The organism is Corynebacterium sp. LaCa78 (genome assembly GCF_046717505.1).
Taxonomy (GTDB): domain Bacteria; phylum Actinomycetota; class Actinomycetes; order Mycobacteriales; family Mycobacteriaceae; genus Corynebacterium.
This window is the reverse complement of the sequence record NZ_CP177112.1, coordinates 683396-740905: the sequence shown is the minus strand read 5'-3', so window position 1 is coordinate 740905 and position 57510 is coordinate 683396. Positions and strand designations below refer to the sequence as shown.

Below are 57510 nucleotides of genomic sequence, written 5' to 3'. Positions count from 1 at the left end.
AAGGAGCGCCACACTATGCGCGAGCTGTTTCTCGTTGACAGCGAATCGAGCGAAGACTCATTGGTGCTACGCACCGAAGAAGGCGAAGAGTTTTCCCTTCCCATCACCGATGAGCTGCGTTCCGCCCTCACGCCCACCGCTAGCAAGCCGGAGCCGCCAAAGCTAGCGCCGATGCCCAAGCCCTCCCACGAAGAGGAAGAAAAGCAGATCCGGCCGGCAGAGATCCAAAACCGCATTCGTGCCGGTGCCTCCACCGCGGAGCTCGCGGAAGAGATGCACGTCGATGAATCGCGCATCGAGCCCTTTGCCTACCCAGTCATGCTGGAGCGCAACCGCATTTCTGAGGTGTCCAAGCAGGCCCACCCGGTGCGCGAAGACGGCCCGGCCAAGCTCACCCTGTGGGAGGTACTGGCAAGCTCCTTTGCCGCCCGTGGCCACTCCCTCTCGGAGTCCACGTGGGATGCCTACCGCCACCAAGGCGAGCCGTGGGTTGTGCGCGTGACCTGGAAGGCGGGCCTTTCTGAAAACGAGGCGGAGTGGACCTTCAAGCAGTCCATGTCCTCGCCCGCTACGGTTGAGGCCCGCAACTCGGTCGCGGCAGACCTTACGGACCCGGACTTCGTACAGCCGGTGCGCTCGCTAACCTCATTGGGCAGCGGCCGCTATGACGAAGCCATTGACGGCGATCAGCCCGCCAATGTCACCGATATTTCCGGTTCCAGCGAGGAGACGGAAGAAGAGGAATTCCTGCAGAATCCGTCCTCCGAATCCAAGCCCTCGAAGCGCCGCCGCAAGGCCGTGACCCCGCACTGGGAGGACGTGCTTTTGGGCGTTCGCTCCAATACCAAGCGCCCGAGGGACTAAACAGTGGACATCTCTCATGCCGTTCTCACGCTGTGGTACATCTCCAAGCCCGGCGCCGAAGAGGTTCTCAAAACCGAGCCCAAGGCGGACCGCGGGTTCGGCCGCAAGTTCCTAGCCCAGCTCAACCCCAAGTTCCCGGTCACCCCGATTGGGCAATTCCCCCTCAACCGCTCCGCGCAGACGGATCCGAATGAATACTACATCGGCGGCTACCCGGGCATTACTGTGGTGCAAACGGTCTGCGAGGGCGAGTCCGTCCTGCTCTCCCAACTGCCGAACGACCTCTTAAACGCAGTCCCCGCCCAGCGGGTTATCGCGCTTGTTAGCAACGCGGACGAGGACTATGCGGGCTTCGCGCTGTGGGAAGGCGGCGAGCTCAAGCGCAGCCTGTGCGCCACCCGTGACCGCCTGTACGAGGACACCGGCCTGCCCGAGCCCTTCGAGGCGCCGTTTTGGGCCGGCGAAAAGGACGAATCCCTCGGCGGCATTTCCCTGCCATTTCGGCCCCACAGCATCATGGAGGCCGGCCAGGAACACTGGTTGGGCATCACCGTGGGGCGGGAAGGCCCAGACCTGGACGTCGTGGGTTATGCCGTGGACGGGCGCCCAGAACCCAAGATCGATCCGCCCAAGCCAAAGCAGCCGGTCAGCGAGTTCGCCGCGCAATCCGCGAATAGGCTGGGCCTAAACGACTATGACGACTACGAGGATCACGATGCCGAGCCGGATTCCACCGGCGATGAGATCCTTTCCACCGCCAAACACCTCGGCTCGTTGATTGGCAACTGGCTGCGTCAGACGTTCAAGTCGTTTAAGGAGCGCTGGCGCTCATAAAAGGAAATGGCGGCCGCGGTCGCAACATTTAGAGAATCGGTACCAGGGGCCATCGGTATCCGCGCGCGGATATCTGTGGCCTTCATTGCGTGCTCGGTAAGCCCGGGGCCCTCCGCGCCAACGAGCATGGCCACCTTGTCTTGCCCGTGCATGGCCTCTGCCAGGTGCACCGCCTGGGGGTTGGGGGTTAAGGAAATGAGGGTAAAGGAGGCATCGGCAAGCGCCTGCAGCGAGCGCTGCCACGTGGTGAAACCGCCCTCTAAATGTGCGAAGGGCACGCGCAGCACATGGCCCATGGATACGCGCACCGAGCGGCGATAGAGCGGATCCGCAGCGCCGGAGCCGAGCAATACCGCATCCACGTTCATGCCCGCCGCGTGGCGGAAAATGGCGCCGATATTTTCATGATCCCCCACGCCCTCCAGCACGGCGATGGTGCGGGCCTGCTCCAGGATCTCACCCACCTCCGACTCTGGGGCGCGGTCCGCTGCGGCAACCAGCCCGCGGTGCATATCGAAGCCCGCGACCTCCGCCAGGGTCTCGCGAGAGACCTCGTAGACGGGGCACTCGGGCTCGCCGTACTCGGCAAAGAAGGCCTCCAGCTTCTGGGGAAAGCCCACAAGGCAGCGCATGGGGAACCGCGATTCCATGAGGCGGGCTGCCACCAAGGGGCCTTCTGCAATGACCAAACCCTCGCCGGATTTATCGGATTTGTTGAGGTTCCGAATATCGTCCAGGCGAGGGTCACGGGGATCAGAGATATGCATGCCTTCCAGGCTAGCCGATGGCCTCCGAAATCGGATCGATGCCAAAGTAAATGACGAACAAGCCAGCAAGCAGCCACATGATCCAGTGCACCTGCTTGGCCTTACCAGCAAAGGTGGACATGAGCGCGAAGGTAATAAAGCCCACGCCGATGCCATTGGCGATCGAATAAGTAAACGGCATGACCACGATGGTTAAAAAGGCCGGGATGGCCACCTCCATGCGCGTCCACGGGATATCCGTGAGCTGCGCGGCCATCATCACGCCCACGATGACCAGGACGGGTGCGGCGGCCTCGATGGGCACGATCTCATAGAGCGGGGTGAAAAACATGGCGGCGATAAATAGCAGGCCGGTCATGATATTGGCCAGGCCGGTGCGCGCGCCATCGGCAATGCCGGCAGAGGAATCCGCAAAGACGGTATTCGAGGACGCCGAGCCCAAGCCACCGGCCACCGCGCCGGCGCCTTCCACGACCAGCGCCTTCTTCATGCCCGGCAGGTTGCCGTTGTCATCCACGAGCTTGGCCTGCTTGCCCAGCCCGGTCATGGTGCCCATGGCATCAAAGAAGTTGGTCAGCAGCAGGGTGAAGATGAGCAGGACCGTGGAGATCACGCCGATATTGGCAAAGGCGCCGACCAGGTTCACATCGCCCACGATGGACAGATCCGGCAGCCCACCCAGCGCATCTGGGGCCTCTGGGGCGGCCATGCCCCAGTCCTCGGAGTCCGTGAGCGCCTGGACAATGAAGGCAATCACCGTGTTGAGGATGATGGCGATAAATAGCCCGCCCGGCACATTGCGGATGACCATGAAAGCACAAATAATAAGGCCGATGACGAAGACCACCGCCGGCCAGGTGGCAATCGAGCCATTAATGCCCAGCCCCACCGGCACGGTGGTCTGTGCGGCATCGGGCACGCGGGTAACGAACCCGCCATCCACGAAACCGATCATGGCGATGAACATGCCAATGCCCACGCCCATCGCGGCCTTCATGGGCTGCGGGATGGCGTCAAATACCGCGGTACGGAATCCGGACACGGCGAGCAGGACAATGATAAGGCCCTCGATTACCACGAGACCCATGGCTTCTTGCCAGGTCAGCCCGCTGGTAGCGACCATGCTGACGGCGACGAAGGTATTCATGCCCAGGCCCGCGGCCATGGCGAAGGGGTACTTCGCAATCGCACCGAAGGCAATGGACATCACGCCGGCGACCAGCGCAGTGGCGGCCGCAACCTGCGGCACGCCTAAGGTATAGCCCTCCGCGTCCGGGCTCGTGCCCAGGATCAGCGGGTTGAGCAAAATGATATATGCCATGGCGAAGAACGAGACCGTTCCCGCGCGTAGCTCGGTTCCGATGGTGGAACCGCGTTCAGAAATGTGGAAATAGCGATCGAGAGTGGCTTTCACGCCGTGCCCTTTCACGTAGAGCGGTATTTTTACGCCCTAAGTGTGCTGCTTTAATCCTCAAAATCAAAATCTTGGTAAATGGGCTTTTCATCATCGAAGGCCGCGGCCGGCGCCTTCTCCTCGCTCACCCGCGTCTGCGAATGCGCACCGCAACCGTAGCGCGCGTGCACCACGCGGCCATCAGCGGAATACTCGTTGGCGCATACCCCAAAGTTATCCATGAGCTGCATATAAAAAGCGCACGTGCGGCACTGCAGGTGCGCCTTGGCCGCCATCTCCGAGTTTGGACCATATTCCTCTTGCCAGCGATGCTTGGCATCCGCCAGGCCCTTGGCGGAAAGCTCATTTCCGTTCAGGCGCTCATCATCGATGGCCAGCGGCATGAGGTCTCCCGGGCCCAAATCCCCCGGCAGCACGCGGTCCTCATACGGCACCCATTCCGGGGCCTGCAGCGCCTCCCCGCCAGGCACCAGCGCCACCTCGTTGACGGTGACGTAGCGCGAACCTTCCGCGCACGCGAGCACGGCCTGCCATTCCCATCCTGGGTAGCCCGGCATATCCGCCGCAAAGCGATGGGTGACAACATTGCGGCCCATTCCAGCGACGCCCCTATGCTTGCCGATGCCCCCTTCCCCCACCTCTTCCAATGCCTCACGCGCAATGCGTACGGCGCGGGAATCGATCAACGGATTTGCTTTTCGCTTACTCACGCCCCTCATTATTCATGATGGCCCGCCAACAGTGGTACATATGGTGCATGTCGTTTCTCCGCCGCGCCGCGCTCATTGCCGTGCCCTGCTGCGCCTTAACCGCCTGCTCTTCTGATAATTCTGAATCTTCCTCCCCCGAGCACCTATCAGTGGAAGTCCTCGATACCGCGCCGCTGCCAGAGAACTCCTTTACGCAAGGCCTCGAAGAAGACGGCGAGGGCAACCTCCTGCTCGGCACCGGGCAATGGGGCGAATCCAAACTCATCCGCTTCTCCCCTGAAACCGGCGAGGTCCTCCAAAACCACGCCCTGGATGACTCGCTTTTTGGGGAGGGCATTACCCAATACGGCGATTCCATCTGGCAGTTGACTTGGAAGCGCGGGCAGGCCCTGCGCTATGACGGCGACTTCCAGCGTACGGACACCGCCACCTATGCCGGCGAAGGCTGGGGGCTCTGCGCCAACCAGGACGAGCTCATCATGTCCGATGGCACCTCTACCCTGCGCCACATGGATCCAGAAACCTTTGCGGAGCACTCCACCACCGAGGTCACCCTCGAGGGCTCGCCCGTGGAAGATCTCAATGAGCTGGAATGCGTGGACGGTGATGTCTACGCCAATGTGTGGGGAAGTGAAGATATCTACCGCATAGATCCCTCCTCCGGCGAGGTCACCGCGGTGATTTCTACCGATGCCATCGATAAATCGAAATACACCGATCCCGATGATGTCTTAAACGGCATCGCGCATATCAAGGGCACCGATGAATTCTGGCTTACCGGCAAGCGGTGGGATGAGCTCTACCGCGTTCGAGTAAAGTAATGGGCCATGGCAACCCGTAAGGAAGCAAGGAAAAAGTCGCTGCTGCAGATCCTCGCGCTCATCGTGGTCGTGGCGGTCATCGTCGCCTCCGTGGTGATCTTTCAAAGCTGGCGCAATTCGCGCCCAGGCCCAGAGCCGAGCGAGATTGCTATTACCGCCTCCGTGGGGGATAACACCAAGGAGGTCACACCCTACCTCGTGTGCGAGCCGGGAACCGATTGCCCCGAAGGCGATGTTCCCCAGCTAACCGTGGGCGAAGATGACACCTTGCATCTGGACATCCCCGAAGAGATTTCTAATCACGAATGGAAGGTACTGTCCATTTATGATGATCCCGCCGCCAATGACGAAACCTCTCACGGTGCGAATGAAACGACCGAGGTGGATATCCCCGGTTCGGTAGACCCCATCGAGGCATCGACTGGCGAGCGCCCCCGGCTCATGGTGGTGGAGGTCTCCTCCCTCATGATTGGCACCGACGACGATGGCGAAGAAACCCCCCTCGCCACCGTGTGGTCCCTATCCACCATGGATGATTAACTATCTAAATCCTTCGCAATCGCGCGGAGGATTTCTGCTACTTGGCGCCCGGTCTTGCGCTCGGGGTAACGCCCCGAGTTCAGCACCGGCTGCACCTGGGATTCCAGCAGGGTCATGACATCAGAGACCATGCTGCCGAGCTCTTCCGGCTTGCGCGCCGGCGCGCGCCGGCGCGGCTTATCCAGCACGCGCACCCGCAGCGCCTGCGGCCCGCGGCGCCCCGCCGCGAAATCGAATTCGATGCGCTGGCCCGGAAAGATTTCTTCTATTCCCTTGGGCAGGACATTCCGGCCGACGTAGACGTCTTCATCGCCCGGGTTGCTAACGAAACCGAAACCTTTCTCGGCGTCATACCACTTCACTTTGCCAATGGGCATAGGTATCCACCTCTTCTCTTGGGTAAATTCTTAAGTTTAGCTGGAAGTTATACAGAACAGAAGTTCCACGCGTCGTGTGACATAGTTCACAACGCCGCAATTACCTGCGGAAACTTTGCTGACGGAACCACAATAGTCTCAATTCTTTCCCGTTTAGTGCCCAGAACGTGACTATTTCGTTATAAACCGCTACGCTGGCCCCCAGTGTCGCCGCAAAGAAGGTTTCCCTGCCCATCCTTTCTTCTAGGCGCAATACATTTACACGAAAACGGGCACCACGGAAAGGACTACTTTTATGGGACGCCACTCCGCTAAGACTAACCACTTTGCCGCCAAGTTCACCGCGGGCACCGTTGCCTTGGGCGCAGCCGCCGCCATCATGGCGCCGAACGCCGCCGCTGCCCCTGACTCCGACTGGGACCGCCTCGCACAGTGCGAGTCCGGCGGCGACTGGCACATCAACACCGGCAATGGTTACCACGGCGGCCTGCAGTTCAACGCGCAGACCTGGCAGGCATACGGCGGCGGTGAGTTCGCCCCTACCGCTAACCAGGCAACCCGCGAGCAGCAGATTGTCATCGCTGAGCGCACCCTGGCTAACCAGGGCTGGGGCGCATGGCCCGCATGCTCGGCCTCCCTTGGCCTAAACTCCGCGCCAACCGAGCGCACCGCACCTTCCGCACCCGCTGAGGCACCACAGCCAGTGCAGCAGGCAGTAGAAAACAAGTCCGATGAGCTCGCCGTAGACGCCGTCTACAACCTTGTTAAGGACACCGCTAATGCTTACGGCCTGCAGCTGCCGGCGCAGTTCACCGACTTCTACCACGCAAACCGCCACGACTTTAACGCGTTCTACTCCGCGAACCGCAACGTCATCGACCCGGTTGCGCAGCTGGTTGAGAACTTCAGCCGCTAAATAAGCACATAAAAATTCCCCTCGCCGTCCGCGGCAAGGGGAATTTTTTTTAGCGATTGATGCGGGTATAAGGGTGAACGTAGTTCAACTTCTCTGCCGGCATCGGCAGCACCAGATCGTCGCCGTAGGGGCTGGAAGCACCAGCAAAAGGCGCAGAAATTTCCGTAATTGCATGCTCGCGGTGTTCATTGTCCGGCCAAGCCGGGGAAACAAAGCCATTCTTTTCATTCGACATAGCCTTATTATTTCAAACCTCGGGCAAAAACGTAACTCAATCCGGCGCTAAAATTGTGATTTATCATGACTCAGTCCTCCCACCTCCCGCATTTTCGCACCTGGCTTAATTCTCTTTCGGAAGAGGAACTGGCCACCATCCTTCGCCACCGCCCCGATGTTTTAACCCCGCTGCCGCCCTCCATCGCGGCGCTGGCCACGCGCCTCCTCTTGCGCACCTCTATCGCCCGGGCGCTAGCGGAGTGTAACGCGCAGCAGTTGGCGGTGCTGGAGGGCATCGCCAAGCGCGGCGGCGAGCTTGCAGAGGTAGAAGACCACAACCCCGAAATTACCCGCGAGCTGAAGGAGCGCGGCCTCGCCTTCGGCGCGGTGCAAATCCCGCCGGAGGTCATGCCCGCGCTGCCCACGGGCTGGTCGCTACTCAACCAGCTCGAGGTATCGCCCGCGACAATCGATGCCCTCGCCGAAGACGAACGCCACGTGCTTGCCACCCTGGCGCGCTCCAATGGCATCGGTACCACCCGCGAGACCAATCCGGCCCACCCCGTGCCGCGGCTGATTGCCAAGCAACTCTTGCAGCGCGTTGACTCCCAGACCGTTCGCCTCCCGCGCGAGGTTCATCGCGCGATGAAGGGGCACACCGTCCCACACATCCCTACTGAGCCCTCCGCGCGCCGCGGCCAGCCCACCGCTGACCGCAAGGCCGATGACGCCGGCACCGCCGCAGGCCTGTCGGTAGTGCGCGGCATGCAACAGCTGATTTCTGCCCTCGGCGCCCGGCCGATCGAGCTGCTCAAGGATAAAACCGTCGGCGTGCGTCCCCTTGCCCAGCTCAGCAAGCAGCTGGACATCGCGGAACCAGAGCTGCGCCGCCTGATTACGCTTGGCCTGTCTGCGCGACTTATCAACCGCGGCGAGCCGTCCGGGTACGAAGGGAACTTCCTCGCACCCACCGACTCCGCCCAAGAGTGGCTCGATGCAGAACTAGCCGCGCAGTGGCGCGTGCTCCTCTCGGCCTGGGAATACTCCCCTTGGACCCCGTGGGAATCCGGCCGGGTGCTCTCTGCCAGCACCGACCGCCTACCCAAATTTCGCCGGCACATCCTCGATGTCTACCTCCACTCCGCGCAGCCGCTGTCCGCGGCCGAATTTCAAGAGGATCTGCATTTTTCCTTCCCGCTTTTTGCCACGCATACCTCCCCGGAGACCATCGAGGAGCTGCACCGCGAGGCCGAATGGATAGGCGCCATCGCGCTCGGGCGAGCCACCAGCGTGCTTATCGATGGCTTCGATGCCGCCGATACCCTCACACCCGACACCATCGATTATTTCCTGGTCCAGGCGGATATGACCGTGCTCGTGCCAGGGCCCCTCGAGCCCGCGGCCCACCACACCCTGGAGTCCCTCGCGGACTTGGAATCACCTGGACTCGCCAGCGTCTACCGCATTAGCGATGCCTCCCTCCGCCGCGGCCTCGACCGCGGGATGACAGGCACGGAGATCCGCGATTTCTTCGCCGCGCATGGCGATGTCCCGCATACGCTGGCGTTCCACATCGAGGACATCGCCAAGCGCCACGGCACCCTGCGCTCCGGCCCTGCCCTGTCCTACCTGCGCAGCGAGGACCCAGCCCTCTTGCAGATCGCCGCGAAGGCCACCCCGCTGCGCCTGCTGGCCCCCACGGTCGCGATTTCCCAGCTGCGCGTCAGCGAGCTGTTGGAACTCCTGCGCGAGCACGGCCTCTCCCCCGCCGCCGAGGACGAAACCGGCGCTAGCCTGTCCATCGCGCCCGAGCCCGCGACACTTCCCACGCCCAGCCCTCGCGCTCAAGCCGCGCCGCCGGATATCGCGCGTGCGCTGCGCAACCTCACCACTGGCGAGGCCCCGAGCCTGCCCAACCTGGATCTGGTCCACGCCGCCGCGCGCACCGCACGCCCCATCACCATTGGCTACGCCGATAAAAATGGCAATACCAAGACCCGCACCGTTACCCCACTGACCGTCGCCGGTGGCCAAATCGATGCCCGCGCCGCCGATGGCTCCACCATCCGGTTTCCCTTGCACCGCATCACCTCCGTTACCCTAGACGCATGAACGGACCACTGATTGTGCAGTCGGATAAGACCGTCTTGCTGGAAGTCGATCATCCAGATTCCGGCGCTGCGCGCACCGCCCTCGCGCCGTTCGCGGAACTGGAACGCGCCCCCGAGCACGTGCACACCTACCGCATCACTTCCCTGGCATTGTGGAATGCCCGCGCCGCCGGCCACGACGCCGAGCAGGTCGTCGATGTCCTAGAAACCTACTCCCGGTTCCCGGTCCCGCAATCGCTGCTTGTCGATGTCGCCGAGACCATGTCCCGCTACGGCCGCGTCCGCCTCCAGGCGCACCCCGCCCACGGGCTCATCCTCGAATCTGAAGAACCCGCCATCCTCACCGAGCTCTCCCGCAGCAAGGTAGGAAAACTGCTGGGTTCGCGCATCGATGACAACACCATCGCCGTGGCGCCCTCAGAACGCGGCCGCCTCAAGCAAGAACTCCTCAAGGCCGGCTGGCCCGCCGAAGATCTCGCCGGCTATATCGACGGCGAATCCCACCCCATCGCGCTGAACGAGGACGGCTGGCACCTGCGCGATTACCAGGAATACGCCACCGATGCCTTCTGGTCCGGCGGTTCCGGCGTCGTCGTGCTGCCCTGCGGTGCCGGCAAAACCATCGTAGGTGCTGCCGCCATGGCCAAGGCGCAATCCACTACCCTCATCTTGGTTACCAATACCGTTGCCGGCCGCCAGTGGCGCGACGAACTTTTGCGCCGCACGACGCTTTCTCCAAACGATATCGGCGAATACTCCGGTGAGAAGAAGGAAATCAAGCCGATTACCATCGCCACCTACCAAGTGGTCACCCGGAAAACCAAGGGTGAGTACCGCGCCCTCGAGCTCTTCGACTCCCGCGACTGGGGGCTTATCATCTACGACGAGGTCCACCTGCTTCCCGCACCCGTATTCCGCATGACCTCGGACCTGCAATCGCGGCGCCGGCTAGGACTTACCGCCACCCTCGTGCGCGAGGATGGCCGCGAAGGCGATGTCTTCTCCCTCATCGGCCCGAAGCGTTACGACGCGCCGTGGAAAGAGCTGGAAATGGCCGGCTATATCGCCACCGCGGAGTGCATCGAAGTCCGCGTGGATATGGATCCGGAAGAACGCATGCTCTATGCCACCGCGCAGCCGCGCGATCGCTACCGCATCGCTGCACAAGCCTCGGCCAAGCTCCGGGCTGTCGATAAGATCCTTGCCTCCCATGACCAACAAGCGCTCATCATCGGCGGATATGTGGATCAACTGCGCGAATTAGGCGCGCACCTCGATGCCCCCGTCATCGATGGCACCACCTCTACCGCCAAGCGCGAAAAACTCTTCCAGCAATTCCGCGAGGGCGAGCTGGCCATCCTCGTCGTATCCAAAGTGGCCAACTTCTCCATCGACCTGCCCGAAGCGGCACTGGCCATCCAGGTCTCCGGCACCTTTGGCTCCCGCCAAGAAGAGGCACAACGCCTTGGCCGCCTGCTGCGCCCGAAGGAAACCGAGGCGCTCTTTTATACCCTGGTCACCCGCGACAGCCTAGATGCGGACTACGCCATGCACCGCCAACGCTTCCTCGCCGAGCAAGGATATGCCTACCGGCTCATGGACGCAGTAGACTTAGGCCAATGAAGATCTTTAAGTTCGACGTTGACGAGTCCTTTGCCAAGGCCAATAACGAGTTATTGCGCGATTCCAACCGGCTTCGCGTATCCGGGCTTATCTTCGGCCTCATCCTGATCATCGCCGGCGCCGCCGTCTGGTGGAACTTTTCCTGGGGAATCACCCTGGGCTTAGGGCTCATCCTCTTTGGCATCGTCGTTGCCATCGTCGGCGTCGCCGCTGCAAGCAAGGTGGGAACGGCCCAATCCCTCTATGACTCTTATCCGCTCGCTCCCGCCGTCATCGCGCAGGTCAACGAGCGAGACATGATCCTTCTTGCCTTGGTAAATACCAATGTGGATCCGTCCCTTCCCCCACGCTGGGGCGCGTGCCTGCGCACGGTGTCCTCCATTCCCGGCGTCCAACGCACCGTTGGCACCAAGGTTCCAGTCGCCGCCGTGTCCGGTCAGCGTTCTACTTCCGATAAAGAGCATTGGCAGCAGATATCCCCCATGCCCATTGCTTGGGGAACCCCCGATGCTGAAACCGTCACCATCGCCCGGAAATCCATCCCCCAGGAACAATGGCAGCGCTTAGAGCGCGCCCGCAAGCGGCTTTCCGATGTCAAAGCCACCCGCTATGACCTGCTCGTTCTCTAGGCAGGACCCTCAAGCACCAGATTGTTTCTGGTGCTTTTTCTTTTTGTGGTCCAAGAATTTCCTCCAGGTATAGTGCCAGTGTGTGTTGTGGGTGGTCAGTGGTCCTTTGGGGTGGTCTACTTGGTAGGTACGGTGCCGGTGACCGGGTCCATGATGTAGTGGATGCGTTGGTCGGTTTTGATGTTGTGTGACGCGCGACGCTATTTAGTACCGGTAGGGCGGTATCGAGTACCGACCGGTGCGGATATCGGGTACCGGGGGTAGTTTTTAGGCACTCTTTAGTGGACGGCCCACGCAGTGTGTACGCGTGGGTCGCGTTCACGTGGAAGGAGTGATGGTGGTGACGGATTACCGTGCCATCATGTTTGTCTTGGTTGCCGGGAATCGTTCCTGGAACCAGATTCGAGCCGATTTAGGGGTCTCGAAGTCGACGATTGATAAGGCCAGTCGCGTTGTAAGGGACCATCGACTCGATGCTCGTGGGATTGCTGGATTGTCGAATGCCCAGTTAGAGGAGCTATTTCCGGATAACCGGCGTCGCAACGATGCGGAGTTCCTCGCACCGGATTTCAAAAAGGTTGCTGAGCGGATGGTCTCTGGCAAGCGCGTGACGTTGAAAGTCGCGCACGCCAAGTACCTGGAGTTCCCTGTTGGTACTGGTCAGCGTCATTATTCGTATCGACAGTACTGTTCGCTGTTTGAGCATTATGTCGATGTTCATCAGCTGTCAGCGCAACTGAATCACGATCCCGGTGACGAGCTCATGGTGGACTGGTCGGGCGATGGAATGGTCGTTGTGGATCCTGTCTCAGGCCAGCGGGTTACCGCGCACTTGTTTGTAGCTTCATTGCCGCACTCAGGGATGATGCATGTATCGGCGTGGCCGGATCAAAAAATGCGGTCGTGGCTTTTAGCCCACCGTGCGGCTTTGGAGTATTTCGGTGGTTGTCCGCTGCGGTTGATCCCGGATAACGCGCTCACAGCCACGCAACAGATTTCCTGTGGGCTGCGGGGGCGTATCCCGGTTGCGGAGTATTCTACATTTGCCGATTTCTATCAGATAGGTATTACTGCGGCGAAAGGCTACCGGCCGCGGTATAAGGCGAATGTTGAAAAGGCCGTGGATATTGCCCAGCAATGGTGCGTGGAATACCTCGACGACCAGGAGTTCTACAGTTTCGACATGCTCAATAAGGCCCTCGAGGACCAAAGCGATTTCATCAACGATCGCCGTCCCTTCCGCGGGCAGGATATCTCTCGTCGCCAGTTGTTTGAAGACCATGAGCAACAGCTGCTGCGCCCATTGCCCGACCGGCGGTGGTCGTGGTCGCGGTGGAAGAAGTCCAAGGTCGCAATGAACTACCACATCCGGATCGCCAATCACTGGTATTCAGTGCCGTGGAAGCTAGCGGGCAAGTTCGTCGACGTGCAACTTTTTGATGACTATCTGGATGTCTTCTACGACGGTGAGATTGTTGCTTCACATCGTATTGCCCCTGCTAATTATGGCTACTCCACCTTGGATGAGCATGTCCCCGACAACCATAAGGACTTAAACACCCAGTGGAACCGGCAACGCTTGGAAGACTGGGCGAAAAGTATTGGGACCGCGACAGCACAGCTCATCGGCCAGATGTTTAACGCTCGTAAAGTCGAAGCCCAAGCATATTCTAGCGTTCTGGGCGTACTGAACCTATCGAAGGATTACTCCCGAATCGAACTCGAACAAGCCTGTGGTCAGCTGTTATCGCGCAAAGCAGTCCCCAGCGTCAACAAAGTAGCCCAAGAGCTCAAGGATCTAAAACAGGCCGCAGCACAGGCGTATTTGCCCACCGATGTACCACTGTCGACGGCCATCGACACTACGCGTGCGCACCGCCAACAGCCCACGGCGGACACGCCGGACTCTGTGTCGCATGTACGCGGGGCCGGGGCGTTTGCCTTCACTGATAAAGAATGGAAGGTATAGCCATGGCTCTTACCGATGAAGACTTCGAACTGCTCGGTTCTCTTCGCGGGATGCGTGTGTTTGCCACGACGCTGCAGGAGATCGTCAACGATCCCAGTCGTGACTTGGACTCCTTTGAAGACAAGATCAAAGAAGCTCTCGATGCTCAGGTAGCTGCACGTGATTCGAAAGTAATCGAAAAACTCGTCAAAGCCGCCAAGCTACCCAACGCGCTTGCGGCTTTGGAACGCTTTGAAGCACACAGCAACCGAGGGATCACTCCAGACCGTATTGAGCGGTTAGCTACCTGCGACTGGATTACCTACGGCAGAGATCTAACCATCGTGGGAGCTACCGGCACCGGCAAAAGCTTCCTCGCCCAAGGCCTAGCCGTGGCTGCGTGCCGGCATAAACTAACCGCACGCTACTTTAGACTCGCCGACTTAGCCGACGAGTTCGACGCCACAGCCGACGCTGCCTATGAGCGCAAAGCCCTCCTTGAGGAACTGACAAAGCCGGCTGTGTTGGTCATCGACGACTTCCTGGCCACGGACGTATCTGCCTTCGCCTTAGCCCAGGTATTCAACCTCCTGGTCAAGCGGGAGCATTCCTCAACCGTCATCGTCAGCCAGCACGAGCCGGAATACTGGTACAGCGTCTTTAGTGAAAACGCGATCGCCGACGCTGTCCTATCCCGACTTGCAAACAACGGCAGCAAACTCACCCTCATCGGTGAAGACATGCGCACCCGTGACGACTTCCAAGAAGAAAGGGGAACACTTAGCAAACAGCTCAAGCAACGTCAACGGTCCAAACGATAAGCGGGGGTAAAACCGGCTACCGGGCGGCTACCGCCACCCCGGTACCTGGTACCGCCTTACCGGTCCCTAAAACAAGCCCGCGTCAGTTGTGGTGGTGCTGGCTAAAATTCACTGAATTGCTAATCCATGAAATGCTCTAACTCTTATGGGCCATCCTGTGTAATGACGATCTTTCAGCCACCGTAGGAATCACGCGGGCAAGAAGCAGAGTTACCTCAAGCCGTTCCTATATAGAGCGATATTGCAGTAGAAAAGCTTACTCTGACCATGGAGGAACTGCAGCCCCATTCACTAATGCCAAGCCTGTACGCCAAAGGCCGAGTTTTTCCCAGTTGTCGGGGAACCCCATAGTTTGCAAGCTAAGCCCATCAATTTTGGGAAAGCGCTCCAGCAGCATGACTAGTCGATTGCGCCAATTCCCCCGGGGCTCAAGATAGGAAAGCGTATAAGCAATTAAAGCGAGTGTTGGATATATCTTTTTAAACGCAATAGGGTCTCTAGAATCCGCAAGATGGAAGATTTCCGGATCCACTACGCTTCGATTTGGTGCCTGAATTCTCGTTACGATGAGGCGATTCCATAACCGAGAGTGATGGGCTGCGATATTTCCGGTGTAGTTAAAATTTCTTATCCAACTAGCTAACACATTGCCTTGAAGCGTCCCGAATGCGGGAGCAATACTATTCTTTACATTTTTTGGCAGGAATTCGAATAACTTAGACACGCTACCAAAATCTAGGATCTCCGTCGCTACCCAAATCGGAAGTTCTTCCCCATAGCGCTCCATATGATGACGGATAAAATCCTCACTGCGAGCCCGTTTTAGCTGTTTCTTATAATTCTCTTGCCAATAGCTGTAAGAATCTTGCTTACTTCGACGAGGAACGCGCTCACACTCCTTTTTATCCAGAAGTGAACGGCGTAAGTGAATAAACCCGTCTATTTCGCCTGCAAAATAGGCGATCTTAGTCCGCAATTGGATTTCGATTTGACCTAATGCTTCAAGGAGCAAAAGTCGTAAACGGCTATCAAAATCATAAAGAGCGAGTGCCTGTTCAAAAGAATGATTCGGCTCGAATTCATCGTACCGGTAATTGAATTTAGTTGTACGTAGATATTTTGGTTTATTCTTCCTGAAAGGATACCAATAAGCCGAAAGACGGTAATATCCAATTTTTCCTAAGGCGCGGATAGCATTAGCTGGATCTTCGATAACAAGCTTTCGATCCTCTAGGAGTGCTAGTTGTTGTTCGAAGGTTAAATGGGGCTTGTTGTATTTTTTCACTATTTTACCCCCATAAAAATGAAAACCACACCATCACAATTTTCATTGTGAGCGGATGTGGTGTGTGTAGATATAAGTATACAGATTTACATCTGGACGTCAAGTAAATACATGCAAATCACGTCAAATACTAAAACATTGATAGCAATCAGCTTAGATAGCCCTATTTAGAATGTTTAATCTACGAGAGTGTCGAAAATAGCTTTCAATAACTCTAGTCGAATAAGCCAAGCGTGATGGGCAACGTGATCACCTCGTAGTTGGAGTCCCCTACGGAAGGCCGTTCTTGATACCGCGAAGCGCGTTAGCAAGGCGGAAGACCAACATCGTTTAAATCAGTCGGAGCTGACTCCCGTTTGGTCCGACCTACAGGAACGACTTCGCCGCACGCGGGGTGATCTCAATCGACCAATCCACACTCGTCCGCTAAGTCCTGCAGCGAGATTGTGTCCAATTCTCCGCGTCGTGCTGCTTCGGCCTCGGCTTCAAGCGCATACACATACTCAAGTTCATCTAGGTAGGAATCTAGGGCCTTGCGAAGATAGAAGGCCCCTGTCCGTCCAGTTCGCGAAGCAAGCGCATCTAAGTGCTCCTTTTGCTTCGCGTCAACGCGAAAACTGATCACTGACTCGCTCATGTAAACACGCTTACAACAAGTTAACGGATTTGTACACCCCGTGAGCATTGTCCGCGCCTTGCAGTCCCCCACCTGGTGCCGTTGACTTCATGCACGCCAATAGGAACTGCCTGGGCGTTTTAGCGGTAGCCGAATCAAGAAATAAGGGAAACCTCGTCGAGTCGCCTTAAGATGACATACCGCTCTGCGTAGCGGCACCGTAGATCTGTCAAGAGCGTGTTGAAATCCGTATCCCAGGGCGCTCCCAGTTCCGCCGACTTTTCTCTCATGGTTTGTAATAGATCGATGCCCATGTCGCGGCCGACCCTCGTCGAATCTAGGTAAGTTGCAACATCGTCGCGAACAAAAGGAAGAACCTGCGCCGGGAGGTCATCAAGAAATCGGTGCGCCATCGACTCTTCCATTCCCGCCTTAACGACGGTGCTCCAGGCAAGTTCAGGGTCTTCAAGGCACAAGTGCTGGAACATGGCCAAATCCCATGACTTATTCCCCAACAAGCGTTGTATATGCGCCGCAGCTTCCACCTTGTCGGCGGCAACTGCATAGAGTTGCTGAGCGGACGACAGCTCCGGGTACGTATCGAATACTGTCCGGGCAACGCGTTCCGAATGTTCGGGAAAATACTCCCTGGCAAGCACAGCCCAACCCGAGGCTATATTTCGGGTTTCCTCCACGGCGCACTCGTTAACCGCCTTCTCGGACCAATCAAAGGCAAGATCATAGCGGCGGATGTCACAAAGACCGGCAATGATCTCCGTATAGCGCGTAGCCGCACTTCCCTGCAAACCATGGGTTCGAAGAACGGCTTCAGCAGTGCCTTCAAGCACCGCTAGCCGACGCCCCACGTAGCCACCGCCCTGTTCCGCCGCATACCACGAGCGGATGCGGGCCACGCCCTCTTCCCCGAGAGCAGGTGCCAAATAGACTGGGTCAAGGTCAATTTCTTCTACCGAAAGAATCTCGTTCATTCGTATGAACCAGTCAGCCAAAGCGCTACCGGAATAACTAGCTCGCTGCGCCGCGGAGGGAACTACCCGCGCCAAGACTTCGCCGGCATCCCTTACAGCATGGGCATAATCATTGACCCTAGGGATAGTCTTGAGGACCTCTTCTACTGCATCTAGAGCAACAAGCACGATATCGGATGGACTCGGCGGCACGATGCCAGAAAGTTGTGCAGGATCCTCTACTGCCTGTTCTAAAAACTCAGCAGCTTCCAATATGCGGTCGCTGTAGTACACGCTCCGAGCACCTTTGTACAGATCGGGATCATTAGACCGGACAAGCCCGGTTACCGCCTGTGCAAGAGTTCTCATGAAATCCAGTATAGAAAATTCTGGGATCACACAGAAGAGGAGCAAGGCCACCAGTAAATTGGTAACCTTGCTCCTCTCGAAATAAACACTATTTTGTTGTTTGTTGTTTGGTGTCGGCGGTGACTTACTCTCCCACAACCTCCCGGTTGCAGTACCATCAGCGCGTACAGGCTTAGCTTCCGGGTTCGGAATGGGACCGGGCGTTTCCCTGTAGCTATAAACCACCGACAAACCTAAAAGAACACTACCCACCACACTGTGTGCGGGTGTTGTGTCAGATACTGCATAGTGGACGCGACACACAATAATGTGTTCATTTATTTGTTTACTCGCTTCACAAGTCCACCCAACATATCCAAACATTGTTTGGGTTGTTGTGGTGTGTTTGTTTTGGTCAATTAGTACCAGTAGCCTTCACACCTTACAGTGCTTCCAAGTCTGGCCTATCTACCCCATAGTCTTTAGGGGACCTCAAAAGAAACCTCATCTTAAAACAGGCTTCCCGCTTAGATGCTTTCAGCGGTTATCCCTTCCGTACGTAGCCAACCAGCGATACCCCTGGCGGGATAACTGGCACACTAGAGGTACGTCCGTCCCGGTCCTCTCGTACTAGGGACAGCCTTCTTCAAGTTTCAACGCGCGCGGCGGATAGAGACCGAACTGTCTCACGACGTTCTGAACCCAGCTCGCGTGCCGCTTTAATGGGCGAACAGCCCAACCCTTGGGACCTACTCCAGCCCCAGGATGCGACGAGCCGACATCGAGGTGCCAAACCATCCCGTCGATATGGACTCTTGGGGAAGATCAGCCTGTTATCCCCGGGGTACCTTTTATCCGTTGAGCGACACCACATCCACAAGTAGGTGCCGGATCACTAGTCCCGACTTTCGTCCCTGCTCGACATGTCTGTCTCACAGTCAAGCTCCCTTGTGCACTTACACTCACCACCTGATTGCCAACCAGGCTGAGGGAACCTTTGGGCGCCTCCGTTACATTTTGGGAGGCAACCGCCCCAGTTAAACTACCCACCAGGCACTGTCCCCAACCCAGATCATGGGCCAAGGTTAGATGCTCAATCCGATCAGAGTGGTATTTCAACAACGACTCCACCACCACTAGCGTGATAGCTTCACAGTCTCCCACCTATCCTACACAAACCGAACCAAACACCAATACCAAGCTATAGTGAAGGTCCCGGGGTCTTTTCGTCCTGCCGCGCGTAACGAGCATCTTTACTCGTAATGCAATTTCACCGGGCCTGTGGTCGAGACAGCAGAGAAGTCGTTACGCCATTCGTGCAGGTCGGAACTTACCCGACAAGGAATTTCGCTACCTTAGGATGGTTATAGTTACCACCGCCGTTTACTGGGGCTTAAATTCTCAGCTTCGCAACAAAAAAGTCACTAACCGGTCCTCTTAACCTTCCAGCACCGGGCAGGCGTCAGTCCATATACATCAACTTAACGTCTTCGCATGGACCTGTGTTTTTGATAAACAGTCGCTTCCCTCTATTCTCTGCGACCCCACAACACTCCAACCGCAAGGGTCTTCACATCACAGGGCCCCCCTTCTCCCGAAGTTACGGGGGCATTTTGCCGAATTCCTTAACCACAGTTCACCCGAACGCCTTAGTATCTTCAACCTGACCACCTGTGTCGGTTTAGGGTACGGGCCATACACACACTCGCTAGAGGCTTTTCTCGACAGTACAGGATCACCACCATCAACCCCTTTAGGGTCTACGCATCACGCCTCAACCACATGTGTAGCGGATTTACCTACCACACGGCCTACACGCTTACACCACCAATCCACTAAGTGGCGCGGCTACCTCACTGCGTCACCCCATCACTTGAACCACACATCAGGCCCCACGACATCAACACCACCAACACTCAAAGAATGCTAGGTAGCGTATCCGCAGTGGTTAGTATCAGTGCTTCATCATGGGCGCACATGTACGGGTACCAGAATATCAACTGGTTATCCATCGACTACGCCTGTCGGCCTCGCCTTAGGTCCCGACTCACCCTGGGAAGACGAACTTGACCCAGGAACCCTTAGTCATCCGGCGGTAAGGATTCTCACCTTACAATTCGTTACTCATGCCTGCATTCTCACTCGCACACAGTCCACGCCTCCTCACGGTAACGCTTCCACCCATGCACGACGCTCCCCTACCCAAACAACAAAAACTGTTGCTTGCCGCGGCTTCGGCGGTGTACTTGAGCCCCACTACATTGTCGGCGCAGAACCACTCGACCAGTGAGCTATTACGCACTCTTTCAAGGATGGCTGCTTCTAAGCCAACCTCCTGGCTGTCTTCGCGATCCCACATCCTTTTCCACTTAGTACACCCTTAGGGGCCTTAACCGGCGATCTGGGCTGTTTCCCTCTCGACTATGAAGCTTATCCCCCACAGTCTCACTGCCGCACAACACAATTGATGGCATTCGGAGTTTGGCTGACATTGCTAAGATTGTAGTCCCGCTCAACCAACCAGTCGCTCTACCTCCACCAAGCTCATACGACGCTGCACCTAAATGCATTTCGGGGAGAACCAGCTATCACGGAGTTTGATTGGCCTTTCACCCCTACCCACAGCTCATCCCCGCAGTTTTCAACCTACGTGGGTTCGCGCCTCCACAACCTCTTACAGCTGCTTCACACTGGCCATGGGTAGATCACCCCGCTTCGGGTCCAGGACATGCCACTAACCACCCCATTAGGATTCGGTTTCCCTACGACTACCCCACACGGGTTAACCTCGCGACATGCCGCTGACTCGCAGGCTCATTCTTCAAAAGGCACGCCATCACACACACAAGGTGCTCTGACGGATTGTAAGCACATGGTTTCAGGAACTATTTCACTCCCCTCCCGGGGTACTTTTCACCATTCCCTCACGGTACTATCCACTATCGGTCACACTGAGTATTTAGGCTTACCGGGTGGTCCCGGCAGATTCACAACAGATTCCACGAGCCCGTTGCTACTCGGGAACCCAACAACCCCCACATCATCATCTTCAGCTACAGGACTCTCACCTACTCCGGTAGATCATTCCAAACCACTTCACCTAACAACAATGCACAGGGCGTGCCACTGGTAGATGACACAAAATCAGGCCCCACAACACCGCACACACAACCCCTACCAGGTATCACATGCACACGGTTTAGCCTCATCCACGTTCGTTCGCCACTACTAGCAGAATCATTATTATTTTCTCCTCCTACGGGTACTGAGATGTTTCACTTCCCCGCGTAACCCCCACAACAGCTATGAATTCACTGAAGGGTAACCCCACATAACCAGGGCCAGGTTTCCCCATTCGGACATCCTCGGATCAACGCTTTATTGACAACTCCCCGAGGCTTAACGCAGCCTTACACGTCCTTCATCGGCTCAGCATGCCAAGGCATCCACCATGCGCCCTAAATAACGAACACACCAACCACCACACACAAACCACACAACCAACAAAAGGTCACGCAGCCCACGTGCGGTAGCAACAAGTGAACTTGACAAAATAAACAAAAAGAAAAATCACATCACACACATGAAACACCACCCACACAAAGCAAGTGGCACCATGCAGATGCTCGCGTCCACTATACAGTTCTCACACAACACCCCGAACCAGCAACCAACACCACCAACAAAGGCAGCATCCATCAACCAGTCAGGCACACAAAAAAGGGGATAATGCCCCAGACACCCAACAATGCACCAACGACTTACCACTAAACACTCATTTTTGTATGCATGGACACTTTTACGCATGTCACAAAGCACTGTCTCAACACTCGGTCCTGCTGATTAAGGTGTATGTCCTACCCGGAATTTCCATAATGCGGTGGCAGCAGAACACTCGCCTACTCAACCACCAACCCACCATCAAACAACAGTGGGCAACCCACAAACAGTGGGCCATTGGCTGCAACTGCAGCCCAATAAAAAGCTCCTTAGAAAGGAGGTGATCCACCCGCACCTTCCGGTACGGGTACCTTGTTACGACTTCGTCCCAATCGCCGATCCCACCTTCGACGGCTCCCTAACACGTTTAGGCCACCGGCTTCGGGTGTTACCAACTTTCATGACGTGACGGGCGGTGTGTACAAGGCCCGGGAACGTATTCACCGCAGCATTGCTGATCTGCGATTACTAGCGACTCCGACTTCATGGGGTCGAGTTGCAGACCCCAATCCGAACTAAGGCCGGCTTTCAGCGATTCGCTCCACCTCACAGTGTCGCAGCGCATTGTACCGACCATTGTAGCATGTGTGAAGCCCTGGACATAAGGGGCATGATGATTTGACGTCATCCCCACCTTCCTCCGAGTTAACCCCGGCAGTCTCTCATGAGTCCCCAACCAAATGCTGGCAACATAAGACAAGGGTTGCGCTCGTTGCGGGACTTAACCCAACATCTCACGACACGAGCTGACGACAACCATGCACCACCTGTACACCAACCACAAAGGGAAACTACATCTCTGCAGCGATCTAGTGTATGTCAAGCCCAGGTAAGGTTCTTCGCGTTGCATCGAATTAATCCACATGCTCCGCCGCTTGTGCGGGCCCCCGTCAATTCCTTTGAGTTTTAGCCTTGCGGCCGTACTCCCCAGGCGGGGCGCTTAATGCGTTAGCTACGGCACGAAAGTCGTAGAAAGACCCTCACACCTAGCGCCCACCGTTTACGGCATGGACTACCAGGGTATCTAATCCTGTTCGCTACCCATGCTTTCGCTCCTCAGCGTCAGTAACTGCCCAGTAACCTGCCTTCGCCATCGGTGTTCCTCCTGATATCTGCGCATTTCACCGCTACACCAGGAATTCCAGTTACCCCTACAGCACTCAAGTTATGCCCGTATCGCCTGCACGCCCGGAGTTAAGCCCCAGAATTTCACAGACGACGCGACAAACCACCTACGAGCCCTTTACGCCCAGTAATTCCGGACAACGCTCGCACCCTACGTATTACCGCGGCTGCTGGCACGTAGTTAGCCGGTGCTTCTTATCTAGGTACCGTCACACAAAGCTTCGTCCCTAGCGAAAGGAGTTTACAACCCGAAGGCCTTCATCCCCCACGCGGCGTCGCTGCATCAGGCTTGCGCCCATTGTGCAATATTCCCCACTGCTGCCTCCCGTAGGAGTCTGGGCCGTATCTCAGTCCCAATGTGGCCGTACACCCTCTCAGGCCGGCTACCCGTCGCCGCCTTGGTAGGCCATTACCCCACCAACAAGCTGATAGGCCGCGAGCTCATCCTACACCGAAAAAACTTTCCAACCACCACACTAAAGATGGCTCCTATCCGGTATTAGACCCAGTTTCCCAAGCTTATCCCGAAGTGCAGGGCAGATCACCCACGTGTTACTCACCCGTTCGCCACTCGAGTACCCTGCAAGCAGGGCCTTTCCGTTCGACTTGCATGTGTTAAGCACGCCGCCAGCGTTCGTCCTGAGCCAGGATCAAACTCTCCACAAAAAGAAAAATTTCAGAACAACATCCTGAAATAGGCCGTGAAAAGCCCAAACCTAACCAAAAGAACAAACCACCACAAACCAGTAAAGGCTCATGCTGGCGTCCAAAAATTACTACAAAGAAAAATAAACTGCCTCCCCAACCCGACGGGGCACAAAAAAGGGAGACAAAAAGTTGAACACAATCACATGCCAACCAATCCATCAATGCAGCCGAAACACTAAACAGTATTCAAAAAGGTACATGCTTCACATACCTTACCGGCACACACCAACCAACAAACCAACTTTAGGCTTGCTGGCCAACAGACCAATCAACACACAACCATGCACACAAAAATAAAAAATAAGTACATTGGCACACTATTGAGTTCTCAAACAACATCCACACACCACAAGAAAATTAACCAAACGTTAACCTCTCATCGGCGGCTCGTACCAACTTACCCAACAACCTGAACCAAGTCAAATCCTCGAACCAAGTCAGTACAAAAAGTCACTCAAAAGTAACCAACCGGCTACCTCTCGGCGACTCGCTAAAATTTATACCACCCCACTACACAACGCAAACTCGCAGGCTAACGTTGGTTTTTAGTGATAGCACGCGATCTTTCCATCGGGCCCATCGATAACGCGCACCGGAGTATTGAAGATGGGCGTCAGGATATCGTCGCGCATAATCTCCTCGGCCGGGCCGAATTCGACGATCTGCCCGTCCTTGCAGGCGCAGATATAGTCCGCGTAGCGCGCGGCAAAGTTGATGTCATGCAGAACCACGATGACCGTGCGCCCCAATTCCTGGGCAGCCTCGCGCAGGTGGCGCATCATGTCCACCGAATGCGAGATGTCCAAGTTATTCAGCGGCTCATCCAACAACACGTAATCGGTTTCTTGGCACAGCACCATTGCTACGTACGCGCGCTGGCGCTGACCACCAGAAAGCTGGTCAAGGTAGCGGTGCTGCAATTCTTCCAAATGTAGGAAGTGGATGTATTTGGAAATGACCTCTTCATCGTGTTTATTGAGTCGACCCTTGGTATAGGGGAAACGGCCAAAGCCCACGAGCTGGCGCACGGTCAGTTTCGTGACGAAGTGATTTTCCTGCCGCAGGATAGACACGATCTTTGCCAAGTCGGCGGACTTGCTGGATTGGATGTCATAGCCGGCGATTTCGATGCTGCCTTCATCCATGTCGAGCAGGCGCCCGATCATGGTGAGCATCGTGGACTTACCCGCACCATTCGGCCCCACCAGCGCGGTGATGCCTCCCTGCGGGATGGTCAGGTTGAGTGGACCAATAGCGGTCTCGGCGGAATAGGTTTTAGAAACGTTCTTTAATTCGATCACAGTCGGCCCTTTCGCATAATGACAAAGAGGAACACGGAGCCACCTACCAGCTCAATGATGATGGACACCACGCCTTGGGCGGAAAATACGTGCTGCATGAGGAAGTACGCCGCAATCAACACGAGGAATGCTAACCCCACCGCCATCGGAAAGATGTAGCGGTGGTCGTAGGTATCGGCGAATTGATAGGCCAGCGTAGCCACCAAAAAGCCCAAGAAGGTCATGGGCCCTACCAGTGCGGTCGTCGTCGCCATCAATAGCGAGACCAACACCAGCGTGTAAATTGCATGCGCTTTGTGGTTCACGCCCAAGTTGGTGCTGACATCGGCACCCAAGGAAATCACGTTGAGCTTGCGCGCATTGAGCACCAACAGCGTGGTGGCGATGGCCACGATGGGAATAGCGATGGGATAGTACTCAGTCTCGGCGTTATTGACGGAGCCAAAAAGGCGCGCGGTCAGCACGTCGAACTCGCTGGGGGTCAGCATGCGCTGCATAAAGGTAGACAGCGAGCCCAGGCCACCACCAATGACCACGCCGACTAGCAGCATGGCGTGCATATTCTGCTTTCTATTGGTCAGCAGCCACGAATAAAGCACCAGGGAAAGGCCCACCATGACGCCCATTTGCATGAGGAAGGTGGGCACGGTGCGGGCATCGTTAAGCCCACTAGCACCCAGGAAGAAAATGGTCGCGGTATTGATGGCAACGTACAGGGACTCAAAGCCCATGATGGATGGCGTCAAGATGCGGTTATTCGTCACGGTATGAAAAGACACCGTGGCCATGGCTTGGCACACAGCGACGATCGCCATGGCGATGAGGGCATCGGCGCGGCGCTGGGCGATGAGCCAAAACTTGCGGGTGCCAAACTCCATCGGGTTGCCATAGGCCAGGTAAGCAAAGGCCAAAGCCGCAGCTAGGCCCCATACGCAGACTAGCGTGATCCAGTACTTCTTGGGTGGGGCGGACATCTTAGTTCGCACGGGTCGACCTCACAATCATGATGATGAAGACGATGGCGCCGATGACGCCAAGAATGACCGAAACTGGCATCTCGAATGGGGCGATAATCACGCGCCCCACCAGGTCACACACCGTGACGATGCCGATGCCCAGCAGGCAGACCCAGGGAACGTTGGAACGCAGGTCATCGCCCCGCACCATGGAGACGATATTGGGCACGATAAGGCCCAGGAAGGGCAGCGAACCCACGACGACGGTCACCACGCCCGTAGCAATGGCGATGAGGCCGGTTCCCATCAATAACATGCGGTTATAGTTCAGCCCGACGTTGGTGGCCACGTCCTCGCCCAAGCCAACCACGGTGAGGCGGTCGGCGTAGATATACACCGCCACCAGCACCAAGAGGACGATCCACAAAACCTCGTATTGACCCTTGTACACCGCTGTAAATGAGCCCATGAACCAGATGCCCAATTGCTGGAGCATGTCCGTCATCAGGGCGAAAAACGTCGAAATTGCAGAGACCACGGCGCCCAGCATGATGCCGATGATCGGCACGATGAGTGAGGAGCGCAGGGTCACCCGGCGCAGGAAGAGGAAGAATACGACGGTTCCCAGGAAGGAAAAGACCACCGCACCAATCATCTTGACCAGAATCGAGGACGTGGGCGCGACGGCCATGACGATGAGCAAGCCCAAACCGGCCCACTCCGTGGTGCCGGTGGTAGACGGTTCGACGAAGCGGTTCTGGGTAAGCAGCTGCATGACCAGGCCGCTTACAGCCATGGCCGCGCCGGCCAGCACCAAGGCAATGGTGCGCGGTAAGCGGGTAATGCCGAACATGGCGGCGCCATCGTCGGCGCCAAAAACGTCGTACTGCCCGGTCAGCAAGGAGGCAACGAGCAACGCGGCGACGATGAGCACGCCGAGGCCGAGCTTCCAATCCCAGACCTTTGTGCGGGTGGTGGTTTCCATAACTATCCTTTACGCACCTGAAAACCGGAGGGCACAAAATCCCTCCGGTTTCCGGTTTTTAGTGGTGGCTAGTTCTTTTCAAACGCGTCTGCCATCGCGTTGAGCGTCTCCGTGAAGGTAATGATGTTTTCATTGGTGTAGGTATCCTGCGGAGCGGCAACGATCTTGCCTTCCTTCACGGCAGTCACGTTCTTGAGTGCCGCGGAATCCTCTACCAGCTTCTTACCTGGGGTGTAGCCTGCTTCATCCTTGGCAATGGCACCGTCGCGGTCCATGATGAGGATGTAGTCAGGGTTGGAATCAGCAATTGCCTCGACGGAGATGTCATCGCCCTCGTGGTCATCGCTGGCGTTTTCCACCTCGAGGGAAGGCTTCATGCCCAGCAGGTCAAAGAATGGTCCGAAGAAGCGGCCCTTACCTGGGGCGATGTAGTTGATATCGCCACCGGAGGTGTTGACGGCCATTACGGTCTTCTCAGGATCGTAGGCATCCTTGGCGCGGTCCAGCGCCTTGTTGAAGTCATCGACAAGCTTCTTTGCTTCATCTTCGTGGTCGAAGATCTTGCCCAGTGCTTCGGTCTGGCGAATGAGTTCTTCCGCCATGTCCTTATCATCGCGCGGGGAGAAGTCCAGGACCGGGGTATCTTCCATCAAAGCCTCGATATCGGCCTGGTGCTGGGTGAAGCGCTGACCGTTGATGACGATGTCCGGCTCTGCGGCAACCAGCGCCTCCAGGTCGGGTTCGCGGTGCATGCCCAGGTTGGCCTCGATCGAGTCTTCGTTGATCTTGTCCGAGAGGGTATCCGGGACGATGCCCAGCGGGGCTGCCACGATGTTGACGTCCCAATCCGCGAGGATTTCGAAGGCGCGGTTATCCGTTACCGCGACGCGCTCGAACGGTACGTCCAGCTCATGGGTGCCGTTATTATCTTCGATCTGCAGTGCGCTTTCCGATGTCCCCTTGTTCGAACCCTGGTCCTCTTCTTCCGCAGTGCTACATGCGGTAAGCGCCAGGGAGGCGACAGCCACGACAGACAAAAGAGCGCGATGAATTTTCTTCATTGTGCTTTCCTTATAGACGAGAAACAAATGCCCCATTAACTTAGCTTAAGTCACCCTAACCAATCAAGGGTGAGGGTAACCTTTCCTAAAGCACATCGTCCAGGCCATAGAAACGCGCTGCATTTGCGTAGAAAACATGATCGGCATGTACCCCGCGGCCTTCTCAATGAGCCGGAAATCATCAACTGAAAACACCCGGCTCGCCCGCTACGAGGGCAAATCGGTACCCGCCATGAGCGCCGTTGGATCGACGTCGACAATGCGGCGCACCACCTCCCCTGGGTCGAGGTCCACTCGCCCGAATCCGGTGGCCTTGACCTTTACGCCGGCATCGACAAGCTCCAAGAGGCCATCTACTCCCTGCGCGCTCAGGCCCAGGTGGTCGATGCTCACGGCCGGCAGCTTCTTCAGCACCGGCGCCATTTCGCCCAGCGCAGCCGCGTCGACATAAAGCTCCACGTGCCAGCCGGCTAGGTCATAGATCCGCCAGGCGAGCTCCTCGAGGTCCTCCCGCGCTGCGCTGCCACCGCGCCGGAAGTTAAAGCGCACCGCCCGCACGCCCAGGCCATCGAGGCGGCGGATTTCGGCATCGGGGACATCGGCAGGCAGCTGCGTCACGCCTACGAAGTTATCCAACTCCCCTAACGCATCCGCCAGATACCCCTGGTCAAAGCCCTGAAAGGAACCGGAGACGACCGCGCCGGCGGTGATATCAAAGCCCTCACCGCGCAGCTTCTCGCGCCATACGTCATATTCCGGAACCAAAAATTCCGGCGGCGTATAACCCTGATTCTCCTGGATGGGGTGAGAAAAATCGATGATATGGAGGTGGGAATCGAATACTCGCTGCATGGCCACCACCCTAGCCGCGCGCGGGCAACCTTATGAGAAAAGCCCCAGCTAGAACTGAATCTAGCTGGGGCTCTCGGTGGAGCTGCCGGGACTTGAACCCGGGTCCTTCGTCACCTTGCCAGGGCTTCTCCGTGCGCAGTTCGCACATGATCTCTGCTCGGCCCTCCGGTTCGGGCGAACTCGTACCGGATGATGGGCCCAGTCACCAGTAAGAGTCCCATCTGGCCCTGATGACACAGCCAGACGGCAAGTTCCTTAGTCGATGCCAGGTTCTAGGTCAGGAACGAAACCTAGGCTGACAGACACGCGTCGCTGCAATTAGGCAGCGAGGGCGTAGTCACGCTGAGAGTTCTTCTCTGCGTTTATTTGTTTGCTACGACGCTTAAACGGTGGTCGATAGCCTTCACCGGCACGCTTCCCCTGGCGCAGTGTACGAAGTCGAAACCAAATCAACCCCATAGCACTTGTAGGGACGGGATAGTGCATCATTCCCTACGGTTGTTCTAACACTACCGCAGACGCTTTTATTTCTCCAAGTGCTCTTCCAGCCAGTCTTTTAAGACCACCGCGTGGTTAATCTCGCGGTCGGCAGCGCCAAAGAGCAGCGTGAGGTCCCCCTCCTTTGCCAAGGAGAGCAGCTGGGTGAGCTCTTCCGACTCGCGGTCATCGAGCTCGGCGCGGTAGCGGCGCGAAAACTCCTGGAAAGAATCCTCGTCATGGCTCCACCACTTGCGCAGCTCGGGGCTAGGCGCCACGTCCTTGAACCATTCGTCATAGTCCAGGTCCGCCTTGGCGATGCCCCGCGGCCACAGACGATCTACTAGGACGCCGGTTCCGGAAATGGAGTCTTCGCCCTTGACTGCATCGTGAACCTTTACCGTCTTAAGCATTAATCCCCTTCACGCGGCGGCCGAGCTCGCGGGTGATTTCGCGGTTCTGGTCGCGCCGCTTGATGTCCTCGCGCTTGTCATAATCCTGCTTACCTTGCGCGAGCGCCAGCGACAACTTCGCGTACCCGTTTTTTAGGTACACCTTGAGCGGCACCAGGGTTTTATTGCCATTGCGCACCTGCCCGTAGAGCTTGTCGATCTCCCGGCGGTGCAGCAAAAGCTTGCGGGTGCGCCGCGGACTGTGGTTGGTCCACGACCCCATCGAATACTCCGGAATGTGCAGGTTGCGCAAGTACACCTCGCCATTATCAATGGTGGCGAAGGCATCATTGAGCGAGATCTTGCCCTCCCGGAGGGATTTGATCTCCGTGCCGAGCAAGACGATGCCGCACTCGAATTCTTCGAGGATCTTATAGTCGTGCCGGGCCCGGCGGTTGGTCGCAAGCGTGGCGTCCCCGGAAGCCGCCTTCTTATTCTTCTTGCCCTTTTTAGCCATAATTGCCTCAGTGTACTGCTCGTTTACCGCACCCGGCAAACGGCTTAGCGGCGGACATAAGAACGTAGGGTAATCTGCGCGGTGGCAGCGGTAACCGCCAAGGCGAGCAGGCCTACCAGCGGCAGCGCTACCCACAGATCGCTGGACTTCATCGGCGCCAGCAATTGCGATTCATACAGGCCCTGCAGGGAAGGATCGATCACTTGAGATTTCGCGACGAGCAGCCCGGCACCGCCCAAGACCAAGCCGATGAGGGAAGCGAGCACGGCTTCTACCACGAACGGCGCCTGCGTCATCCAGCGCGAAGCGCCCACCATGCGCATGATTTCGGTCTCGCGGGTGCGGTGGAAAGCGGCGATTTGCACCATATTGGCCACCAGGAAGATGGCCGCAATGGACATCACGATGGCCACGATGAAGGTGGCGGTGCGGATGGAATCGAGGTTGCTTGCAGCCTCGCGCACCTCTTCTTGCTGGTCCACGACCTCTTCTACCGCCGGGTTATCCCGCACAGCATCGATGGCGGAGGCCTCTTCCGGGTCAACGAGGCGCACGTGCAACGCTGCCGGCAGCGCGTCCGGCGAGGTTTGTTCCACCATCACCGGATCCGTGTCCTGGAAGAGCTCGCGGAAGCGCTCGTAGGAGGCCTCCCGGTTGCGAAATTCCACGGACTCTACGGAACTATCGGATTCCAGCTGTTCTTTTAAGTCCGCGCAGGCGGGCGTGGTGCAGTTTGGATCCGTGGCGGAAATGTCCTCGTTGAGCTGCACCATGACCTCCACACGGTCCAAGTAGATATCCTTCGTATCCTTGGTGAGGTGGGTGACCATGATGCCGGCAACCACAGCGCCGACAGAAATGGCCGTGGTAATGATCATCGCGATGGTCATCGTCAGGTTGCGGCCCAAACCCTTAGTGGCCTCGCGGAAGATGAATCCTAGCTTCATGCCTGCTCCTCCTGCGCCGAATAGGCTGCGTTGTGCTCATCGCGAACGAGCGTGCCATCGCGCAATTCCAGCACGCGTTTGTGCGCCTTATCCACGGCGCGGGAATTGTGCGTGGACATCACTACGGTGGTGCCACGCTTGTTGATGCGCAGCAGCAAGTCCATGATCCCGTCGGCGGTGGCGGGATCGAGGTTGCCCGTGGGTTCATCGGCAAGCAACAGCTTCGGGCGATTGACCAGGGCGCGCGCGATGGCCACGCGCTGCTGCTCACCGCCGGAAAGCTCGTGCGGCATCGCATGGTGGCGGTTTTCCAGACCCACCATCTCCAGTACCTGCGGCACCGCGGTGGAGATGCGGTGCTTGCTCTTGCCGATGACCTCCAGGGCAAACGCCACATTCTGGTACACGTTGAGCTTGGGTAGCAGCCGAAAATCCTGGAATACGTAGCCAATGGATTGGCGCAGGGCGTTAATATCCTTGCCCTTCAACTCATTGACGTGGAAGTCACCGAAGTAAATATCGCCCGAGGTCACATTGCTATAGCGCACCATGAGCTCTAGAAAGGTGGACTTTCCGGACCCCGAAGGTCCGATGAGGAAGGCAAACTCACCATCCGCAATGTCAAAAGACACCCCATCGAGCGCGGGCCGGAACTGGGCGGAATACACCTTAGTCACGTTTTCGAAAGTAATCACTCCGCTACTGTAGCAATCAAAGTTGACAGCAACCTGTGAACGCTATCTAGTATTGTAGTCTGGAACACAATATCTGGTACGAAATGGTGCCCGACTCGATCGACAGAAAGTGCCGATACTATGGCCGAGACTAAAACCAAAGAAAAACCGGAGAAAGCAAGCGGCTTTTTAGGCACCGTAGAAAAGATTGGCAATAAACTCCCCGATCCTTTCTGGCTCTTCGTCATCCTCGCGATAATCGTCGCCATTACCTCTTGGATTGGCCACTTAATTGGCATGAGCGCCGAGGATCCTAAAACCGGCGATACCATCGAGGTTGAATCACTCCTGACCACCGAGAATATCTCGCGTATGGTCACAGACGCGGTGGAAAACTTTACGAGCTTCCCGCCGTTGGGCGTCATCCTTGCCGTCATGCTGGGTGTGGCCGTGGCCGAGCAGTCTGGGCTCTTGTCCGCGCTTGTGCGCGCCATGGTGACCAAGGTCAGCCCGAAGTTCCTTACCTTCCTCGTCGCGCTGGCCGGCGTGACCGGTTCCGTGGCTTCGGATGCGATTTATGTCATCCTCATCCCGCTGGGCGCGATGGCCTTCCACTCGGTGGGCCGCTCCCCCATCGTGGGTGCCATGGTGGCCTTTGCGGCGTCCTCGGCGGGTTTCAACGCCTCGCTGATCCTCAACATTACTGACCTCCTGCTGGCCGGTATTTCCACTCCCGCCGCACAATTCGTGGATGAGGCTTATGAGGTCAGCCCGCTGGCCAATATCTTCTTCGTCATACCATCCGCTATCGTGCTATCGCTTATCATCACCGCCGTCACGGAATGGTTCATGGTGAAAAAGGCCCGCGAGCTGGTCAACCACGACAAGATTAATTACGAGGAAGTATCCTTCTCCCAGGCTGCCGGCGCCGCTGATGACGAGACGGACGAGGACGGCGAAGATAGCGACGTTGATTTCGAGGAAGAAGAAGACGAGCTGCGGGTAAAACCGGAGGAGCAAAAAGGCTTGGTTGCCTCTGGTATCGCGCTACTTATCTTCCTCGCGGGTTTCTTCGCCCTGCTCTTTATCCCAGGCTCCCCGCTGGCTAGCCAAGAAGATAGCTTCATGGAATCGCCGCTGATTAGCGCGATTGCGGTTCCCATTGCCCTGGCATTCTTGGTCTGCGGCATCGTCTACGGCATCTACGCCGGCACGCTGAAGTCCGCCTCCGACGTGCCAGATTTCATGGCTAAAGGCATTAAGACCTTGGTCCCCATGCTGGTGCTCTTTTTCGCCGTCGCCCAGTTCTTGGCGTGGTTCCAGTGGTCCAACCTCGGTGTGTGGACCGCCATTAAGGGCTCTGAGCTGCTGCAGGCATGGTCGCTGCCGCCCATCTTGATGTTCGCCGCGCTCGTGGCCATGGTGGCAGTCCTCAACCTGTTCATTACCTCAGGTTCCGCACAGTGGGCACTGATGGCACCGGTGATCGTGCCGATGATGATGTACGTGGGCATCTCGCCTGAGGTCTCCCAGATGCTCTTCCGTATCGGTGACTCACCGACAAATATCATCACCCCGATGTCGCCGTACTTCGCCCTGGCGCTGACCTTCCTGCAGCGCTATTACAAGCCGGCGGGCGTTGGCACGCTGATGTCGCTGGCGCTGCCGTATTCCATCGCCATGATCGTCGGCTGGTTTATCTTCTTTATCGTGTGGTACCTACTGGGTATCCCACTCGGACCGGGAGCCCCGATGCACTATCCGGCTTAAGCCTGCAGAGCGCGGTCGAGGTTAATCCTCGCCGCGCTCTTGTTGCATGCGCCAGCGGATGCCGGCTTCCAAGAAGCCGTCGATGTCCCCATCAAGCACCTTGGAGGGATCGCCCATTTCAAAATTGGTGCGCAGGTCTTTGACCATTTGGTACGGGTGCAAAACATAAGAGCGCATCTGGTTGCCCCAGGAGGCATTGCCGCCGGCGCCGAGCGCATCGAGCTCCGCCTGCTCTTCCTGGCGCTTGCGCTCCAAGAGCTTGGCCTGCAATACCCGCATGGCAGAGGCCTTATTTTGAATCTGTGATTTCTCGTTCTGGCAAGTGACCACGATGCCGGTGGGGATATGCGTCAGGCGGACCGCGGAATCGGTGGTATTGACCGATTGCCCGCCGGGACCAGAGGAACGGTACACGTCCACGCGCACCTCGTTATCCGGCACGTCGATGTGGTCCGTTTGCTCCACCACGGGAAGGACCTCGACCTCTGCAAAGGAGGTTTGGCGCCGGCCTTGGTTATCGAAGGGCGAAAGGCGCACGAGGCGGTGCGCGCCCTGTTCCACGGAGAGCTGGCCGTACATGTATTCCCCGTGCACCACGAAGGTGGCGGATTTAATGCCCGCTTCTTCGGCATAGGAAATATCGTAAATATCCACTTTGTGGTCGTGCTTTCCCGCCCAGCGGGTGTACATGCGCATGAGCATCTCCGCCCAATCGGCCGCGTCTACCCCGCCGGCGCCGGAGCGGATATTGATCACGGCCTCGCGCGGGTCATATTCCCCGGACAGCATGGTGGTTACCTCGAGGGATTCGATGGCACTTTCCAGCTCCGCAAGGTCTTCATCGGCAACGGAGACGGTGCCTTCTTCCTCCGCGAGCTCGTACATCACCGGCATATCATCTAAGCGCCCGCGCAAAGACTCCAGTTTGCGGACCTTTGCTTGCGCGCTTGATAACTCAGAGGTGACCTTCTGTGCGTGCTCGGGATCATCCCACAGCAAGGGATCCCCAGCTTGGGCTTCCAGTTCCCGAATACGCGCAGCCAAGGCTTCCGGATCCATGACCTTTTCAATGGTGGTCAGGGTGGTGTCCAATTGCTTGAGCCGTGTAATTACTTCGGGACGCATAGGGCCCAATCTTACCCACCTCCCCCACAGAATTAGCCATTGGTTGGATTTAGGGTGACAATGGTGTGCATGGATCAAAAGCCAAGCTTGCAGGAGATGATCGATGCGGTCATCAAAACGTTTATTGTCGCGCATGCTGACGATGGGGATGCCCATTTGGCGCAGGCGCTTGTGTATAACGCCGGACGCTTAGCTTGGCGCTTGCGCGAGATGGGCGTCTCGGTTGAGCAGAAAACCTCTATTTCTGATGTGGTCACGGATGCAGACCGCGCCGCAGAGCGCTTCGTTGCCGGAGTGCTAGAGGCCGTGCGCCCCGAGGACGGCCTCGTGGGCGAGGAAGGCACAGCCCGCGAGTCCCAGTCCGGACGCAATTGGGTCATCGATCCGGTCGATGGGACCTACAATTTCACCTCCGGCTCCGATTATTGGTGCTCGGCGCTCGCGCTTACCGATGCCTCCGGGGTCGCCCTCGGCGCCGTCCACCGCCCCGCCATGGGCTATACCTGGTTTGGCGGGCGCGACTACCCCACCTCGCTCGATGGTAAGGACGTTGCCAAGCTGCAGGATAAGCCGGCAGAAGAAATCTCGCTCTCGTCCTACCTGCACCCAACGTCGCTGGCGGATCCAGAAATTCGTGCGGCGTGGCAGCGGGTGACCGAAAACTTTGCTACAGTCCGTATGCTTGGTGCCGGTTCAGTGGACTTGGCCTCCGTGGCAGAAGGCACGTGGGGCGCATGGATGCAGCATTCGGTAGCGGATTGGGATTGGTTCCCCGGCAAGGCTCTCATTGAGGCCGCTGGTGGTGCCGCCCGCAAGGTAGAAGCCGGTGGCGTCGAGTGGTGCTTGGCCGGAAATAAACAGGTAGTTCAACAAATGGAGGAATGGCTCCGTGGGTAAATTCAAAGAAGACTTAGGTCTCGCGCTCGAGTTGGCCGGTCACGCCGATGTAGTCACGATGCACCGCTTCGAGGCCACCGACCTATCCGTCAAGGAAAAGCCGGACCTGACCCCGGTCTCGGATGCGGATCTCAACTGCGAGAAGCACATTCGCGATTCGCTGAAGCGCTCCCGCCCGCGCGATGAGGTTTTGGGCGAAGAGTTTGGCGGCCAGGCCTGCTACGAGGGCCGCCAGTGGGTCATCGATCCCATCGATGGCACGAAGAACTTCGTGCGCGGTGTGCCCGTGTGGGCCACGCTTATTTCCCTGCTCGAAGACGGCGAACCGGTCGTCTCCGTGGTCTCCGCCCCAGCCCTGCGCCGGCGCTGGTACGCAGCGAAAGGCGCCGGTGCCTACCGCGTCTTTGGCGGTGAGCCGAAGCGCCTGCACGTCTCCCAGATCGAGAAACTTGGGCATGCCTCCCTTGCCATGAGCTCGCTCACCGGCTGGTCCGAGCGTGGATTACGCGATAAGTTCCTCAACCTGACGGATAAGACATGGCGCCTGCGCGGCTACGGCGATTTCTGGTCCTACTGCCTCGTGGCAGAAGGCGCTGTCGATATCGCCACCGAGCCTGAGGTCTCCCTCTGGGATCTCGCCGCCCCGTCCCTGCTCGTGACCGAGGCCGGCGGTACGTTTACGGATCTGTCCGGCAATCCTGGGCCGCACGGCGGATCGGCCATTGCCTCCAATGGCCGCCTGCACAAGGCCGCGCTGCAGATGCTGCAGGATTAAGGCCGGACCGTAAGTTTCAATAAGACCGGTTCACGGCGCCCGCCCTCGGCGCCGGAGCAGCCATCACTGTGCGAGCAATTACCACAGCCGCCCGTGGGGCACGAGGAGAGCGATTCGCGCACGAGCTGCGCGCTGTGTTCCAAGTGGGCGAGGATAACCTCCACGGTCCCCTGCCCCAGTCCGGTCGCGCGGGCGATGTCTGCGGGGGTGGAGTGACCGCCGCGGATCGCTTCTTTTACCTTGTCTGTAGGGCTCATAGGAATAACCTCAGCACCTGGAAGACTCCGACTGCCAAGACCCAGGCCGTGACGAGCTGGAGCGCAAAGCCGATGAGCGTCCACTTCCAGCCAATTTCGCGCCGCTGCGCGGCCACCGTAGCCACGCACGGGGTATAGGCCAAGAGGAAGACCATGTACGCCCACACCGCGGCCAGCCCGTGCCCACCGGAGGCGGCATCGAAGTCGCTGCGGATGTGATCGGCCAGCGAAGACTCGGCTTGTTCCTCAGGATCCGCATCCGTGACGTCATCGACGGCGTAAGTCTGCGCCCAGGTGGAAATCAGCGTTTCCTTCGCCACAAAACCTGTTACCAGCGGGCCGGTGAGCGACCACGAATCGAAGCCAGCCGGCGCAAACGCCGGGGATATCGCCTTCGAAACCGCGCCATAGGCCGAGTCCTCCGGCGGGACGGCTTCCTCGTCAAAGGAATGCCCACCGGTGACGGGTATGGACATGAGCAGCCAAATAACCACCACCGTGGCCACGATGATGCCACCTGCGGTGTGTAAGAATCCCTTCAGGCGCACCCACATGACCGAGAGCGATAGCTTAAACGTGGGCAGCTGATACGAAGGCAGGTCAATAACGAGTGCCTCGGACGGCATGGCGCGCCAGACCGTTTTGCGCAATGCCAAGCCCACGGCTACCACCAGGGCGATGGACAGAACGTACATGCCAAAGACCGCCGATCCGGCGTGATCTGGGAAAAAGACCTGCGCCAGCATCATAAAGACGATAAGCCGCGCCGAGCACGAGGTGAAGGGGATAAGCAGGCAGGTAAGGATGCGGTGGCGGACATCGCCAAGCACTCGCGTGGCCGAAATCGCCGGCACGTTGCAGCCATAGCCCACCACGATGGGGATAAAGGCCTTGCCAGGCAGGCCAATCGAGCGCATCACCCTATCGGTGACCACCGCAGCGCGCGCCATATAGCCGGAATCCTCCAGCACCGCCAAGCACAGAAACATCAGCGCCAGTAGCGGAGCGAAGGTCAGCACCATGCCGACGCCACCAATGAGGCCATCAACAAGCAAGCCCGAAATCAGCCAGTGATCCAGGCCAATGGCTTCCAGCCCGGCGCGGGCCGCGTCCGAGACCGGACCGGTGACAAGGTCTTCGAGGCCGTCCTGCATGGGCCCTGCCACCGTGGTGGTGATGAAGAAGACCGCCCACATCACCGCGAGGAAGAGCAGCGGGCCCACCACTGGGTGCAGCACCACGCGGTCCACGCGCTGGGTGAGGGTCTCGCCTACCTCCACGCGGTGGACCGCAGCTTTTTCGGCGGCATCGAGATCCGCAAAGCGCTGATCCAGGCCGGAATCCTGGCGGATGATGGTTGGCTCGACGCGCATGGCCTGTGCCACGGTGGTTTCCAGCCCGTCGAGGTTGCGCCGGCGCCGTCCATTGACGCTGACCACTGGCATGCCAGTGGCGCGGGAGAGCGCTTCAGTATCGATGCTAATGCCCTGCTGCTCGGCCATATCCTCCTTGGTCACGCCGATGACCACGCGGTATGGCTCGGCGGCAATTTGCAGCGCCAAGTTGAGCCCGCGGGCCGGGGCCGTTGCGTCCACGAGGACCACGACGACATCAGGGCGCTCGTCTGCCGGGCAGTCAATGAGCATCTGCTTGGTAAAGGCCTCATCCGGGCTCATGGGCTCAAGTGAATAGGCGCCGGGCAGGTCGATGATGTCAAAGGCCTCTGGCTGCGCATTCCAGAGCCCGCGGCTGACCTCGACGGAGGTGCCCGGCCAGTTGCCGGTCTGGACCTTCGCGCCGGTCAATGCGTTAAAGAGGGTGGACTTTCCGGAGTTGGGCGCGCCCACCAGTGCCAGGACCGGCGTGCCTTCCGCCGCTATCCGCATGGTGGAGGTGCTGTGGCAGCTTGCTGGGGCCGTGGAATTATGTGCCATCGCTTATGCCTCCACCGGAACGACTTCGAGTTGGCGCAGAGTGTGCGCATCCACGGCATAACGGGCCGTACCTACGCTGACAATGCGCGCACCGCCTGCGACGGTGCGGCCGATCTGCACGCGGGTGCCAGGCCGAAAGCCCAGCTCGCGCAGCCGCACGGCCAGCGCCGGTTGGGTCTCGATCGCGTTGTGCAGGCAATCAGCGGACAGTTCCACCACGGCATCGGTGGGTGCTTGATCCGCGCGAATGGGCCCAGTTTCTGGTGGAGTGGAATGGGTTTTGTACATGGGGAAACCTCGGTTCAAATTTCGCTGCGGATGCGTTAGCCACAGCAGATATTGACTATCCCTAATTGGACAATAGGTAAGTCTCACCTTAGTTTATGTCTCCGATTGCAGGCAAGGCTATCCTGCGCTTTCCCCCACTTTGGCGGGACGCATGCGCGTTATATGCCCATAGAAATTGCGCATAAAAAAGCGCCCCGTGCAGCACTCAAGGCTGAACGGGGCGCTATCTGCTTCGCGCTTATGCTTCGGGCAAGGTAAACCCAGCACCAACGCCACCACGGCGGTTCATATCCGCCAACACGGTATCCATGTTGGTAGCGGCGGTGGGGTTATGAACCGCACCCTGCAGCGGGGTGCGGCACGGGAAGTTCACCGGCAGGAAGCCGCCGGAGATGGAACCGATGAGGCGGTCACCGGCGAGCAGCGGCGCACCAGAATCGCCCATCATGGCGCAGACCTGGTTGACCTGGATGCTTTGTGCCTGCTGATAGGTCATACCGCAGGTCTTGCCGGTGGCAACGCCCTGCTTGCATACGGTCTCACCCGGGTTTACGGTCCCGCCTAGGGAGTTAACGGTTACTCCGTTGTAGCTGCGGGTGACCTCAGCATTAGAACCGAATTCGATCACCGAATAATCCAGCTTGTCATTCTTGGACACGATGGTGCCCGTCGGGCCAATGTGATCAGAATCGGCCGAGGTAATGGCATCGCCCTCATTGCCGCAGTGCCCTGCGGTTAGCCCCACCTTGCGGCCGGCATCGTCATTACCGGCAACGCTCAGGGTGCACATGGTGTCACCATTGATATAGATGGGAGTTCCAGGGCCGTACAGGGACTTACCCTGGTTCATGGCAACATCGGATTCCTCGGGAGTGCGCGGGGCATCGAACAAGGACCCCGGCACGCGGTGCAGAACAAAATCTGCATCGGGCTTGCCCGCAGCTACCTTGGAAAATCCATCATTTTTCCACTGGTAATTGGGATTATTACCCAATGGCTTTTGCTCTACCTGAGTGGCCTGTTCCAGTAGCCCGAAGGGATTCGGGTTGGTGGCCGGCTCCGCGTACTTAGCCCCCTGCTGGGCGTTATTCGCCACCGTATCGTGCGCGTTCTGCACCGCGGAATCCACGGTATCGGTGACCTGCTTATCCACCTCTGGGGTCTCAATTCCAAAGTCCGCGAGGCCATCGCGCACGTGGTTGATTAACCCTGCCGAGTCAATATCCGGTTGGGGCAATTCTTGGGCGCCTGCTGCCGGGGAACCCAGGAAAAACGCACCAGCGAAAGCCGAGCCCACCAGGACTTTCTTTAGGTGCGGAATGCGAAGCATCAAAGTACCTTCTTTCAGTTGTCAGGATCGTGCTAGCTAAATCCTGACATGAATCTCGTGTGAAAGCAGCTAAGTCCTGTGACTGTTTCCAAGCCGTTACCGTTCTTTCAGGTTTCGGGGGTGATCACACTATTAATCCGTACCCAAAAACTTTTCGATGCCCTATTCTTCACCCCCATGAGGTCCCCACAGATAAGCACTGAGACTTAAGATGCCAGAGCCGCTTTCCTATACCGATACCGCCGGATTCCCGCAGCTGCACATGAGCCGGGTCATCGACGCCGATTTCGATGCCGCGGCCCACCGGCTCTTTCGCTGGGGCATCCAGCGCAGCGGCCTCTTCCGCGTGCGCCCCACCCACCCGGTCGTCCAAGAAGGCGCCGAGGTCACCATGGGCCTTGGCCCGTTTGATTTCCGCTGCCGCGTGGTCGAGGCTTTCTCTGACGATGGGCGCTGCGGCTTTACCTACGGCACCTTGCCCGGACACCTCGAGCGCGGCGAGGAAACCTTCACCTTAGAGCGCCTGCGGGATGGGCGGACGCTGCTGCTTATCGATGCCACCTCCGAGCCCTTCCTGCCCTTCTTGCGCCCGCTTGTCGATATCCCCCGCCGTCTGCTCATCCGCCGGTTCTACCTGCACGCGCTGGACTAGCACGACAGCACAAAGGCCGCTGCCTCTCCCCTTCGGGTTAAGACAGCGGCCTGGGCGTAGTTAGCTACTTGCGCTTTTCGTCGAGGTTATCGCGAGCCTCGCGCACGACGTCTTTCACGCGGTCGAAGAAACCGCCCTTCTTACCGGATCCATCCTGGTATTCCTGCGCCTTGTCTTCCACGAAGTCCTTAGCGCGGTTGATGGCTTCTTCAACGACGTTGCCGGCCTCGGTGACCTTGTCCTTCAGGTCATCAAAGTCATCGCGCTCATCATCAGCTGCAACCCCTTCCGGCTGCTCGGGGGCGGCAGCGATGTGTTCCTCTTCGGCCTCGCCCACCACGTGCTGTGAGGGCTCATAGTCCGCGTTATCCTCATCCAGCTGTTCCTGCAGATCCGGTTGCTCGGACGCTGCAGCGACGTGCTCTTCCTCAGCGCCGGTAACGACGTGATTCTTCGGCTCGTAATCGCTCTGCGCCGCAGCATCATTTTGCCCATCTGCGCTTGCCGCTGCGGCGGCGCCGGCAGCAGCAGCCCCGCCAGCCGCGGCTCCGGCTACACCGGCTCCCGCAGCCTTGCCGGATTCAATCTTGTTGCCCTCGGCATCAGTGGATGCCAGGTAGGTAAATTTCTCGCGATCCACGTCTACTTCGTGACCAAGGGCGCGTGCAGTTTCTTTAGCCATTGCTTTGTACTCCTTAACTAGATCTATTTTCTCCTATCCTAGCGTTTCGGAGTGTCCCAGGTTTTGTTCCGTTTGAGTAGATGGGAAAATCTGGAACATGCCAAGAAAATTTGACCAAGATGCAAAGGACCGCGTGGTCCGTCTCGTGGAAGACCGCATCTTGGCGGAAAACATGTCGATGCAGGCCGCGTGCCAGGCAGTAGCTCCAAAGTTGGGGGTTTCATGGCACACAGCTCGTCAATGGACCCAGCAGGCTCGTCGTTCGGGAAACATCCCAGAGCCTGTGCCTGAAGATTTGGCCGCCGAAAATGCCAGGCTACGCCGCGAAAATCACCAGCTTCGAGATACCAACGAGTTGCTGAAGGCTGCGTCAGCTTTTTCGCCTCACGACCAGGCCCCAAACGTTAAGAAATGATCCGGTTCATCGATAAATACCGGAATCATTTCTCTGTCGAGTTCATCTGCATCGGCGTTGAAAAATAACCGGGCTGGTGGGTTCATCACCTTGCGTGGTTATCGCCAGTCCAAAGCCCGTGGGCTTAAGTGCTCGTTGCCTTCGTGACGGTTGTTCTAGTTGAACGCATTAGTGCTGTTCATCGGGATAATTACGGTGTCTACGGCGTGCGAAAGATGTGGCATGCGCTTGACCGTGACGGAATCGACATCGGTCGTGAACAAACCGCCCGGCTGATGCGCCTGGCCGGTGTTTCTGGCACAGGCACAGGCAGATCACCTACCACAACCCGTACACCTCAACGTGCCGGATCTGCGCCCGGATTTAGTGGGGCGTGAGTTCAAAGCCCAAGGCCTTAAACAAGCTGTGGGTGGCCGACATTACCTACGTGCGCACGAAGAAAGGCTTCGGGGGTCGGGCCCATGCGCACTGCAGGCATTGCCGCTACAAGCACTCAATCAAGCGATTGTAAGTGCGAGGGAAACAACAGGTCTCATTCACCATTCGGATCACGGCTCGCCGTACGTCAGCGTTGTCTACAACCAGCGTCTCGCCCAGCACGGGACCACTGCTTCCACCGGAACTGTTGGCGACTGAAATGACAATGCTCTAGCTGAAAACGTTAACGGCTCCTCACAAGAGGCGAACTCATCTATAATCGCAGGTGGAATAACGTTGTCGAGGTAGAAATCGCGACATTCGAGTGGGGTGTCATGGTGGAACGAGGTAAGGCTCCACCAAAGCCTGGGATACCGAACCCCAGCCGAGGTGGAAACCGAACTGTGGAATTAGAATCAGCCACAGGATAAAATGCAAATCAAGGCAAATACCAAGGAACAAAAAGTCAGGACACTTCGATAGAATTGGCTGCTATAGGGGCCAAACCAACTTTACTATGGAGGGATAATGGAATCATCACTCAACGAAATCAACTTAGGCCGTATTGACGCTGAAAGCGACGAACAACTCGAGGCTTATTTTGTTGAAACTGGAGCCGTCGATGGGGTCCGTTCAGGGAAGCAACTGATATTGGGTAGGAAAGGCTCAGGAAAGACCGCTCTATTTGCCCATATCAGGGACGCTTTTAGCCACAGGACAGTCGATCTTGAATTAACAAATTATTTTTTGAAACTCACAAGCTGTTGCGGAAAAAGGGCGTCGCAGAGACGAATGCATACACTACTGCATGGGAATTGCTAATCTACCTTGCAGCGCTCGGTTCGATACAGGAAAAAATGTCTTCGAAACAGCGGAGCAATTTCAATAAATTCCTCCATGATCTTCAGGTTCAAGATCGACAAGGTCGACTCAATCAGATGTTTGACTGGCTCAGTCGCATAAAGAAACTTAATTTACCTAATATCTCTACCGTGGCAGATTTAGGGGGAGTAGAGTTTGATACCACATCTCAGCAGACATTAGACGATAAATTTATCCAAGTATTTAATCAGTTTCAAAAATTTGCTTTAGAAATCCTTGCCGAATTCCCTCGGACTGTACTTATCGACAGGATTGATGAAGCATGGGACGGCAGCGAGGAAGCAAGGCTTCTAATCATCGGGGCCATCAAGGCCATGCGTGATATTAACTTGAAAGTTAAGCCCAAAGGATTAGCAACTGTAATTATTTTTCTTAGAACAGATTTGTGGCAGGCAATTTCATTCAACGATCGAAATAAAGTGAGTCAAGATATCGAGTACTTGGATTGGAGTGACGATGACCTAATCAAAGTAATCGAAGCTAGAATTAAAAGTAGTGTCGGCAACAAGCAAAGTAGTTCCTCGACTTGGCATTCGCTGTTCTACGATGGAGAAATGCGGCAACGCGCCCGCTCTGAAACTTATATGTTGAAACGGACCATGGGGCGACCGAGGGACATAGTAGCCTTTTCTATCTCTTGCCTCGAAGAAGCTCAGCGAAATGGTCATTCTTTAATTGAGCGAGAGGACATTTATTCAGCCGAGCCCAAATATTGCATGCATGTCCTTGAAGAGCTTCGTGATGAATTTAGTCATACTATTGATAATTTTCAGAGTGTCCTCAATCTTGTCCGGAAGCTTAGGAAAAGAAATTTCTTCATGGAAGATTGGCTCACTGTCGCTCAAGCACAGAATGTCTGCGAAGAAGAAGCTCGAATATGGCTGAATTTACTCTTCGAGGCTTCTGTTGTAGGCGTATTTGAAATTGGGGGCGGGGGCGGAGGATCCCGCTGCATTTACCGTTACCAAGATCTTAATGTGCAACCCGAAGAAGAGTCACACATGCAGGTCCACCTAGCCGTGGCAAAAGCTTTGAAACTAAAAGATTCATAAGAGGCCGTATTCACAATCATGGCATTTACTTAAGTGCTTATCCACTGAATCTGGATTCTTCAACATCAAAATGCACGAAATCCGAGTGCAGCACTACGCTGTTCACCCTTGTTTGAGATGGGCCCGCTTGCGATAGCACAAAGATTCGTCATTTTGATCTTTCGAACCATTGGAAAGCACCTTGCCGTCAGCTCTAAGGGCGCCTGATGAGTCTGCCCTAAAGACGCTGCGACTAATTAACTGCAATATTGAATACAAACACGTTGTAGAACGAACCAATCCAAAACAGCCCTCTGCTGCAGCCAGTAGACTCCTTGAGGGAGCACGAACATCCGGATGGAAACAAGCCATCAACAAAATGGACAGGGTCCATCCCGGCCATATATAATTAACGTGGCTGGCCAAGGGGTATCGACCCATATCGATATGCTCATCGCCTTCCGAATCCTGCAGGGATTCGCGGCGGGCTTCTCGGTGGCGGTGATGCAGACCCTCATCGTCACTAATGCCGGAAAGGACCAGGCCACACGCGCCATCACCGCAATCGGTCTACCAGCGGTAATTGCGCCTGCGATTGCCCCGCTACTGGGCGGGCTGCTTGTTGATGCCATCGGCTGGCGCGCCATCCTCCTCATCAACGTCCCCATCGGCATCGCCGCAATCGCCCTAGCCGCTCACTATCTAGAACGGACCCCAGCAGACCCTGCAGCCCAGCTGGACCGCATGGGATACCTCTTGCTCGCGCCAGGTTTGCTCGCGGCAGTCTATGGCTTTACCACCATCGGGCACATGAACTCTTGGACAAGCATAATTCTCCTCGCCGCCGGCGCGGGGCTGATTGGATACTTTGTCCTGCATGCGCTCCGGGCACCATCGCCGCTTATCGATGTCCGCCTATTTACCCACGCCTCCTTTTCCTCAGCGTGGGCAACGCTGGCCATTGCAAGCACCGTGTTTTATGGCGGGCTCTTCCTTATCCCACTGCACTATCAGAGCAGCTACGCCTACACCGCACTGCATGCGGGACTTCTGCTAGCACTACAGAGTGTGGGCGCGTATTTCTGCCGCTCGGCGTCGGAAAAGTTCATCGCCCGTTGGGGTACGCGGAAGACCGTCTACATGTGCATTGCCGCCGCTATTATCGGAACGCTACCTTTCGCCTTTCCCACCGGCCAGGCGGCAGGCTGGCTCATCCTTCAAGGCTGTGGGCTATTCGTGCGCGGCGGCGGAATCGGAGCCCTTACGGTGCTCACGATGTCCGCGACCTACCACGGCTTATCCAAAGGTGAAGTCGTCCATGCCAGTGCTGCGGGCCGCATCGCGACCCAACTTGGTAGCGCACTCGGCGTATCCGTCTGCACGGTGCTGATGACCCTCACCCACGGGATCGGCTGGACAACGTTCGCCTACTTCACCGTGTTCACCACACTTATGGCAGCCACGGCCCCGGCTCCCGTCCGGGACCGTGGTCCGGAAATAAAAGGTTATGCTCGAGGCATTTTGTCCTACCGAGGTTCCTCTTTAGGAATTCGCTTCTGCTTCCAGGACGAAGAGGTGTTTGCCCCAGCCAACAGCCGTGGCAGAAGAAATAAGAGCGCGGCTATCAGCGGTAGCAGCGCTGACATCGTCCTGAGTCGGCACCTTGGTGCCGAACATGGAAAGCCTCACCAAGTCCTCTTCATAGGAATGCTCATCGCCGCCTGCTTCCTCGAGGACCTCGGTAAGGATAAAAGCCCGGCGGGACTTATCCCCACTAACCGCGCGGCCTAATTCGGCAGCCACCTCTTCGCTGCCAAAGATGCTCCAGGGATCGATGAAAATCACGTCAGTTGCCCACGCATAGTCCGTCTCGGTGGGAGAAAGGCCGCGTCCGTCGCCGCCCATCTCGCAGCGCGCATGAGAGGCTACTGCGATTTCCCGTAGCACCGCTTCCGATGAAGCATCGGTGATAATCCGGCATTCAGCATGCTCGCATCGGCGGAGGATTTCATCTGCATATACTGCACCGCCCTGGCCAATGATGAGAACACGAGCAGTGTCATCCAGATACTGCTGCAGTTCCTTTGCTGCGGAAGGAGCGGTCCACCCAGCACTCACATTCTTTTGCTCAAAGCGTTCGGCTGCCAGGTGCGGGTCCTGGCCAAGATATTCTGACCACGGCAATCCCTTTTCGCCTTGAAGCGCTGGCCCACCGGTGCGAAGGCTGTCCTCAAGGCGCATCAGCGCCATCGCCTCAAGGTGCGCTGGCCCGCTTAACCAACGCACTACATTTGAATCTGGGTCCGCCAGTTCCATGCCCATTGCGGTCAATGCGAGGGTGGTTTCGCTAACTTCGACAAGTTCAAGAGCCGCCAGGTAACGGATAAACCTCCGTAGCGCCTCCTCGTGCAGTTCTGTCGCAGCAGCAAGAGCAGGGACGGGCCCGAACCCCGGAAAGTGGACACGGGGATTTAATCAAGATGCGATAGTAAGTGTAGCTGATCCGGCGGCTTCGAAGGCGTTCGGCGAGCGATAGCCGCACCACGAGTGCAAGCGCTTGGTGTTGTAGTGCGTGCACCACCGGAACACGTCCCGACGACATACGATCTGACTTGGGAAAACGGACTCGTCCTGGAGGACTTCCCGTTTCAGCGTGGCGTTGAACGACTCCGCCAACGAGTTGTCCGCGCTCGTCCCGATTGCTCCCATCGACTGGGTGACACCGAATCGTTCACACAGCTTCCGGTATTGCCCAGAGGTATAGACGCTGCCATGATCGGAGTGAAAAATCGCCCCGTCAAGGTTGCCTCGGACCCCGTGGGCCATCGTGAGAGCTTCTTCGACCAACTCCGTGCGCATGTGGTCGGCGATCGCGAAACCGGTCAACTGCCGCGAATAGCAGTCGATGACGGTGGCCAGGTACATATTCGACCCGTCCGCGATCGGCAGGTACGTGATATCGCCGACGTAGATGGTGTTCGGTTTCTCCGCGGTGAACCGGCGTTTCAGCAGGTCGGGCAACTTCGGAGCCCGTTTCGCAGACACGGTGGTCTTCACCCGGCGTTTTTTGGTGTAGCCGAACAGGCCCATCTGGCGCATCAACCTGGCGGTGCGCTTGTGATTGAAAAGGTCGTCGTTGGCTGGATCGGAATTGATGGCCGCCGTCACGCGTTTCGCCCCGTAACAACCGTTCTCGGCCGTGAACACGGCCTTGATCCTCGCTCCCAGCACCGCGTCGTCAAGGACGCGTCGCCGGCGGGCAGGAGCAGCTGATTTCCATTTGTAATACGAGGACCGGTTGATCTTCAAAACCTCACATAACCGCTTGACCTCGTAGAGGCCTCGGTTGTCATCAACGAACCGGAAGCGGTTCACCAGTTCGTCTCTTCCGCGAAATATTTGGCCGCCTTGCGGAGAATCTCTCGTTCCTCCCGGAGCTTGGCGTTTTCGCGTTCCAGCACGCGGATGCGTTCGGCGTCGGAGAGTCCTTCAGCAGGCGTGCGTGCGCTGTTGGCTGCGGCAATGGGGCTGGCGACTTTTTCACCGTTGGCGTTGGTTTTGGTGCCGGTGCCGAAGGCGTCGAGCCAGGTGCGCAGGGAGTTGCGGTTGACCCCGAGATCGGAGGCGATCGCGTTGAGCGTTGCTCCGGGGGTCGACTCGTACAACGAGACTGCGTCGCGCTTGAACTGCTCAGTGTAGGTCTTGCGTGGCATGGTGGAAAGGTACCTCACTTCCCCAGCGAGATGCTGGTTTCAAGGTGTCCACCATCTGGGGGTCAGGTCCGGTAGAGTCTTGGAAGTTATTGCCAGCGGCCAAGGAACCAGACTGGAGAAACTAGTAGTCTTCGAATGGCGAATGCCGCGTGCTCTCACTGCACTTACAGTAGGCTGTGCTCTTGGTCTCGCTGGAGCTTTAACACAATCAGTAACCAGAAATCCGCTAGCCAGTCCTGACATTTTAGGCATAACCGCCGGCGCCTCAGCAATGGCGGTTACGGTTATCGTCTTCGGCTCGGGTACCGGCATCATAGGCTGGTTGGCCGGCATTGGAGTCCCACTGGCCGCTTTTATCGGAGCTGTCAGTACAAGCATCGTCGTGTGGGTTCTTTCCTGGAAAGGAGACGCAAACCCGTTCAGGCTCTTACTCTCGGGCATAATCATTACGTCGCTGTTGTCTGGTTACATCAGCTTCGCCATGATTCGTGCGCAATTGCACGATGCCTCCGTCGCTCAATTTTGGCTAACTGGCTCATTAGACCGAGCAAATTGGACGACTACCTTTCCAGTAGCTATTGCATTAATAATATCTGCACCAACCCTCGGATGGGTTAGTTACCAACTGCATCCCACGGCACTGGGCCAGGATTTGGCAAGAGCTCTTGGCTCTCGTTTCAATGCGGTGCAATTCTCTGTACTCATGCTCGCCGTAGCGTTGACTGCCGTTGCTGTCTCCGCAGCAGGCCCCATTGGCTTTGTAGCCTTTGTTGCTCCTCAAATAGCACTTCGTGTCTGTCGTACCGCAACACCACCGCTGCTAGCTTCCGCCTTTACTGGAGCGATTCTTCTACTCGGCGCAGACGTCGTCATTCAAGCTCTGTTGGGGGTCGAGCTTCCTGTTGGAATCGTTACTTCGATAATTGGGGGCCTGTTTCTGCTCTATTTACTTGTTCAGCAAAATCGGAAGGTCCAATCAGCTTAATGTCTGCCCCATTAAACTCCCCACGCACAGCAATTTCCGCCTCAAACCTCACCGTAGGATACGCGCGCAATACTCCGATCCTTGAAAATATTGATGTAAGACTCCCGAAAGGCAAAGTCACTACGATTGTTGGTCCCAACGGGTGCGGAAAATCAACACTCTTACGCAGCCTCGCAAGACTGTTACCCCTAGAAAGTGGCACTGTCATGTTAGGTGAACGCAATATCACTGAACTTCGCCGAAGGGATGTGGCTACAAAAATTAGTGTGTTGCCGCAGGCCCCCGTTGCGCCAGAGGGTTTACTAGTATCCGATCTTGTCGCTCGCGGGCGCCATCCACATCAATCATGGCTGCGCCAGTGGTCAGCAACCGACGAGCAGGAGGTTTATTCCGCGCTCACACAAACCGGATCCCTTCAATTCGCCGAACGCTCCATTAATGAACTTTCCGGTGGCCAACGCCAACGAGTGTGGATTTCCATGGTTCTAGCTCAAGACACAGAGATTATGTTCCTCGACGAACCCACAACATACTTAGATTTGGCGACGTCCATCGAAATTCTCGAGCTCATTCGTTCGCTGCGAACAAAGCTGGGGCGCAGCATCGTCATGGTTTTACATGACCTCAACTTAGCCATTCGATATAGCGACCATTTGATTGCAATGAACCAAGGGAAAATCATTGCAACCGGGGCGCCCAAGGAGATCATTTCTCCTCAATTACTTCACGCCGCATTCAACTTAAACGCTTTGGTTATTGAAGATCCGGTTACAGGAGGCCCACTCGTTGTCCCCTCTGGCGCTAATATCTAGCTACGCCACACCCCCATGCACGCCTACAACTGCCGGCGGGCTTAGATCGAAAATATAAAAAGACCTTCACCCGTGCTTTCCACCGGTGAAGGTCTAAAAATTGGAGACAGGGGCAGAATTGGAAACCACTGTCTCCAATTAAAAGAGCTTCGAATACTTATACGTGAGCCAAAAGAGTGTTGGCCATGTACTCGGAGCCTGCATCCGACGGATGGAAGTTCATGTTGTAGTTCGGCGTCGTGGTGTCAATCAAACCGGCAACCCAACGCTGGGCATCTGGAGCACATGTATCATGGCCGCGAGCGCCATCAATCATGTCAACGTAGGTCGCCCCAATGGAATTAGCCGCCTCGATTTGGTTAGCGCGGTTCCAATTTTCGACATCCCGCAGGATTGGGACGTAGATACCGCCTGGGCGGTTCGGAATCACATTGACTGCGCAGAAGGTTGCGTGTTCACGATCCACCGTGGGTAGCGCGCCCGATACAACGATCTTAGCTCCCGGTGCTGCACGGTGAATCTTGTCGCCAGCTTCCCGCAGACGGTTCACATAGTTGTCGTGGACGTTTTTCGGGATATCCGGAGAACTCTTCAACACATCGAAGTTAAATGGACCGTAGTCATTCATTCCTACAGCGATGACGACGGTAGAGTCGTTGCGGACGTCACCGTTGGCAATAGCCCGGTCCAAGCGTTGATTCATGGTGTTGGAAGTCTGAGCGGTGCAGGACCAATCGGCCAGTGGTCGATTCGTCTTTGCAGCAAGCTTCCGCGGCCAGTTATTAGGCGCCTGAAGGCACCCCTCGCGTTGGGGATAGTTATCGGTTGCGCCAGGAACCCCACGGAAGGTATTCCGGACTTGGTCAGGGTTAGCGGAGTAGGAGTCACCGAGCGTGACGAGATTACCGGTCGGTGCGGCTGACGCGACACCGGAAAGACCAGTAGCGAGCATGACTGCTCCGCAAGCTGCAGCAATGTATTTGCTCACAAGGCGCATAGTTGCGTTTCCTTTCAATCAATATTGAGTTACTTTTCTAGCCTTCCGATAGATAACGTCCCGCATTGAGGGCGTCATTAACATCGATATACACAATTTATAGATAGTATCCATCGGCGACCATGATTACCGCTATGACTATAGCGAACTCTCCCAGTGAGCGCAGCTTTTCATACTTTAATCTCAACACATTAGTATTTTTACTCACATTTCTTATATTTCTTACGCAACCCCAGAGGAAGGTTGCGTCCAGTAGCGTGGTGTATCTGTAACTGACGGTGGGCCCCTTATGAATGAGGCCGGCGACCACCGTAGTACCTTTCGATTCCGTAACCACACTTCCTCGAAAGGGATAACCACGATGGCCGCTAGCCCATATTCTATAGACCCGACTACCTACTTAGACGAATTGCTGGCCCAAGCATCCCCAGATCTCATGCGCGAGATGCTTCAAGGATTCATCAACCAAATCCTATCGACTCAAGCAGACCAGATCTGCGGCGCCGACTACGCCACCACGTCTAAGTCTCGAACCAATGTCCGCAACGGCTACCGCCACCGCGATCTTGATACTCGCGTTGGCACCATTGATGTCGCTGTACCCAAACTACGTACCGGGTCATTTTTCCCGGACTGGTTATTGCAACGACGCACTCGGGCAGAACGAGCACTAACAACCGCAATAGCTACCTGCTATTTAAAAGGCGTGTCCACACGCAGGATGAACGATCTCGTCGCCAGTTTGGGAATTAATAATCTTTCAAAGTCGCAGGTATCTGACATGGCTAAAGACCTGGACGAGATGGTCGAAGACTTCCGTACCCGACCACTCGATACCGGTCCATACCTGTATATTGCCTGTGATGCATTGACCATGAAAGTCCGCGAAGGAGGACGCGTGGTCAAAGCTTCCGTCCTCGTGGCTACCGGGGTTAATGCCGAAGGCTATCGTGAGCTATTGGGCATGCAGGTTGCTACATCTGAGTCTGTGGCGTCGTGGACTGGGTTCTTTAGGGATCTTAAAGCTCGCGGACTTAATGAGGTCTATCTTGTCACCAGTGACGCGCATCTAGGAATCCAGCATGCGATTAGTGACGTGTTGCCGAATGCGTCCTGGCAGCGGTGTCGAACGCACTTTTCTAAAAACCTGTCTTCGATGGTTGCCAAGACCCAGTGGCCAACCCTATCGGCGATGTTTCGGACCTGACCCCCAGATGGTGGACACCTTGAAACCAGCATCTCGCTGGGGAAGTGAGGTACCTTTCCACCATGCCACGCAAGACCTACACCGAGCAGTTCAAGCGCGACGCAGTCTCGTTGTACGAGTCGACCCCCGGAGCAACGCTCAACGCGATCGCCTCCGATCTCGGGGTCAACCGCAACTCCCTGCGCACCTGGCTCGACGCCTTCGGCACCGGCACCAAAACCAACGCCAACGGTGAAAAAGTCGCCAGCCCCATTGCCGCAGCCAACAGCGCACGCACGCCTGCTGAAGGACTCTCCGACGCCGAACGCATCCGCGTGCTGGAACGCGAAAACGCCAAGCTCCGGGAGGAACGAGAGATTCTCCGCAAGGCGGCCAAATATTTCGCGGAAGAGACGAACTGGTGAACCGCTTCCGGTTCGTTGATGACAACCGAGGCCTCTACGAGGTCAAGCGGTTATGTGAGGTTTTGAAGATCAACCGGTCCTCGTATTACAAATGGAAATCAGCTGCTCCTGCCCGCCGGCGACGCGTCCTTGACGACGCGGTGCTGGGAGCGAGGATCAAGGCCGTGTTCACGGCCGAGAACGGTTGTTACGGGGCGAAACGCGTGACGGCGGCCATCAATTCCGATCCAGCCAACGACGACCTTTTCAATCACAAGCGCACCGCCAGGTTGATGCGCCAGATGGGCCTGTTCGGCTACACCAAAAAACGCCGGGTGAAGACCACCGTGTCTGCGAAACGGGCTCCGAAGTTGCCCGACCTGCTGAAACGCCGGTTCACCGCGGAGAAACCGAACACCATCTACGTCGGCGATATCACGTACCTGCCGATCGCGGACGGGTCGAATATGTACCTGGCCACCGTCATCGACTGCTATTCGCGGCAGTTGACCGGTTTCGCGATCGCCGACCACATGCGCACGGAGTTGGTCGAAGAAGCTCTCACGATGGCCCACGGGGTCCGAGGCAACCTTGACGGGGCGATTTTCCACTCCGATCATGGCAGCGTCTATACCTCTGGGCAATACCGGAAGCTGTGTGAACGATTCGGTGTCACCCAGTCGATGGGAGCAATCGGGACGAGCGCGGACAACTCGTTGGCGGAGTCGTTCAACGCCACGCTGAAACGGGAAGTCCTCCAGGACGAGTCCGTTTTCCCAAGTCAGATCGTATGTCGTCGGGACGTGTTCCGGTGGTGCACGCACTACAACACCAAGCGCTTGCACTCGTGGTGCGGCTATCGCTCGCCGAACGCCTTCGAAGCCGCCGGATCAGCTACACTTACTATCGCATCTTGATTAAATCCCCGTGTCCACTTTCCGGGGTTCGGGCCCTTCATACGATATTCCAGCAACCAGACTCGGAATCGGTGTGGTCCCAAGCACGTGAGGTCGTAGCGTTTTGTGAAGATAAATTCCCCCACGTTGCCAGCTACCTGGAAGAAGCCCTCGACGAGCTCTTAGCTTTTACCAACGCCCCGAAATCCGTCTGGAAGAAAGTCTGGTCGAATAACCCTACTGAACGGCTCAATCGTGAAATCCGCAGACGTACGGATGTTGTAGGCATCTTCCCCAATCGTGACGCTGTCGTGCGCCTTGTTGGTGCTGTCCTAACAGAACAACACGATGACTGGATCCAGCAAAACCGCTACATGTCACTAACCAGCCTGGAACAGACCAAAGCATTGATTACCGCCAACGTCATAGACGCTGACACCACCAAGGAGGTCGCATGAACCAGTTAAAGCACCGAGCACGTGCTGGCCCCTGACACCATCACACTGCATGCTCTATCGAAAGGTAGAAACACCACTCAAACGGACTTGACCAGGGGTGGTTACGTCCGCTAGTGTGGTGTATCTGTAACCCGTGGTAAGCCTCGTGCCGGTGCACAATAAGGCGACCATCACGGGTACCTTTCGAATCAACTTCTACTTATCCTCGAAAGGAATGTAACCGCGATGGCCGCTAACCCCCATCATATCGATCCCACTGCGTATCTGGAAGAATTGCTCACCCAAGCCTTACCAGACTTGATGCGCCAGATGCTGACAGACTTCATTAACCAGATACTTTCGGCCCAGGCTGACACTGTCTGCGGCGCTGATTACGCCACGGTATCTCCACAACGGACTAATACCCGCAATGGCTACCGCCACCGTCCCTTAGACACCAGGGTAGGAAGCATTGACGTTGCTATCCCGAAGCTACGTCACGGCGCATTCTTTCCCGACTGGCTCTTAGAAAGGCGCACCCGGACCGAAAGAGCCCTGACTACCGTGATAGCCACGTGTTATCTCAAAGGGGTCTCCACGAGATGCTCAGAACGGGGTGTTTGAAGTAGCTCGGTGAGGATCGTGAAGTGCGATGGTGGGGATCGTGAAGCGGTGTTTTAGGTAGATCTTCTCTTATGCGTATGGCAACTCGGCTGTACGCGGAAAGAGAAAGGACGCCTTTATGGTGGACTACTGTCATGTGATGCGCTTGTTGCTTCGGGGCGAGTCGTATCGGTTGATTCAAGCCCGGACTGGGGCTGCCCCGGCAACGATTTCAAAGGCCAAGAAGTCCATGGACGCGCACGGCATCGTTGATGAGGCTCAGGTCAATGATTTGAATTCGGAAGACCTTCCCAAAATGGTCGGTGACAAGCGTTCTATCGCGTTTAGTGACTTTGTTCCTATTGACTTTGATGCGGTTGCAGCTGAGCGTGTTGGCAGGAAGAAAACGCCGCTGAATGTCTTGTGGTCGAATTACGTCGCTACCCCTACTGAGTCTTCGCTGCTCTCCGCCCAACTTTACAACAGCACGACGATTTGTATACCTATAGCACCTTCAATGCCCGATACACGGTAGGTTTGGAACGGAATCTATGTGGGCACAATCAGAAGCTATAAAAGATCATATTACTTGCATCCAAGCCTATACTTTCGGAGAATCTCCTTGGCTTGGCGGCAACAGGTGCTAGGTGTGTGTTAGTAAAATTGGCGCGGGTTAATGTCGCGACCGGGTGACATCGATTTATACATCCTTAATGCGGGTCGATTTACTTCGATTGCGGGACTGGCCTATGGCCAACAATATAAACGTGTTTAAAAATACGTTTACTAGAGACAACAAATCGATGGAATCATGTCCTAGACCTAAAAATCCTGATAGGCCTAGGACAAACGCTAGACAGGTACTTAAAGAGGCTGCTATAAAAACCCATTTAGCGGTGGTTTTTCTGTACCTGTATAGCGCGCACCAAATAATTAGGGTGATTCCAATTAAAACTAGAACTCGGCTATTTTCCATGTCTACTTACGATGAAATGCGCAACTGTATTTCTTGATTCTAGATTCTAGCATCGAGTTGCATACGGGAATACGATGTTTGGGGAGTACTTTCCTCCGAGGGCTCGGATGGTAAGGCATCGACCTGTATTAGTGGCGTGAGCTGCTACTGCGGAAGCGCCTGCGCACGCACCTTTGGCTAACCAAGAGCCTAGGCCAACTCCTGCTAATTTACGGGCGCAGTAAGCAGTTCCTATGGCGATCCCGCTCGTCTCGTCTTTGGAAAAGACTAGCTCTTGTCCGATTTTCTTTCCCCAGCCATGAACGTCTCGGATATAAGGATCTGAAATAACCGGCTTGCCGGCAGGGCTCGACGAGATGTGCTGGATTATCCTATCTCCATCAACTGAAAAATGAGTATTTACCTGGTTTCCATCTACGTCTTTGGCCCAGGCAGGTTCAATGTATGCGCTAGGTTCCTCACCTTCTGCTGGACGTACTAAAATATGTCCGCTTGGAAGCTTTTCAAGAAAGGAATCTGAGAACTCAAAAGAAAGTTCCAAAGGGGCGTCTCCATCGCTAATGCTAACTAGCTGGTTGCCATCTTCGCGCTCTATTAACTTTGTCTTTGTTCCTGCGTTCTTCGATGGCGCCGGAGTGGTTATGCTGTCCTGCTGTGGAAGCAAGGATCCTTCGTTTATTTTTAAGCTTCCATCGTTTGGTACCCATTTCTCTCCAGTAGAGGGAGAGGGAGTCTTTGTATTTGCGGCAACGATTGAGTCAACTAGTCCGTCATCAATCTCTGTAGCTGTAGCCGAGGGAGCGAATGCTAAGAAGCTGACACTAAGCGTGGAGGCGGCCAAGATGGAGATTCCCCTTTTTGAAAATGGGGTGTAGTGAAGCATGTTCTTATCCTTGCTGAGGGAGTGAGTATGTTCTTGGAACAATTTGACTATCCCACAAATAAACCTATTTCGTAAGATAATGTGATAAATATAATCACTGCACCTAGGGCCGGTTTTATTTCTGTAAAATAGGCAAGGTTGCATTCTTAATATTCGGGATCGAAGTTTGAGAGTGGGGACGAATATGCCTTTCTTCCTGATCGATGAAACCGTTACAGGAAGCGAATAAGGCAGGCCTGGTGATTACGTTCTATGCCTTTGCAACCACAGTGGTTATGCTGTCACTCTTTCTTCTTTAGGCGATAAGCACCATCGTGCTGTTTAACAAAGAGATGAGTGCTCTTTTGCACCTATATGACTTGCCGTGATTGTTATTCTGCCAACCCTTGGCCGCAGTCTGAGATGGATGCCGACCATGTCACAGCGTGGTCGAAGGGTGATGCCACCGAAAGCAACTGTGAGCTGTTGTGTAAGTCCCACAACCGCGCGAAAGGTAACGCTTAGGGGCGTGTCGGGCAGCATCACTTCCAAACCGGCTTAAGTGACAAAATGCCATCGCTAAAGTCCCAATTTGAGTCCCAGGGCGTGCGCCTTAAGAGAAATAACTAAAGCCCCTACCAACGTTTCCGCTGGTAGGGGCTTGGAAGTTGGTAGCGGGGGCAGGATTCGAACCTACGACCTCTGGGTTATGAGCCCAGCGAGCTACCGAGCTGCTCCACCCCGCGTCGAGATGACTTCCATCATCTGCGCTTGAACAGTGCGTTAATACTTGATGTATTCGCTCTGTCCCGGCGACTTCTGTAACTATACAGACAGGAAGGCACCTACCCAAATCCCCTGGGTAGGTGCCTTATTTCCTGAGTTTCTACTACGAGAAGTGAGAGGCTTTAGCCCTCGGACTTCTGGTAAGACTCGACTGCCTTGTCCAACTCGTCCAAGGCGCGGCCGTACTCTTCGAAGGAACCGCCGCGGGCATCCTCCAGGCCCTTCAGGGCCTTGTTGATGTCCTCGATAGCGCCTGCCTCATCGGAGGAACGAGGGGCCGAAGCCGGAGCGGATTCCTCAGTAGATTCCTTCTTCTCGTCCTTCTTGTCCGCAGAAGAGCTGTCCTTATCGGCATCGTCGTCGCCGGAGTCGCCCTCAATCTCTTCGATGTCCTGGGCAGACTTGGCGTCGATTCCCACCTGCTCAAGGGCATCACCGATAGTCGGTGCATAGCCCACGCGGCCCTTGTAGGACACGAGCACGCGCAGCAGCTTCGGGAAGGCGGAGGCCTGATCCTTGCGCTGCGAGTAAATCGGCTCGAGGTAGAGGATCTCGCCGCCACCGACCGGCAAGGCCAGCAGGTTACCGTTATGCAGGTCGTTGGTGCCCTCCCACAGAGTGCGGTCGCGGGCTACCTGGTCAGAAGACATCATGGCGTCCTGCGCCTGCTTCGGACCCTGCGTCTGCGTATTGGTTGGCAGCACGCGCACGGTGATATCGCCGTAGGTATCCGGATCGGAAGATACCGCCATGTGTGCGGACAGGAACTCACGGTTCAGACCACGGTACGAGGTAGTCAGCTGGAAGCTCGGCTTACCGGTCTCCGGATCTGCAGCCATCACGTAGTACGGCGGCTGATTCAGGTCGCGTGATTC

The 57510-nt window shown here is 56.6% G+C and carries 47 protein-coding genes, 1 tRNA gene, 3 rRNA genes, 1 other RNA gene and 5 pseudogenes (1 of these 57 running past the window's edge); 26 read left to right on the top strand and 31 right to left on the bottom strand.

Features of this window, described 5'->3' with window-relative positions; translation table 11 throughout:
* Positions 1–15: 15 nt before the first annotated feature.
* The gene (sepH, locus tag ACLI1O_RS03650; RefSeq protein WP_239269228.1) at positions 16–864 is read left to right on the top strand and encodes a septation protein SepH; all 849 of its coding nucleotides are present in this window, start codon (positions 16–18) and stop codon (positions 862–864) included.
* Between the two features lie 3 nt (positions 865–867).
* A complete protein-coding gene (locus ACLI1O_RS03645; RefSeq protein WP_411706970.1) occupies positions 868–1698 on the top strand; it encodes a DUF6928 family protein in 831 nt (276 codons plus the stop codon).
* On the opposite strand, the gene ACLI1O_RS03640 is transcribed toward ACLI1O_RS03645, so the two are convergent.
* From ACLI1O_RS03640 to ACLI1O_RS03630, 3 genes are read right to left on the bottom strand one after another with little or no spacing between them, the layout of a single operon-like run.
* Positions 1659–2465 carry a TrmH family RNA methyltransferase gene (locus ACLI1O_RS03640; protein WP_411706969.1) on the bottom strand — a complete coding sequence of 269 codons (807 nt, stop codon included), beginning with the start codon at positions 2463–2465 and terminating at the stop codon, positions 1659–1661. The two genes, ACLI1O_RS03645 and ACLI1O_RS03640, sit on opposite strands and share 40 nt — an antisense overlap.
* A gap of 10 nt (positions 2466–2475) precedes the next feature.
* The gene (locus tag ACLI1O_RS03635) at positions 2476–3879 is read right to left on the bottom strand and encodes an NCS2 family permease (RefSeq protein ID WP_239269231.1); all 1404 of its coding nucleotides are present in this window, start codon (positions 3877–3879) and stop codon (positions 2476–2478) included.
* Positions 3880–3929: 50 nt separating this feature from the next.
* The gene (locus ACLI1O_RS03630) at positions 3930–4598 is read right to left on the bottom strand and encodes a DUF3027 domain-containing protein (protein ID WP_411706968.1); all 669 of its coding nucleotides are present in this window, start codon (positions 4596–4598) and stop codon (positions 3930–3932) included.
* A gap of 5 nt (positions 4599–4603) precedes the next feature.
* Here ACLI1O_RS03630 and ACLI1O_RS03625 point away from each other — a divergent pair, with 5 nt between their 5' ends.
* A complete protein-coding gene (locus tag ACLI1O_RS03625; RefSeq protein WP_284849643.1) occupies positions 4604–5410 on the top strand; it encodes a glutaminyl-peptide cyclotransferase in 807 nt (268 codons plus the stop codon).
* Positions 5411–5416: 6 nt separating this feature from the next.
* A complete protein-coding gene (locus ACLI1O_RS03620) occupies positions 5417–5950 on the top strand; it encodes a DUF2771 domain-containing protein (protein ID WP_239269234.1) in 534 nt (177 codons plus the stop codon).
* Here the strand turns inward: ACLI1O_RS03620 and ACLI1O_RS03615 are convergent.
* Positions 5947–6327 carry a cold-shock protein gene (locus tag ACLI1O_RS03615; protein WP_239269235.1) on the bottom strand — a complete coding sequence of 127 codons (381 nt, stop codon included), beginning with the start codon at positions 6325–6327 and terminating at the stop codon, positions 5947–5949. The two genes, ACLI1O_RS03620 and ACLI1O_RS03615, sit on opposite strands and share 4 nt — an antisense overlap.
* Before the next feature lie 295 nt (positions 6328–6622).
* On the opposite strand from ACLI1O_RS03615, the gene ACLI1O_RS03610 reads away from it, so the two are divergent.
* Entirely contained in the window at positions 6623–7243 is a 621-nt protein-coding gene (locus ACLI1O_RS03610) for a resuscitation-promoting factor Rpf1 domain-containing protein (protein WP_005281857.1), read from the top strand.
* A 49-nt stretch (positions 7244–7292) separates the two neighbouring features.
* Here ACLI1O_RS03610 and ACLI1O_RS03605 read toward each other — a convergent pair whose 3' ends face one another.
* Complete coding sequence (locus ACLI1O_RS03605; RefSeq protein WP_005279826.1) at positions 7293–7478, bottom strand: hypothetical protein; 186 nt, start codon at positions 7476–7478, stop codon at positions 7293–7295.
* 65 nt (positions 7479–7543) lie between these two features.
* Between ACLI1O_RS03605 and ACLI1O_RS03600 the strand changes: the two genes are divergently transcribed.
* The 5 genes from ACLI1O_RS03600 (at position 7544) to ACLI1O_RS03580 (ending at position 14591) form a co-directional block, all read left to right on the top strand.
* Positions 7544–9571 (top strand): helicase-associated domain-containing protein, encoded by a 2028-nt coding sequence (locus ACLI1O_RS03600; protein ID WP_239269236.1) that lies wholly within the window; start codon positions 7544–7546, stop codon positions 9569–9571.
* Positions 9568–11193, top strand: coding sequence for a DNA repair helicase XPB (locus ACLI1O_RS03595; protein ID WP_239269237.1), 1626 nt, complete (start codon positions 9568–9570; stop codon positions 11191–11193). The genes ACLI1O_RS03600 and ACLI1O_RS03595 overlap by 4 nt, the downstream gene beginning before the upstream one ends.
* Positions 11190–11822, top strand: coding sequence for a DUF3239 domain-containing protein (locus ACLI1O_RS03590; RefSeq protein WP_239269238.1), 633 nt, complete (start codon positions 11190–11192; stop codon positions 11820–11822). The genes ACLI1O_RS03595 and ACLI1O_RS03590 overlap by 4 nt, the downstream gene beginning before the upstream one ends.
* A 334-nt stretch (positions 11823–12156) precedes the next feature.
* Positions 12157–13791: an IS21 family transposase gene (gene istA / locus ACLI1O_RS03585; RefSeq protein ID WP_411706967.1), complete on the top strand. Its 1635-nt coding sequence runs from the start codon at positions 12157–12159 to the stop codon at positions 13789–13791.
* A gap of 2 nt (positions 13792–13793) precedes the next feature.
* A complete protein-coding gene (locus ACLI1O_RS03580; RefSeq protein ID WP_349837246.1) occupies positions 13794–14591 on the top strand; it encodes an ATP-binding protein in 798 nt (265 codons plus the stop codon).
* Between the two features lie 256 nt (positions 14592–14847).
* Here ACLI1O_RS03580 and ACLI1O_RS03575 read toward each other — a convergent pair whose 3' ends face one another.
* The 15 genes and pseudogenes from ACLI1O_RS03575 to ftsE form a co-directional block, all read right to left on the bottom strand.
* Complete coding sequence (locus ACLI1O_RS03575; protein WP_411706966.1) at positions 14848–15876, bottom strand: Abi family protein; 1029 nt, start codon at positions 15874–15876, stop codon at positions 14848–14850.
* Positions 15877–16647: 771 nt separating this feature from the next.
* Positions 16648–17829, bottom strand: a complete 1182-nt coding sequence (locus ACLI1O_RS03570; protein WP_239270163.1) for a hypothetical protein — start codon at positions 17827–17829, stop codon at positions 16648–16650.
* A 111-nt stretch (positions 17830–17940) separates the two neighbouring features.
* Positions 17941–18058 (bottom strand): 5S ribosomal RNA (rrf, locus tag ACLI1O_RS03565).
* 150 nt (positions 18059–18208) lie between these two features.
* Positions 18209–21281: ribosomal RNA gene (locus ACLI1O_RS03560) — 23S ribosomal RNA — on the bottom strand.
* Positions 21282–21801: 520 nt separating this feature from the next.
* Positions 21802–23319 (bottom strand): 16S ribosomal RNA (locus ACLI1O_RS03555).
* The 16S, 23S and 5S rRNA genes sit together here, the layout of an rRNA operon.
* Positions 23320–23906: 587 nt before the next feature.
* Positions 23907–24662 carry an ABC transporter ATP-binding protein gene (locus tag ACLI1O_RS03550; protein ID WP_023025818.1) on the bottom strand — a complete coding sequence of 252 codons (756 nt, stop codon included), beginning with the start codon at positions 24660–24662 and terminating at the stop codon, positions 23907–23909.
* Positions 24659–25636, bottom strand: a complete 978-nt coding sequence (locus ACLI1O_RS03545; protein ID WP_239270097.1) for an iron chelate uptake ABC transporter family permease subunit — start codon at positions 25634–25636, stop codon at positions 24659–24661. Before ACLI1O_RS03545 ends, ACLI1O_RS03550 begins: the two co-directional genes overlap by 4 nt.
* Before the next feature lies 1 nt (position 25637).
* A complete protein-coding gene (locus ACLI1O_RS03540) occupies positions 25638–26603 on the bottom strand; it encodes an ABC transporter permease (RefSeq protein WP_239270078.1) in 966 nt (321 codons plus the stop codon).
* Between the two features lie 68 nt (positions 26604–26671).
* Complete coding sequence (locus ACLI1O_RS03535; RefSeq protein WP_370657801.1) at positions 26672–27664, bottom strand: siderophore ABC transporter substrate-binding protein; 993 nt, start codon at positions 27662–27664, stop codon at positions 26672–26674.
* A gap of 85 nt (positions 27665–27749) precedes the next feature.
* Positions 27750–28516: pseudogene (locus ACLI1O_RS03530) on the bottom strand (amidohydrolase family protein).
* 74 nt (positions 28517–28590) lie between these two features.
* Positions 28591–28973, bottom strand: a transfer-messenger RNA (tmRNA) gene (gene ssrA / locus ACLI1O_RS03525).
* Positions 28974–29040: 67 nt separating this feature from the next.
* Positions 29041–29406 (bottom strand): DUF488 domain-containing protein, encoded by a 366-nt coding sequence (locus ACLI1O_RS03520; protein ID WP_239270080.1) that lies wholly within the window; start codon positions 29404–29406, stop codon positions 29041–29043.
* Entirely contained in the window at positions 29399–29902 is a 504-nt protein-coding gene (smpB, locus tag ACLI1O_RS03515; RefSeq protein WP_023016945.1) for an SsrA-binding protein SmpB, read from the bottom strand. The genes ACLI1O_RS03520 and smpB overlap by 8 nt, the downstream gene beginning before the upstream one ends.
* 44 nt (positions 29903–29946) lie before the next feature.
* Positions 29947–30849, bottom strand: coding sequence for a permease-like cell division protein FtsX (gene ftsX / locus ACLI1O_RS03510; RefSeq protein WP_239270081.1), 903 nt, complete (start codon positions 30847–30849; stop codon positions 29947–29949).
* Complete coding sequence (gene ftsE / locus ACLI1O_RS03505; RefSeq protein WP_239270082.1) at positions 30846–31544, bottom strand: cell division ATP-binding protein FtsE; 699 nt, start codon at positions 31542–31544, stop codon at positions 30846–30848. Before ftsE ends, ftsX begins: the two co-directional genes overlap by 4 nt.
* 120 nt (positions 31545–31664) lie before the next feature.
* On the opposite strand from ftsE, the gene ACLI1O_RS03500 reads away from it, so the two are divergent.
* Positions 31665–33293, top strand: a complete 1629-nt coding sequence (locus ACLI1O_RS03500) for an AbgT family transporter (protein WP_284849788.1) — start codon at positions 31665–31667, stop codon at positions 33291–33293.
* Between the two features lie 21 nt (positions 33294–33314).
* Here ACLI1O_RS03500 and prfB read toward each other — a convergent pair whose 3' ends face one another.
* On the bottom strand, positions 33315–34418 hold the full coding sequence (gene prfB / locus ACLI1O_RS03495) for a peptide chain release factor 2 (protein WP_239270084.1): 1104 nt from the start codon (positions 34416–34418) through the stop codon (positions 33315–33317).
* A gap of 60 nt (positions 34419–34478) precedes the next feature.
* On the opposite strand from prfB, the gene ACLI1O_RS03490 reads away from it, so the two are divergent.
* Entirely contained in the window at positions 34479–35315 is an 837-nt protein-coding gene (locus ACLI1O_RS03490; RefSeq protein WP_239270085.1) for an inositol monophosphatase family protein, read from the top strand.
* Positions 35308–36090, top strand: coding sequence for a histidinol-phosphatase (hisN, locus tag ACLI1O_RS03485; protein ID WP_023016942.1), 783 nt, complete (start codon positions 35308–35310; stop codon positions 36088–36090). Before ACLI1O_RS03490 ends, hisN begins: the two co-directional genes overlap by 8 nt.
* Here hisN and ACLI1O_RS03480 read toward each other — a convergent pair.
* The 4 genes from ACLI1O_RS03480 to ACLI1O_RS03465 form a co-directional block, all read right to left on the bottom strand.
* Positions 36087–36347, bottom strand: a complete 261-nt coding sequence (locus ACLI1O_RS03480) for a MarR family transcriptional regulator (protein WP_239270086.1) — start codon at positions 36345–36347, stop codon at positions 36087–36089. The genes hisN and ACLI1O_RS03480 overlap by 4 nt on opposite strands.
* On the bottom strand, positions 36344–38281 hold the full coding sequence (feoB, locus tag ACLI1O_RS03475; protein ID WP_239270087.1) for a ferrous iron transport protein B: 1938 nt from the start codon (positions 38279–38281) through the stop codon (positions 36344–36346). The genes ACLI1O_RS03480 and feoB overlap by 4 nt, the downstream gene beginning before the upstream one ends.
* Before the next feature lie 3 nt (positions 38282–38284).
* The gene (locus ACLI1O_RS03470) at positions 38285–38569 is read right to left on the bottom strand and encodes a ferrous iron transport protein A (protein WP_239270088.1); all 285 of its coding nucleotides are present in this window, start codon (positions 38567–38569) and stop codon (positions 38285–38287) included.
* 238 nt (positions 38570–38807) lie between these two features.
* On the bottom strand, positions 38808–39899 hold the full coding sequence (locus ACLI1O_RS03465) for a S1 family peptidase (protein WP_239270089.1): 1092 nt from the start codon (positions 39897–39899) through the stop codon (positions 38808–38810).
* A 211-nt stretch (positions 39900–40110) separates the two neighbouring features.
* Here ACLI1O_RS03465 and ACLI1O_RS03460 point away from each other — a divergent pair, with 211 nt between their 5' ends.
* Complete coding sequence (locus ACLI1O_RS03460; RefSeq protein ID WP_239270090.1) at positions 40111–40551, top strand: DUF1990 family protein; 441 nt, start codon at positions 40111–40113, stop codon at positions 40549–40551.
* A gap of 64 nt (positions 40552–40615) precedes the next feature.
* On the opposite strand, the gene ACLI1O_RS03455 is transcribed toward ACLI1O_RS03460, so the two are convergent.
* A complete protein-coding gene (locus ACLI1O_RS03455; RefSeq protein ID WP_239270091.1) occupies positions 40616–41233 on the bottom strand; it encodes a kinesin in 618 nt (205 codons plus the stop codon).
* A gap of 72 nt (positions 41234–41305) precedes the next feature.
* Between ACLI1O_RS03455 and ACLI1O_RS03450 the strand changes: the two are divergent.
* The 4 genes and pseudogenes from ACLI1O_RS03450 (at position 41306) to ACLI1O_RS03435 (ending at position 45769) form a co-directional block, all read left to right on the top strand.
* A pseudogene (locus ACLI1O_RS03450) lies at positions 41306–41648 on the top strand (transposase).
* Between the two features lie 215 nt (positions 41649–41863).
* On the top strand, positions 41864–42025 hold the full coding sequence (locus ACLI1O_RS03445) for a hypothetical protein (RefSeq protein WP_349819927.1): 162 nt from the start codon (positions 41864–41866) through the stop codon (positions 42023–42025).
* A gap of 804 nt (positions 42026–42829) precedes the next feature.
* Complete coding sequence (locus ACLI1O_RS03440) at positions 42830–43999, top strand: P-loop ATPase, Sll1717 family (protein ID WP_411706965.1); 1170 nt, start codon at positions 42830–42832, stop codon at positions 43997–43999.
* A gap of 393 nt (positions 44000–44392) precedes the next feature.
* Positions 44393–45769: an MFS transporter gene (locus ACLI1O_RS03435; protein ID WP_411706964.1), complete on the top strand. Its 1377-nt coding sequence runs from the start codon at positions 44393–44395 to the stop codon at positions 45767–45769.
* A 684-nt stretch (positions 45770–46453) separates the two neighbouring features.
* Here the strand turns inward: ACLI1O_RS03435 and ACLI1O_RS03430 are convergent.
* A protein-coding gene (locus tag ACLI1O_RS03430; protein ID WP_411701846.1) for an IS3 family transposase occupies positions 46454–47691 on the bottom strand; the annotation gives its coding sequence in 2 pieces (ribosomal slippage) (positions 46454–47364 and positions 47364–47691; 1239 coding nt in all).
* Positions 47692–47770: 79 nt separating this feature from the next.
* On the opposite strand from ACLI1O_RS03430, the gene ACLI1O_RS03425 reads away from it, so the two are divergent.
* Positions 47771–48676, top strand: a complete 906-nt coding sequence (locus ACLI1O_RS03425) for a FecCD family ABC transporter permease (RefSeq protein WP_239269442.1) — start codon at positions 47771–47773, stop codon at positions 48674–48676.
* Positions 48676–49488, top strand: a complete 813-nt coding sequence (locus tag ACLI1O_RS03420; protein ID WP_239269441.1) for an ABC transporter ATP-binding protein — start codon at positions 48676–48678, stop codon at positions 49486–49488. The genes ACLI1O_RS03425 and ACLI1O_RS03420 overlap by 1 nt, the downstream gene beginning before the upstream one ends.
* A 157-nt stretch (positions 49489–49645) precedes the next feature.
* Here the strand turns inward: ACLI1O_RS03420 and ACLI1O_RS03415 are convergent, their stop codons facing one another.
* Positions 49646–50440 carry a GDSL-type esterase/lipase family protein gene (locus tag ACLI1O_RS03415; protein ID WP_239275637.1) on the bottom strand — a complete coding sequence of 265 codons (795 nt, stop codon included), beginning with the start codon at positions 50438–50440 and terminating at the stop codon, positions 49646–49648.
* A 406-nt stretch (positions 50441–50846) separates the two neighbouring features.
* Here ACLI1O_RS03415 and ACLI1O_RS03410 point away from each other — a divergent pair.
* The 5 genes and pseudogenes from ACLI1O_RS03410 to ACLI1O_RS03390 all read left to right on the top strand — a co-directional run.
* A pseudogene (locus tag ACLI1O_RS03410) lies at positions 50847–51689 on the top strand (IS256 family transposase); the annotation flags it as partial.
* A gap of 65 nt (positions 51690–51754) precedes the next feature.
* Positions 51755–52992 (top strand): IS3 family transposase gene (locus tag ACLI1O_RS03405; protein ID WP_411701846.1). Its coding sequence is split into 2 segments (ribosomal slippage): positions 51755–52082 and positions 52082–52992, totalling 1239 coding nucleotides; the frame shifts between segments, so codons are not numbered across the junction.
* Between the two features lie 41 nt (positions 52993–53033).
* Positions 53034–53429: pseudogene (locus tag ACLI1O_RS03400) on the top strand (transposase); the annotation flags it as partial.
* A gap of 225 nt (positions 53430–53654) precedes the next feature.
* Positions 53655–54011, top strand: a pseudogene (locus ACLI1O_RS03395) (transposase); the annotation flags it as partial.
* Between the two features lie 139 nt (positions 54012–54150).
* Positions 54151–54546: a hypothetical protein gene (locus ACLI1O_RS03390; protein ID WP_239269439.1), complete on the top strand. Its 396-nt coding sequence runs from the start codon at positions 54151–54153 to the stop codon at positions 54544–54546.
* A 487-nt stretch (positions 54547–55033) separates the two neighbouring features.
* On the opposite strand, the gene ACLI1O_RS03385 is transcribed toward ACLI1O_RS03390, so the two are convergent.
* Entirely contained in the window at positions 55034–55870 is an 837-nt protein-coding gene (locus ACLI1O_RS03385; RefSeq protein ID WP_239269438.1) for a hypothetical protein, read from the bottom strand.
* A gap of 354 nt (positions 55871–56224) precedes the next feature.
* On the opposite strand from ACLI1O_RS03385, the gene ACLI1O_RS03380 reads away from it, so the two are divergent.
* Positions 56225–56374: an HNH endonuclease signature motif containing protein gene (locus tag ACLI1O_RS03380; RefSeq protein WP_255716953.1), complete on the top strand. Its 150-nt coding sequence runs from the start codon at positions 56225–56227 to the stop codon at positions 56372–56374.
* A gap of 144 nt (positions 56375–56518) precedes the next feature.
* Here the strand turns inward: ACLI1O_RS03380 and ACLI1O_RS03375 are convergent.
* Both ACLI1O_RS03375 and ACLI1O_RS03370 read right to left on the bottom strand, forming a co-directional pair.
* A tRNA-Met gene (locus ACLI1O_RS03375) sits at positions 56519–56595 on the bottom strand.
* Positions 56596–56757: 162 nt separating this feature from the next.
* Positions 56758–57510, bottom strand: the 3' end of a protein-coding gene (locus ACLI1O_RS03370) for a UPF0182 family protein (protein WP_239269436.1). 2217 nt of this gene lie beyond the right edge of the window; the window shows 753 of its 2970 coding nt (coding positions 2218–2970); its start codon lies beyond the right edge, outside the window; the stop codon is at positions 56758–56760.

What these genes read in the sequence shown, in the direction of transcription:
- sepH (WP_239269228.1), top strand. Translation starts at nt 16, where the DNA reads ATGCGCGAGCTGTTTCTCGTTGACAGCGAATCGAGCGAAGACTCATTG.
- ACLI1O_RS03640 (WP_411706969.1), bottom strand. Translation starts at nt 2,465, where the DNA reads ATGCATATCTCTGATCCCCGTGACCCTCGCCTGGACGATATTCGGAAC.
- ACLI1O_RS03630 (WP_411706968.1), bottom strand. Translation starts at nt 4,598, where the DNA reads ATGAGGGGCGTGAGTAAGCGAAAAGCAAATCCGTTGATCGATTCCCGC.
- ACLI1O_RS03625 (WP_284849643.1), top strand. Translation starts at nt 4,604, where the DNA reads ATGATGGCCCGCCAACAGTGGTACATATGGTGCATGTCGTTTCTCCGC.
- ACLI1O_RS03620 (WP_239269234.1), top strand. Translation starts at nt 5,417, where the DNA reads ATGGCAACCCGTAAGGAAGCAAGGAAAAAGTCGCTGCTGCAGATCCTC.
- ACLI1O_RS03615 (WP_239269235.1), bottom strand. Translation starts at nt 6,327, where the DNA reads ATGCCCATTGGCAAAGTGAAGTGGTATGACGCCGAGAAAGGTTTCGGT.
- ACLI1O_RS03610 (WP_005281857.1), top strand. Translation starts at nt 6,623, where the DNA reads ATGGGACGCCACTCCGCTAAGACTAACCACTTTGCCGCCAAGTTCACC.
- ACLI1O_RS03605 (WP_005279826.1), bottom strand. Translation starts at nt 7,478, where the DNA reads ATGTCGAATGAAAAGAATGGCTTTGTTTCCCCGGCTTGGCCGGACAAT.
- ACLI1O_RS03600 (WP_239269236.1), top strand. Translation starts at nt 7,544, where the DNA reads ATGACTCAGTCCTCCCACCTCCCGCATTTTCGCACCTGGCTTAATTCT.
- ACLI1O_RS03595 (WP_239269237.1), top strand. Translation starts at nt 9,568, where the DNA reads ATGAACGGACCACTGATTGTGCAGTCGGATAAGACCGTCTTGCTGGAA.
- ACLI1O_RS03590 (WP_239269238.1), top strand. Translation starts at nt 11,190, where the DNA reads ATGAAGATCTTTAAGTTCGACGTTGACGAGTCCTTTGCCAAGGCCAAT.
- istA (WP_411706967.1), top strand. Translation starts at nt 12,157, where the DNA reads ATGGTGGTGACGGATTACCGTGCCATCATGTTTGTCTTGGTTGCCGGG.
- ACLI1O_RS03580 (WP_349837246.1), top strand. Translation starts at nt 13,794, where the DNA reads ATGGCTCTTACCGATGAAGACTTCGAACTGCTCGGTTCTCTTCGCGGG.
- ACLI1O_RS03570 (WP_239270163.1), bottom strand. Translation starts at nt 17,829, where the DNA reads ATGAGAACTCTTGCACAGGCGGTAACCGGGCTTGTCCGGTCTAATGAT.
- ACLI1O_RS03545 (WP_239270097.1), bottom strand. Translation starts at nt 25,636, where the DNA reads ATGTCCGCCCCACCCAAGAAGTACTGGATCACGCTAGTCTGCGTATGG.
- ACLI1O_RS03540 (WP_239270078.1), bottom strand. Translation starts at nt 26,603, where the DNA reads ATGGAAACCACCACCCGCACAAAGGTCTGGGATTGGAAGCTCGGCCTC.
- ACLI1O_RS03535 (WP_370657801.1), bottom strand. Translation starts at nt 27,664, where the DNA reads ATGAAGAAAATTCATCGCGCTCTTTTGTCTGTCGTGGCTGTCGCCTCC.
- ACLI1O_RS03520 (WP_239270080.1), bottom strand. Translation starts at nt 29,406, where the DNA reads ATGCTTAAGACGGTAAAGGTTCACGATGCAGTCAAGGGCGAAGACTCC.
- smpB (WP_023016945.1), bottom strand. Translation starts at nt 29,902, where the DNA reads ATGGCTAAAAAGGGCAAGAAGAATAAGAAGGCGGCTTCCGGGGACGCC.
- ftsX (WP_239270081.1), bottom strand. Translation starts at nt 30,849, where the DNA reads ATGAAGCTAGGATTCATCTTCCGCGAGGCCACTAAGGGTTTGGGCCGC.
- ACLI1O_RS03500 (WP_284849788.1), top strand. Translation starts at nt 31,665, where the DNA reads ATGGCCGAGACTAAAACCAAAGAAAAACCGGAGAAAGCAAGCGGCTTT.
- prfB (WP_239270084.1), bottom strand. Translation starts at nt 34,418, where the DNA reads ATGCGTCCCGAAGTAATTACACGGCTCAAGCAATTGGACACCACCCTG.
- ACLI1O_RS03490 (WP_239270085.1), top strand. Translation starts at nt 34,479, where the DNA reads ATGGTGTGCATGGATCAAAAGCCAAGCTTGCAGGAGATGATCGATGCG.
- ACLI1O_RS03480 (WP_239270086.1), bottom strand. Translation starts at nt 36,347, where the DNA reads ATGAGCCCTACAGACAAGGTAAAAGAAGCGATCCGCGGCGGTCACTCC.
- feoB (WP_239270087.1), bottom strand. Translation starts at nt 38,281, where the DNA reads ATGGCACATAATTCCACGGCCCCAGCAAGCTGCCACAGCACCTCCACC.
- ACLI1O_RS03470 (WP_239270088.1), bottom strand. Translation starts at nt 38,569, where the DNA reads ATGTACAAAACCCATTCCACTCCACCAGAAACTGGGCCCATTCGCGCG.
- ACLI1O_RS03465 (WP_239270089.1), bottom strand. Translation starts at nt 39,899, where the DNA reads ATGCTTCGCATTCCGCACCTAAAGAAAGTCCTGGTGGGCTCGGCTTTC.
- ACLI1O_RS03460 (WP_239270090.1), top strand. Translation starts at nt 40,111, where the DNA reads ATGCCAGAGCCGCTTTCCTATACCGATACCGCCGGATTCCCGCAGCTG.
- ACLI1O_RS03455 (WP_239270091.1), bottom strand. Translation starts at nt 41,233, where the DNA reads ATGGCTAAAGAAACTGCACGCGCCCTTGGTCACGAAGTAGACGTGGAT.
- ACLI1O_RS03445 (WP_349819927.1), top strand. Translation starts at nt 41,864, where the DNA reads ATGTGGCATGCGCTTGACCGTGACGGAATCGACATCGGTCGTGAACAA.
- ACLI1O_RS03420 (WP_239269441.1), top strand. Translation starts at nt 48,676, where the DNA reads ATGTCTGCCCCATTAAACTCCCCACGCACAGCAATTTCCGCCTCAAAC.
- ACLI1O_RS03415 (WP_239275637.1), bottom strand. Translation starts at nt 50,440, where the DNA reads ATGCTCGCTACTGGTCTTTCCGGTGTCGCGTCAGCCGCACCGACCGGT.
- ACLI1O_RS03390 (WP_239269439.1), top strand. Translation starts at nt 54,151, where the DNA reads ATGGTGGACTACTGTCATGTGATGCGCTTGTTGCTTCGGGGCGAGTCG.
- ACLI1O_RS03385 (WP_239269438.1), bottom strand. Translation starts at nt 55,870, where the DNA reads ATGCTTCACTACACCCCATTTTCAAAAAGGGGAATCTCCATCTTGGCC.
- ACLI1O_RS03380 (WP_255716953.1), top strand. Translation starts at nt 56,225, where the DNA reads ATGACTTGCCGTGATTGTTATTCTGCCAACCCTTGGCCGCAGTCTGAG.